This window comes from Sphingobacterium sp. R2 (genome assembly GCF_040760075.1).
GTDB lineage: Bacteria > Bacteroidota > Bacteroidia > Sphingobacteriales > Sphingobacteriaceae > Sphingobacterium.
This window is the reverse complement of sequence record NZ_CP142884.1, coordinates 2,479,873-2,537,543: the sequence shown is the minus strand read 5'-3', so window position 1 is coordinate 2,537,543 and position 57,671 is coordinate 2,479,873. Positions and strand designations below refer to the sequence as shown.

Annotated in this window: 41 protein-coding genes (2 of these 41 only partly in view); 21 read left to right on the top strand and 20 right to left on the bottom strand. The window is 40.2% G+C overall.

Features of this window, described 5'->3' with window-relative positions; translation table 11 throughout:
* From VXM68_RS10545 to VXM68_RS10525, 5 genes are all read right to left on the bottom strand, one after another.
* Window positions 1-2,277: the 5' portion of a hybrid sensor histidine kinase/response regulator transcription factor gene (locus VXM68_RS10545; RefSeq protein ID WP_294347511.1), read on the bottom strand. It extends 1,788 nt beyond the left edge of the window; only the first 2,277 of its 4,065 coding nucleotides appear in the window; the start codon lies at window positions 2,275-2,277; the stop codon falls past the left edge of the window.
* A gap of 204 nt (window positions 2,278-2,481) precedes the next feature.
* The gene (locus VXM68_RS10540; RefSeq protein WP_367211211.1) at window positions 2,482-3,252 is read right to left on the bottom strand and encodes a hypothetical protein; all 771 of its coding nucleotides are present in this window, start codon (window positions 3,250-3,252) and stop codon (window positions 2,482-2,484) included.
* On the bottom strand, window positions 3,249-6,002 hold the full coding sequence (locus tag VXM68_RS10535) for a sugar-binding domain-containing protein (protein WP_367211210.1): 2,754 nt from the start codon (window positions 6,000-6,002) through the stop codon (window positions 3,249-3,251). Before VXM68_RS10535 ends, VXM68_RS10540 begins: the two co-directional genes overlap by 4 nt.
* A gap of 36 nt (window positions 6,003-6,038) precedes the next feature.
* Window positions 6,039-7,829: a glycoside hydrolase family 2 protein gene (locus VXM68_RS10530; protein ID WP_367211209.1), complete on the bottom strand. Its 1,791-nt coding sequence runs from the start codon at window positions 7,827-7,829 to the stop codon at window positions 6,039-6,041.
* A gap of 34 nt (window positions 7,830-7,863) precedes the next feature.
* Window positions 7,864-9,393 (bottom strand): DUF4832 domain-containing protein, encoded by a 1,530-nt coding sequence (locus tag VXM68_RS10525; protein WP_367211208.1) that lies wholly within the window; start codon window positions 9,391-9,393, stop codon window positions 7,864-7,866.
* 482 nt (window positions 9,394-9,875) lie between these two features.
* Between VXM68_RS10525 and VXM68_RS10520 the strand changes: the two genes are divergently transcribed.
* From VXM68_RS10520 to VXM68_RS10500, 5 genes are read left to right on the top strand one after another with little or no spacing between them, the layout of a single operon-like run.
* Window positions 9,876-13,085: a TonB-dependent receptor gene (locus tag VXM68_RS10520; protein ID WP_293955694.1), complete on the top strand. Its 3,210-nt coding sequence runs from the start codon at window positions 9,876-9,878 to the stop codon at window positions 13,083-13,085.
* Between the two features lie 22 nt (window positions 13,086-13,107).
* Window positions 13,108-15,036, top strand: a complete 1,929-nt coding sequence (locus VXM68_RS10515) for a RagB/SusD family nutrient uptake outer membrane protein (protein WP_312332161.1) — start codon at window positions 13,108-13,110, stop codon at window positions 15,034-15,036.
* Window positions 15,037-15,070: 34 nt separating this feature from the next.
* Entirely contained in the window at window positions 15,071-16,267 is a 1,197-nt protein-coding gene (locus tag VXM68_RS10510) for a DUF5000 domain-containing lipoprotein (protein ID WP_294347519.1), read from the top strand.
* 30 nt (window positions 16,268-16,297) lie between these two features.
* Window positions 16,298-17,533, top strand: coding sequence for a DUF4998 domain-containing protein (locus VXM68_RS10505; protein WP_367211207.1), 1,236 nt, complete (start codon window positions 16,298-16,300; stop codon window positions 17,531-17,533).
* A gap of 9 nt (window positions 17,534-17,542) precedes the next feature.
* Window positions 17,543-18,766, top strand: coding sequence for a hypothetical protein (locus VXM68_RS10500; protein ID WP_312363592.1), 1,224 nt, complete (start codon window positions 17,543-17,545; stop codon window positions 18,764-18,766).
* A 96-nt stretch (window positions 18,767-18,862) separates the two neighbouring features.
* On the opposite strand, the gene VXM68_RS10495 is transcribed toward VXM68_RS10500, so the two are convergent.
* The 7 genes from VXM68_RS10495 to VXM68_RS10465 form a co-directional block, all read right to left on the bottom strand.
* Window positions 18,863-22,915, bottom strand: a complete 4,053-nt coding sequence (locus VXM68_RS10495) for a two-component regulator propeller domain-containing protein (protein ID WP_367211206.1) — start codon at window positions 22,913-22,915, stop codon at window positions 18,863-18,865.
* 327 nt (window positions 22,916-23,242) lie between these two features.
* The gene (locus VXM68_RS10490; RefSeq protein ID WP_367211205.1) at window positions 23,243-25,789 is read right to left on the bottom strand and encodes a tetratricopeptide repeat protein; all 2,547 of its coding nucleotides are present in this window, start codon (window positions 25,787-25,789) and stop codon (window positions 23,243-23,245) included.
* 264 nt (window positions 25,790-26,053) lie between these two features.
* Window positions 26,054-26,500, bottom strand: a complete 447-nt coding sequence (locus VXM68_RS10485) for a nuclear transport factor 2 family protein (RefSeq protein WP_294347523.1) — start codon at window positions 26,498-26,500, stop codon at window positions 26,054-26,056.
* Window positions 26,501-27,458: 958 nt separating this feature from the next.
* Window positions 27,459-30,641 (bottom strand): glycoside hydrolase family 2 TIM barrel-domain containing protein, encoded by a 3,183-nt coding sequence (locus VXM68_RS10480; RefSeq protein WP_367211204.1) that lies wholly within the window; start codon window positions 30,639-30,641, stop codon window positions 27,459-27,461.
* 85 nt (window positions 30,642-30,726) lie between these two features.
* Window positions 30,727-32,481, bottom strand: a complete 1,755-nt coding sequence (locus tag VXM68_RS10475; RefSeq protein WP_367211203.1) for a family 43 glycosylhydrolase — start codon at window positions 32,479-32,481, stop codon at window positions 30,727-30,729.
* A 172-nt stretch (window positions 32,482-32,653) separates the two neighbouring features.
* Window positions 32,654-33,868 (bottom strand): outer membrane beta-barrel protein, encoded by a 1,215-nt coding sequence (locus VXM68_RS10470; RefSeq protein ID WP_294185787.1) that lies wholly within the window; start codon window positions 33,866-33,868, stop codon window positions 32,654-32,656.
* Complete coding sequence (locus VXM68_RS10465) at window positions 33,865-34,443, bottom strand: sigma-70 family RNA polymerase sigma factor (RefSeq protein WP_293955705.1); 579 nt, start codon at window positions 34,441-34,443, stop codon at window positions 33,865-33,867. The genes VXM68_RS10470 and VXM68_RS10465 overlap by 4 nt, the downstream gene beginning before the upstream one ends.
* A gap of 163 nt (window positions 34,444-34,606) precedes the next feature.
* Between VXM68_RS10465 and VXM68_RS10460 the strand changes: the two genes are divergently transcribed.
* Genes VXM68_RS10460 through VXM68_RS10445 form a run of 4 tightly spaced genes read left to right on the top strand, consistent with a single transcriptional unit; the run spans window position 34,607 to window position 37,403 of the window.
* Entirely contained in the window at window positions 34,607-35,461 is an 855-nt protein-coding gene (locus VXM68_RS10460; RefSeq protein WP_293955706.1) for a hypothetical protein, read from the top strand.
* Between the two features lie 23 nt (window positions 35,462-35,484).
* Window positions 35,485-35,892: a cytochrome c gene (locus tag VXM68_RS10455; protein WP_293955707.1), complete on the top strand. Its 408-nt coding sequence runs from the start codon at window positions 35,485-35,487 to the stop codon at window positions 35,890-35,892.
* A 10-nt stretch (window positions 35,893-35,902) separates the two neighbouring features.
* Window positions 35,903-36,454, top strand: a complete 552-nt coding sequence (locus VXM68_RS10450) for a YceI family protein (protein ID WP_293955708.1) — start codon at window positions 35,903-35,905, stop codon at window positions 36,452-36,454.
* A gap of 19 nt (window positions 36,455-36,473) precedes the next feature.
* Window positions 36,474-37,403 carry a DUF5777 family beta-barrel protein gene (locus tag VXM68_RS10445; RefSeq protein WP_294185785.1) on the top strand — a complete coding sequence of 310 codons (930 nt, stop codon included), beginning with the start codon at window positions 36,474-36,476 and terminating at the stop codon, window positions 37,401-37,403.
* Window positions 37,404-37,571: 168 nt separating this feature from the next.
* On the opposite strand, the gene VXM68_RS10440 is transcribed toward VXM68_RS10445, so the two are convergent.
* Window positions 37,572-37,757: a CsbD family protein gene (locus VXM68_RS10440; protein ID WP_294185784.1), complete on the bottom strand. Its 186-nt coding sequence runs from the start codon at window positions 37,755-37,757 to the stop codon at window positions 37,572-37,574.
* A gap of 107 nt (window positions 37,758-37,864) precedes the next feature.
* A complete protein-coding gene (locus VXM68_RS10435; protein ID WP_293955710.1) occupies window positions 37,865-38,260 on the bottom strand; it encodes a hypothetical protein in 396 nt (131 codons plus the stop codon).
* A gap of 325 nt (window positions 38,261-38,585) precedes the next feature.
* On the opposite strand from VXM68_RS10435, the gene VXM68_RS10430 reads away from it, so the two are divergent.
* The 5 genes from VXM68_RS10430 to VXM68_RS10410 all read left to right on the top strand — a co-directional run bounded on the left by VXM68_RS10430 (window position 38,586) and on the right by VXM68_RS10410 (window position 45,823).
* Complete coding sequence (locus VXM68_RS10430; RefSeq protein ID WP_293955711.1) at window positions 38,586-39,116, top strand: sigma-70 family RNA polymerase sigma factor; 531 nt, start codon at window positions 38,586-38,588, stop codon at window positions 39,114-39,116.
* A gap of 42 nt (window positions 39,117-39,158) precedes the next feature.
* Window positions 39,159-40,184: a FecR family protein gene (locus VXM68_RS10425; protein ID WP_294185783.1), complete on the top strand. Its 1,026-nt coding sequence runs from the start codon at window positions 39,159-39,161 to the stop codon at window positions 40,182-40,184.
* A 25-nt stretch (window positions 40,185-40,209) separates the two neighbouring features.
* Window positions 40,210-43,566, top strand: coding sequence for a SusC/RagA family TonB-linked outer membrane protein (locus VXM68_RS10420; RefSeq protein WP_367211202.1), 3,357 nt, complete (start codon window positions 40,210-40,212; stop codon window positions 43,564-43,566).
* Window positions 43,567-43,576: 10 nt separating this feature from the next.
* On the top strand, window positions 43,577-45,076 hold the full coding sequence (locus VXM68_RS10415; RefSeq protein WP_367211201.1) for a SusD/RagB family nutrient-binding outer membrane lipoprotein: 1,500 nt from the start codon (window positions 43,577-43,579) through the stop codon (window positions 45,074-45,076).
* Between the two features lie 201 nt (window positions 45,077-45,277).
* Complete coding sequence (locus tag VXM68_RS10410; RefSeq protein ID WP_367211200.1) at window positions 45,278-45,823, top strand: GNAT family N-acetyltransferase; 546 nt, start codon at window positions 45,278-45,280, stop codon at window positions 45,821-45,823.
* Between the two features lie 116 nt (window positions 45,824-45,939).
* Here the strand turns inward: VXM68_RS10410 and VXM68_RS10405 are convergent, their stop codons facing one another.
* The gene (locus VXM68_RS10405) at window positions 45,940-46,536 is read right to left on the bottom strand and encodes an HD family hydrolase (RefSeq protein ID WP_307187380.1); all 597 of its coding nucleotides are present in this window, start codon (window positions 46,534-46,536) and stop codon (window positions 45,940-45,942) included.
* Between the two features lie 178 nt (window positions 46,537-46,714).
* On the opposite strand from VXM68_RS10405, the gene VXM68_RS10400 reads away from it, so the two are divergent.
* The 3 genes from VXM68_RS10400 (at window position 46,715) to VXM68_RS10390 (ending at window position 49,808) form a co-directional block, all read left to right on the top strand.
* Complete coding sequence (locus VXM68_RS10400; protein WP_293955717.1) at window positions 46,715-47,737, top strand: LLM class flavin-dependent oxidoreductase; 1,023 nt, start codon at window positions 46,715-46,717, stop codon at window positions 47,735-47,737.
* Window positions 47,738-47,750: 13 nt separating this feature from the next.
* Entirely contained in the window at window positions 47,751-48,854 is a 1,104-nt protein-coding gene (locus VXM68_RS10395; RefSeq protein ID WP_367211199.1) for an NAD(P)-binding domain-containing protein, read from the top strand.
* A gap of 450 nt (window positions 48,855-49,304) precedes the next feature.
* A complete protein-coding gene (locus VXM68_RS10390) occupies window positions 49,305-49,808 on the top strand; it encodes a hypothetical protein (protein WP_367211198.1) in 504 nt (167 codons plus the stop codon).
* A 345-nt stretch (window positions 49,809-50,153) separates the two neighbouring features.
* Here the strand turns inward: VXM68_RS10390 and VXM68_RS10385 are convergent, their stop codons facing one another.
* Window positions 50,154-50,960 carry a hypothetical protein gene (locus VXM68_RS10385; protein WP_367211197.1) on the bottom strand — a complete coding sequence of 269 codons (807 nt, stop codon included), beginning with the start codon at window positions 50,958-50,960 and terminating at the stop codon, window positions 50,154-50,156.
* Window positions 50,961-51,291: 331 nt separating this feature from the next.
* On the opposite strand from VXM68_RS10385, the gene VXM68_RS10380 reads away from it, so the two are divergent.
* Window positions 51,292-51,732: a hypothetical protein gene (locus VXM68_RS10380; RefSeq protein ID WP_367211196.1), complete on the top strand. Its 441-nt coding sequence runs from the start codon at window positions 51,292-51,294 to the stop codon at window positions 51,730-51,732.
* Window positions 51,733-51,851: 119 nt separating this feature from the next.
* Here the strand turns inward: VXM68_RS10380 and VXM68_RS10375 are convergent, their stop codons facing one another.
* Window positions 51,852-52,214 carry a hypothetical protein gene (locus tag VXM68_RS10375; protein ID WP_312332131.1) on the bottom strand — a complete coding sequence of 121 codons (363 nt, stop codon included), beginning with the start codon at window positions 52,212-52,214 and terminating at the stop codon, window positions 51,852-51,854.
* Entirely contained in the window at window positions 52,201-52,695 is a 495-nt protein-coding gene (locus VXM68_RS10370) for an N-acetylmuramoyl-L-alanine amidase (RefSeq protein ID WP_293936995.1), read from the bottom strand. Before VXM68_RS10370 ends, VXM68_RS10375 begins: the two co-directional genes overlap by 14 nt.
* Before the next feature lie 636 nt (window positions 52,696-53,331).
* On the opposite strand from VXM68_RS10370, the gene VXM68_RS10365 reads away from it, so the two are divergent.
* The 3 genes from VXM68_RS10365 (at window position 53,332) to nudK (ending at window position 56,382) form a co-directional block, all read left to right on the top strand.
* A complete protein-coding gene (locus tag VXM68_RS10365; protein ID WP_367211195.1) occupies window positions 53,332-54,297 on the top strand; it encodes an SIR2 family protein in 966 nt (321 codons plus the stop codon).
* 158 nt (window positions 54,298-54,455) lie between these two features.
* On the top strand, window positions 54,456-55,583 hold the full coding sequence (locus VXM68_RS10360) for a hypothetical protein (RefSeq protein ID WP_367211194.1): 1,128 nt from the start codon (window positions 54,456-54,458) through the stop codon (window positions 55,581-55,583).
* A gap of 217 nt (window positions 55,584-55,800) precedes the next feature.
* The gene (gene nudK, locus VXM68_RS10355) at window positions 55,801-56,382 is read left to right on the top strand and encodes a GDP-mannose pyrophosphatase NudK (protein ID WP_367211193.1); all 582 of its coding nucleotides are present in this window, start codon (window positions 55,801-55,803) and stop codon (window positions 56,380-56,382) included.
* 192 nt (window positions 56,383-56,574) lie between these two features.
* Here nudK and VXM68_RS10350 read toward each other — a convergent pair whose 3' ends face one another.
* Window positions 56,575-57,006, bottom strand: a complete 432-nt coding sequence (locus VXM68_RS10350; RefSeq protein WP_367211192.1) for a MarR family winged helix-turn-helix transcriptional regulator — start codon at window positions 57,004-57,006, stop codon at window positions 56,575-56,577.
* 47 nt (window positions 57,007-57,053) lie between these two features.
* Window positions 57,054-57,671: the 3' portion of a nitroreductase family protein gene (locus VXM68_RS10345; protein WP_367211191.1), read on the bottom strand. 18 nt of this gene lie beyond the right edge of the window; the window shows 618 of its 636 coding nt (coding positions 19-636); the start codon falls outside the window, past its right edge; the stop codon is at window positions 57,054-57,056.

Sequence of the window (57,671 nt, the reverse complement as noted above, 5' to 3'; positions counted from 1 at the left end):
TATTTGATCCCCCCATAGCCCATCATTGTTGGAAGACTTGATTTCGAAGGTATAATCTCCGCCCGGGAGGTTGAGAAACTGTACAGATTTCTGGTTGGGATGACTAATTTGCCAATCTTCGCCAAGCCCTAACATCCGATAAGCAAACTGATTCTTTTCGGCAAATAGATAGCTATTCGCCGAAAACTTAATTTCGACATTAGACTGATTACTAGAAAGCCTTATCTTATCTCCCTTTTGGTTGGACAGGCTTCCAATGTCTTTGGACAAAATCGACGATCCGTCATCAGGTTTCACCAAGGTATTGTTCACCAGAAATCCTGTAAAGAAAACTTTTGGTTTTTGCGGATTTTTATTGAGGTACGTAGGATCAAAAAGTAAAAAGCCATTGGTGCCGCCAAACAGCATTTCGCCTTTAGAAGTTTTGTAAGCAGCATGTATGTAAAATGAACCGATATTATCTTCCTGGTAGAATCTCGCTTTTTCAAATTTCCTGGATTTCAAATCGAAGAAAAAAAGACCATCACTGGTACTTAACCACACATTTTTCGTAAAAGCATCTTCTAAAATACCGAATACCATTTTTGCCGGAAAACCATTACTTGCACTATAATTGATATACGTTCCGTCTCTTTTGAGCACGTTTACACCTTTCCCTAAGGTCCCTAGCCATACATCGCCATTCGAAGCCACGGCATAACTGCACAGATTATTTGCTGAATAGGAAGCATCCTTGACCATATAGTGCTTTAAAACGGTTAGCGTATGAGTATTTACGACAAAAAATCCCTGATGGCTAATTAAACAGAGCTGGTTTTGATTATTCACATATAATGCTTCTATTTCTAGATTCAACTTATTGCCTTTGGAATCCTTGATTCTAACCATTTCTATCGGACCTTGCCGGTTCTTACGATATAAAAATGATTTGTCGGGATCTGTCATCCACCAGTTACCTTCCTGATCGTTTGCAAAATCATACACCGTCAGCAGTTGCTGGCTTTCCGGAGAGCGGAAATCGAAACTACTGAAACGCTGATTGTTTACATCATAACTGCCAATTCCACCATTATAGGCAGAAATTAACAGGCTCTTGCTTGCTTCGTCAAACTTAAGCCGCTTAATCATATTGGGACTTGGCCCCCTATCCTGCGACTTTTCGGGATGGATAAACTGATCTTTTTTCCTATCCCAGTAATTTAGGCTCCCCCCTTCTGTACCGATCCATATATTTCCCAGATGATCTTCCTGAAAACTACTGACAATGGGATGATTCAGACCGCCAGGGCTCGGTTTAAAGTAACGTACTCTCGAATCGTAAAGCGAGCAATAGGCGATTTTACCACCGTAGGTACCTATCCAAACACCCTGATCCGGATCTGGATAGATTGTCCAAATGGAGTTATTGGGCAATGAATAAATATCGTTCAGGTTCATCCGCAAGGTGCTGCTACCTTCATTGGCGGGATCATAAAGGAATAATCCACCCTGGGTAGCCACCCAGATCACCCCAGTTTGGTCTAAGTACATTTTTTTCGTTAAAACGAATGAATTTCCAGCAACGGCTACCGGAATTTTCTGCTTTAAATTACCTGTCAAATCTGTGACATGTATTCCTCCCCGCGGTGTTAAAAAGTAATATAGCCCACGGTATTCAACTACATCGTTTACCTGATTTGCTGTATTGCTAAAATCCGCAAACTGAACAAGGCGCTTTTTAGACATTTCTACGGTATGTAAGATTGCATCTTGCGTTAAAAATACCTGGTCTTTGACACTCAATATATTTTGAAAAGACTTGTTTTTGGGCAACAAAAAACTTTCTATGCGTTCATTTTGTGGATTATAGCGGAGTAAACTATTTTCCGAGAGCATGTAAACTTGACCATCATGATGTACACAAACTGAACGAATTACTCCGGGGACAACAATATGAAATGAAAACCGTTCGTAATTAAATTTTAACAAACCCTGCCCCGACGCTAAAAATAGATTTCCTTTTCTATCGCAAATTAAAGAACCATAGCCCCATTTCTGCTTTGGCTTCATCGCCGAAACGATATCGTTTAACTGATAAAAGCTATTGCCATCATACATGAAAAGTGCATCGGGTCCGGTATACCACATACGTCCTAAACTGTCTTTGGCAATGCTTTGTATACCGCCATAATACGAAGTTTCGGGCATGAGGTGAAACCGGTATCTCGAAAGATCAATACCGAGAACACATTGTCCCCAGAAAATAAAAAAACAAATTATTAGACTGTATTTATTCATTTACAGATGTTTCTAAAGCTGCTTACAGTTTAATCAGAGATTTACCGATACGAGTTGCAATCAAAATGCTCAGCGATATTATTTACGAACAGTATTCCGTTAAACTACGATTCTCATTTTATTATACAAAGAGTCACGTCCAAATTATGGCTTAAGTTCTTCTTTTTCAGCAAATGAAATCTAAATCAATCAAAAAACGCCAATCTACTTAAAAACAGGAGTAGGTGACAAATTTATCTTCGTTTGTTGCTTGTTTTTTAGTTCGAATATCACCAGTTCATTGTGGTCGGGTAATAAATAATCTGACGGGATTAACAATGATTGTTGTTTTTCTTCTTCCCAATAAGACCCTAAATATTTTTGATTTATCCAAACTTCTCCCATCCCCCACCCTGTCATATTAAGATACTTACTTTGTGACGGATTAATTTCGAACTGACCTTGGTAAAAACCGGGGCCACTAGGGGGTGCACTTCGTTCAAAAATCAGATTTTTAAGTGGATAATTACGTGCATCCAAGGGGATCATTTTCCAGTTATGCAGTTCGTTTCCAGCTAAAGTAACCGCACCAAACACCCCCTTTGAATTGTCTGTAATTTCTGGCCCATAGGTGATTCGCCCGATATTCTCCACATAAAATTGAAGTATATGTGTGCCCGAACCCGTTTTAATCATCAGTTTTTTATCTTGATCCGTCAGAGTTCCCTGTAACATGCCGTCCACATAGACCACCGCATAATCGCGTACATTTTCTAATGCTAGTTCTTCACTTTCGGCATCCGTAGTAATCTCGGTCTGATAAAGCACATAGCCAAATTCGACGTTCAAATCGTTAAAAGATAACGGACTTTCAGCCTCGACGGTTTTTTTATAGATCTGTGATACTCCGGCTTTCCATTCTACCATCACTTCCTGTGCCTTTAAGGATTGCCCTAACAAAAACGCTGTTAGCGTCCAGATAAATGCTCTTATCATCGTTTAACTCTTCTATATTTTATTAAAAATGATTGAATAAAAGTCTCATCCACGGCAACTTGTGGCGAGAATTTCGCACTTTTAACATAGTTATCCATACTGTACAACAATTGTTGGGTGGCCGGGCGATTATCCATATCGGTCTTTGTATCTAATGCCATTACCAGAAGTTTTCCGCCGTTCAGTTGGGCTTCGAAACCTATACCTAATTTTTGGTTGTTATCATAGCTGTCAATGACCTGTATAAACGGACGAAGTTGTTGTGGGGCATCTTGCATTTCAATTACTTTTGCATGATTAAGGATATCCCACCATTGCCAATCAGTATGGTATGAAGTAAGGAAATCTTTAAACATGCCCTGTTGATGATGGACCAGGTTGCCGATCGTCATTGGTGCCCAAGCAAACATAATAGGGTTCCAAAAATGATTATGAAATAGTGATTTTCGACCTTTTATTTTGTCTGGCGAAGCATAGAGAACCACCGTTTTTCCCTGAGCCAGCTGGCTTTTTGCAACATCATCATAGACATCGGTGTACAAAACCTTATCTGTAGACTGCATCAGATTTTGATGTTTGGGATATACCCAAATGTCCCAGCTATTTTTAATGGAATCATTAACAGCAAGATGAACCGTAACCTTTTGGCTGCGGATATTTTTAAGGGAAATCTCAAATTCACCCACCGGCGACACATTTTGATTGGCAATGGTTTGCTTTTTAAGCGTACCCTTTTGCAATACACTGCCTGCGGTATCCGTCAACCACCATTTAATCTTGGCATTTTCGAGAACGGAATTGCTAAAATTATAAACTTCCGCTTTCCCTTTAAATGTTTCTGTATTGAAGAAACTGCTTTTTTCGTACCGCAGTAGAGCAACAGTGGGCGCGCAAAACTCTCGGAATTTATCGGCGGTAACCAGTCCCTTTGAGTCCCAGAAGGGATCAAAAATACCAACTGGAGCGTAACCCTGCCCTGGAAAATCGTTCATCGACAAGAGCTGGAAACCAGCAGATTTACCCGAGCGCAATAAGGCTTCGATAACGGCTTTGTATTCCAGTACCGTCAGAGCACCAGATGCCCTAAAGAAATCTTTTGCCTGATCCAACATACCATTCTTTTGCAATAGGTCTCGAAAAACCTCAAAATTTCGCGCCTCCACGGGGCTGTTTGCATATTTCTTTATCTCATCAAAATTTGGGTAGATACATCGTTGTCCCGACTCGTGCGAGATCACAGGCACATCTACATCAGATTCCATATTCTTATCCCAGTCGGTGCCGGGTAGCCCCTCATAAACCTTCACCGCACCTTTGTTGGTTTGTTGGGATACGTAATATTGATCTGACTTAACCCGTGTTCGCGCAGTAGAACCACTATACAAATGGCGGGGATCAGCTTTTCTACCTTCGGCAGTTAATTCCTCAATAAAGTCGAAATTGCCTGTAATTTCATTGCCATTGCAGTAAAGAACAAAAGAAGGGTGATTGCCATATTCTTTTAAAATAGCTTTAATTTCCCGGCGGAAAAAGTTATATCTTGCCTCGTCCGGTTCGGCATCTTTGCCCCACATAGGCATTTCCACCTCAAAATATATTCCATGTTTGTCTGCCATGCGAAAGGCAGCAGCCGGGGGACACCAAGAATGGAAACGTAAATGGTTCATGCCGTAGTCCTTCATCAGCATCATAATTCTTTCCCAAGAGCCATCATCAAGCGGAGCATGTCCTGTTTTTGGAAAAACCGCATTTTCTACATTACCTCGTAAATGTATCGGATGATTATTGAGCAGTATATGATTTTTTCCCTGCTTTACTTCGCGCATACCAAAGGTGGTCGATTTCTCATGCGTATAGCTATTGTTACCATCGGAAGTATTCAACTGGCAGCTAATCCGATAGAGATTTGGGTTAAACTCATCCCACAGTTTAATGCGTTTACCTAAGGGAATATTGGCCTCTACAATATTTACCGAATCAGTACTTACGATGGCAATTTGATGCTTGAGGCTGTAGTCTGTTCCGGAGATAGCAAAAGATACCTTACCATTTACCTGCTTTTTAATCGTATTATTTACCTTTAACTTTACTTTTATAGACTGATCGGCTATGTTGGGATATACCTGAAAATCGTCGATGTAGACCGGATCTAAGGCCAGCAGTTTCATATCCCCCAAGATGCCGTTCCAGTTAATTTGCGTAAATTCTGTATGTGCATGATTCCATTTGTGCGTATTGTACTGAAATCGATTATCAATACAAATGGTAATGCGGTGCTTCTTTCCCGGTTTTAAAAATGCACTCAAATCGTGGTTGTGTGGCACGCTGACATAATCGATGCTGCTAACTTCTTTGGTGTCTACAAAAATCGAACTCAACCAATGGGTACGTTCAAAATATAGAAATATTTTTTTTCCTTTCCAGTCAGCAGGGATTTCGATATCACGTTGGTACCATGCCGGACCCATGTATTCATATTTTCGGGTCAGACGGTCAATATATTTATAGGGAGTTTGATACCCTATATGATAATCATCTGTAATACCCGGTAGTTTAATCGTTCCTTGTAATACGTGATTATACCGAGGCGACAGCGAGCCCCTACGAAAATCCATCACATCAGTCTGAAAACCCCAAGTACCAGATAAATCGACAGCATCTTGCGCTTGCAATAACGTTGTCTGCATTAAAAGCCACAATAAGCATATCAGTTCGATGTATTTGAATAAACCTTTTTTGTATGTATTCATTTTGTGCTTTACTCTTTTCTCTGCTTTCATTCATTTCTATAAATTATTCTCATAATATTCCTTTATAAGATACCATGCTTTCTTTCGATAACCTTGATCCGAAACTAACCCTTTTCGATTCCATCCCCCTTGGTTAGTCGGATGAAAACGGAAAGGCGAACGGAAATCAAATAACAACCAAGGTGAGATTCCGCGTAGGTTCGGGATATGCTTAAACATTTGCAAGTTGTCTTTGTATAAAGTTGCTTGGTAATCTTCACTCCATGAACTTGCAACATCCTTTTCGCCCGCTTTTCCATAAAGGGCCTCCCCGCCGAATTCAGAGATAATCAAAGGCTGCCCTTTTGCCACATCCCATACAGCTTTATCAGGGGAAATCGGCCAATGGTGGTACCAGCCTAAATATTTATTAACCGCTACCACATCCAGCTCTTTAATGAAAGGATCGTCCATGACAAAAATTTCTTTTTCTTTATTAAAACGAACCAGGTCAAAAGCAGCCGTAATAAGTCGTGTTGTGTCCATGTCTCGGCATGTTGCAATCAAGTGCCTGATGAAAGCATTTCTTGGCTGCGAAGGCTGGGTTTCGTTAGCTACCCCCCAAAAGGTAAGTGCGCAACGGTTTTTATCACGCGCGATCATTTCACGCATCATTTTAACCGCTTTTTTCTTGGTCGATTCATTTTCAAAATCGATCCCCTGCCAAATGGGAATTTCTTCCCACAACATGAAACCCATTTTTTCTGCCATTCGCACGATATATTCATTTTGTGGATAATGTGCCAAGCGAATCATGTTACAGCCCAAAGCCTTAGCTTCCGAAAGCAACATCAACGCGTCTGACTGCGAAAAAGCACGGCCTTCACGCTGAGGTATTTCCTCATGAAATGAAATCGACTTCAGAAAAATAGGTTGGCCATTCAGCAAAATATCTTCCCCCTTCACCCCAATATTACGAAAGCCGATCTCCTCCTCTATTTTGTCAGTTTGGGTAGATATCTTGACATGATATAATTTTGGTGCAGCTGGCGACCAACGTTTGATTTTTGTTGATGTAAAAGACGTTTCTACTTCTCCGAAAGCATTCGTCTCAAGGGTTTGTCTTAGTTGTAATTCTGGCATTTCGATGGTTACGGAAGAATTGGCCAACTTTTCTGAAAGTTTTACCTGAGCATTGATTTTATCGCCTCTGTTCTTGTCCAATTGGATAAAATAATCGTCAATAAAAACTTTCGGTGTGCTGACCAGAAAAACATCACGGGTAATGCCGCCGTAGTTCCACCAATCAAACGCCATTGCTGGAATGGCATCTATTCGACGGGTATTATTGACCTCAACGACCAAAAAATTATTATTTTCTTTAACAGCATCTGTTATTTCAACCTGAAACGGAGTAAAGCCTCCTTCATGTTGTCCGATCTCTTTGCCATTGAGATAAATACGACAACGGTAACTTACAGCAGCAAAATATAAAAACAGCCTTTCTCCGCTTACTTTCACTGCATCGAACTTACGGCCATACCAAATGGTACCTTCATAGTATTTAAGTTCAGGCATCTGGCTGTTCCAATCCGAAGGCACGTTTAAACGAATACCATTTTCGAAAGCATATTCGTAGAAATCAGTCTTGTTTTCCGGTTTCTTATTGAGATAGATTTTGTTTTTCCTACCCTGGTCATATAAATCGACAATGGCATCCCACTTACCATTTAATAATTGTACACGCCTACCATACACATTAGTCATATTTTGCTGAGCAACAAGATGAAATGCTAACAGATTAAAAAATAGAGACAATACCAAAGATAGATTGATCAGCTTTACCATAATAGATGTTATTTTTTTATAGAATCTTCTTTTTCTATTTTACCCGTATAACCGACAGTTTGGTCCAGCCCTGCGGAGTTAACTCTTCATTGAGTGCGAGTTGAATTGCTGGTTTACTATCTTTTGTCGTATCTACAATGGCGACAGCCCAGCTATAAATTCCGGCAGGTAGATCTATTTTTGCTTTTAGGTTGTAATTCACACCAGCACCTTTCAACCATACAGACGGTTCGCTTTGATGATCAATAAAAATCTTCTTCACATGCCCGCTCGCATCTAACAACGCAAAAGCTACTTTATATTTATAGTTCCACTGTGGAATATTATTTGGTAGGTAACCCCAGCCCATATTTTGCCAACGATGGGAAATTAAGGCTGCAGCACCAGAACGGATATCTTGCGGCAATTTGATCTGGTCCGGATAGACACGATATCCTCCCTCTACAGTAAATCGTTGAACCAGATCAAAGGACTTAAACCAAGACTCCGTTTCCCCGCCCGCTCTAAAATCCATCATATTCACATGCGCTTCAGCCGACAAATCAAACTCTCCCTTCCTTACATCCTCGTCGTGCCCTTCTCTATATTTTCCACTGGGATCTGTCCAATAACGATGCTTCCCCGGAGCAATAATCCAGCCGCCCTCCATAATGATGGGGCGTTTGAAATTCCATTTCTTGGCAAAATTCTTTTCCCATCCCTGATAATAACCTGTCATACCAAAAGCATCTTGGCGCAGACTATAGCCTTTATCAATGGCTTTCTTCAATAAGCGTTCGCTGTTTGGATTTACAGCTCCCCAACTTTCGGGATGCCCTACCAAACGATGGTAGTTAATAACTAAAGGAACTTTGGTGAAGGCTTTAGCATACAAGTTGGTTACCCAATCCAAGGTCTCCTCCTTTATTTTTTCAGTACTTTCGGGAGTTGCTGTTTTAGGATCTTCATAAACTACATAATGTGCCTCGCCCCATTTTCCCAAGCCATACGCATCAATAAATGACGTTTTTTCAGAATCATTAAATTCTTGAGCTAAGGCGCTTATAAATTTGCTATAATACTTTCTAAATACCGCATCCTGCGGATAGGGAGTTTGCCTATCTGGATGGTTTTCATTTTCCAGATAATATTTAGCGCCTTGATCAAAAACAAATTTCGGTGTATTTTGACCTTGGTCGCGACCATCAACAACAATGCGGAGTGCGATGGGCAACCCTCTCTTTTGAGCGCCTTTCAGAAGCTTCCCAATTTTGGACTTTGGATCATTCCAGGCATAAACACCGTCACTGGGATTCAGCGATGACCAACTTGTGCGTACATAACATGCCGAGGCATAATCAATGACTTTTACTTTCTTACCCAAGGCTGGCACAAAATATTCGATATCCCAATACGTATCATCTGCATTGCGCGGCGCATACATTACCCATCCATTTAAAGGATTGCGCAAGACTGATTGACCATCGTACTTTGGCTTTAATAGGATATACGCTGAATTGTTTGAATTGCTTTCACTTTTTTGAGAGAAGCCAGACAAAGCGGATGTACAAAATAAGAGTGACAAAATACTTATTATACCATGAAAGATTATTTTTCTGTTTATCATTTCGTATCAGAATATATTATGATGTGTATTGGTTATTGGTTACTGTATTCCCCCATTTCCGCAGCCCACTACTGCAGTTTATAACTTATTGGGCTGATTTAATGATTTATTGAGGTACGGTACAAAAATAGCCATAGTGGATTGACAGGAGGGTACTGAATCGTTCAGAAATGGTTCATTTTTGTACAAAAAAGGCTCTAATTTTCTCATATGACACAGCCGCCAATGAAATTAAACGAAGATCATTAGTCCCTGATATTTTTATACGTTGAACACTTTAGAAAATTCGCTGAATATCTTAAAGATAAGTTTCGGCAGAAAAACATGGGGAAAAAGACGATTTCACCCCCTTCTTTTGCTGTAAATCCCCTCGAATTATACAGTCCATTGTGACGATAATTGTATCAACATAACTCAATTTATAACCAAAATTCTTATTAATGAAAAGATGGAAGAAGATTAAATCTCGTCTGGGAATTTTTATGTTTCTAATGACGGCAACTTGTTGTGCAGCCCTTGCTCAACAAGTTCGGGTACAAGGAAAGGTCTCCTCAGAAAATGACGGCACAGCCTTATCAGGCGTCACAGTAAGTGTTTTGGGGGGCACTCTTCGCGTATCCACGGACGGAAATGGTCGATATGTACTAAATGCCAGCAAAACGGCAACATTAGTATTTAGTAGTGTCGGCTATGCCCGCCAAGAAATTTCCTTGATCGGAAAAAAAATAGATGCCAATAACACCATCACCTTAGATGCTCAAATCAAACTAAATGAAAATGTTATTGATGATGTTGTTGTTACGGGTTTTGGACAACGTGAAAAAAGAGCTTCTGTTGTCGGCTCCGTAACCACCATTAACCCAAAGGAATTAAAAGGACCAACAAGCAACCTGACAACGATGCTTGCGGGAAGGGTTGCTGGTATGATTGCCTTTCAACGCAGCGGTGAGCCTGGATCTGATAATGCGAATTTCTTTATTCGGGGACTTGGAAGTTTTGGTACCGGAAAACAAGACCCATTGATTCTCATCGATAACATCGAATCTTCACCGACCGATATGGCCCGCTTACAGCCCGATGATATTGCGAGCTTTTCTGTGCTTCGCGATGCCAATGCGGCCGCCATGTATGGTGCCCGGGGTGCAAACGGCGTCGTTCTGATCACCACAAAACTGGGTAAAGAAGGGGCTACAAAATTTGAATTCCGCACCGAAAGTAATATTTCTACGAATACGCGCAATTTTAAATTTGCGGATAACATCCGCTATATGGAAATGGCCAACGAGGCTTATCTAACTCGTCCGGCTGATGCCGCCAGCGGACAGGGACTTCCCTATTGGCAGAACAAAATTGATCATACACGAGCCGGAGACAATCCGCTACTGTATCCAAATAACAATTGGATTGACCAACTCATAAAAGACTACACCTTAAACCAACGCAACAACTTAAATATCAGCGGCGGTGGAGCAAAAGCCAAATACTATCTGTCGGGCACCTATAATATCGATAACGGTATTTTAAAGATGAACGGAATCAACAATTTCAATAACAATATCAAGTTAAAAAATTACTCCGTCCGTTCAAATGTTGATATCAACTTTACCCCTACAACGACGGGTATAGTACGTGTATATGCCCAGTTTGACGATTACAATGGACCAATCGGCAGCACAGACGAAAATGGAAGCCGCATCAATGGTGGAGCTGCGACCTTCAGACGCGCCATCTGGTCGAATCCGGTCATGTTCCCGGCGATCTATCCGTCTTCGTATATGCCTTACATGAATCATCCTTTGTTTGGTAATGCACTCAATAGAAATGGTGGTTTATTTGTGAATCCGTATGCTGAAATGGTCCGTGGTTATCAAGAATTTAATACGTCTACGATCATGCCACAGATTCAAATTAATCAAAATCTGAATGCATTGATTCCAGGTTTGAGCCTTACAGCCATGACTTACCTAAAACGCTATGCCTATTTTGAAGTAAATCGCAAATATAACCCTTTCTATTACACCGCATCAGCTGATGCCTATGGCGATTTAAGCCTGCGCGTCATGAACGATGGGTCACTGGGATCGATCGGTACGGTCGGTACCGAATACCTCGATTATTCGGAATCTGCAAAAGAAGTCAACTCGATGTTTTACGCACATGCAATTGCGAGCTATAATCATGCTTTTGGGAAGCATAATGTAGGGGCCACAGTCATCGGATTAGTTCAGAATTCATTGAGTGGGAATGCCGGGAATTTGCAATTGTCTCTACCTTCACGCAATATCGGTCTTTCTGGTCGCTTTTCTTACAATTTCGATGATCGTTATATTGCCGAATTCAACTTTGGTTACAATGGTTCAGAACGCTTTGCCAAAAATCGTCGCTTAGGTTTTTTTCCTTCCTTTGGGCTTAGTTACAATATATCTAACGAAGCATTTTTTGAACCTGTCAAAGACGTCATCTCAAAACTAAAAATTCGAGCGACGCATGGTTTTGCCGGTAACGACCAGATAGGCCGTTCGCAAGATCGCTTTTTCTATTTATCTGATGTAAATATGAACGATTTTCCGATCGGATTTGGTGAGCTTTCGGGCTATAACAGACCGACCATTGCCATTCGTCGTTATGCCAATCAGGATATCACTTGGGAACGATCGCGGCAGACAAACTTAGGACTTGAACTAGGCCTCTTTAAAGATTTCGAATTAAATGTAGATGTGTACAAACAAATACGTAGCAACATTCTCACCGGTCGATCTTATATACCAAGTACCATGGGACTTCGTGCTCCTATTGTTGCCAATACCAATAAAGCAGAAAGTAAAGGGGTAGATCTTACGCTAAATTATAACAAGAATTTCGGCGACAGCTGGTATATTCAGGGCCGGGGAACGATGACCTACGCCGTGAGCAAAAAATTGATCGTGGATGAACCTGCTTACAAAGAGGCTAGCCGCTATACGGTAGGAACTTCAGCGTCCCAAGAGTTTGGTTACATCGCTGAAAGACTATTTGTGGATGACCAAGAAGTACTGAATTCTCCTGTACAGTTCGGAAAACCAGGGTTGGATTATCTTGGCGGCGATATCAAATACCGTGACGTCAATGGCGATGGACAGATTACAGATCTAGATCGTGTCGCGATTGGTTACCCAACAACACCTGAAATGATCTATGGATTTGGTGGTACTGTGGGTGGGAAAGGCTTAGACTTTAGCTTTTACTTTCAAGGTTCTGCACGCTCCTCTTTTTTCATAAATTCTGAGAATATCTCTCCTTTCTATTTAAATGGTGGTTCACAAAATGGGCTTTTACAGGTCATTGCTGATAGCTATTGGAGTGAGGAAAATCGTAATCTTTATGCCTTTTGGCCTCGCCTAAGTGAAAACATTATTGCAAATAATAATCAGAGAAGTACCTGGTGGATGCGCAGTGGAGCTTTCTTGAGATTGAAAACGGTTGAAGTCGGCTATACTTTCAAAGAAAGTTTGATGAAACGTATCAGAGCAAAAAACCTACGGGTTTATGCCAATGGAATGAATTTATTTGCCTTAAGCTCCTTTAAGATGTGGGATGTCGAAATGGGAGGAAAAGGAATAGGCTATCCGATTCAGTCCGTTTACAACATTGGTTTACAACTGGGCTTTTAATGTTAACTACAACCGAGAAATAATGAAAAATAAAAATATGAAAAAGACAGCCACCTATATCGCATGCCTCTTGTTTAGTGCTTTTGGTGTTTCTGCCTGCAAAGATTATATCGACGTCGTTCCGGATAATGTGGCGACAATTGACAACGCCTTTTCCCTGCGAAATGAAGCTGAGAAATTTCTCTTCACTTGTTATAGATGGTTACCAAATAATTCGGATGCTCAAAGCAACATAGGATTTCTCGCTGGCGACGAAGTCTGGCTACCTGTCGCCCAACGTGAAATCTATCCGGCTAACAACTGGCGAATCGCCCGCGGCGGACAAAATGTGAATCAACCGCTAGTAGACTCTTGGAGAGGTGGCTTATGGATCGCTATCCGAGATTGTAATATCTTTTTGGAAAATGTTTCTGATCTATCTAAAGTACCTGATCTCTCCGTTGATGATCGTTCGCGATGGATTGGAGAGGTATTGTTTCTAAAAGCGTATTACCATTATTTATTATTGCGCCAATATGGCCCAATTCCTGTGGTTGAAAATAATATATCACTTGATGCAAACCAGTCAGCTGTACGCGTAGAACAACGTCCTGTGGATGAGGTTGTCAATTATATCGTTACTTTGTTAGATTCCGCAGCGCAAAAAGCTGTTCCCTTAATTATTCCGAACAAAGCAGCAGAATTAGGCCGTGTGACAAAACCCATCATCCAGGCTGTAAAAGCTGAAGTATTGCTCACTGCGGCGAGCCCTTTATTCAATGGAAATACAGATTATCAGTCCATGCGCAATAGCAAAGGTGAACAGCTTTTCAATCCTTCCTACGATGCCTCAAAATGGACCAGGGCTGCTGAAGCCGCTAAAGCTGCAATTGAATCTGCCGATGCGGCGGGAATCCGTTTCTTCCCTTTCAATAAGGCTGAATATGGGCAGTTTAAGATGAGCGATGCAACAGCAAAGGTGCTAGGTATTAATTTAGCGTTCAATGAGCGCTGGTCTGCTGAACACATTTGGGCAAACCCGAATTATCAGGCATGGAATATACAGCGAGATGCGATGCCCCTGTTAACTCCAGAGGCAGTGGTCGGTACAGCAAGGCAGCACCTAAGCGCGCCGTTGAAAATTGCAGAAATGTTTTATACAAAAAATGGTGTACCCATCAACGAAGATAAAACATTAGACTTTAACGATAAGTCGACCTTACGTGTGGCCACCGCTGCAGATCGCTACTATATCAAAGAAGGATATACCACGGCACGTTTAAACTTCGACCGCGAACCACGCTTTTATGCTGACCTGGGTTTTGACGGGGGTATCTGGTTTAAGTTTGATACTAAAAGCCTCTCAGATGAAGATACCTATTATGTGCAGGCAAAGTTAAATCAGCCTGCCGGCGCAAATAATCATGGATGGATCAATGAAACTGGATATTTTCTTAAAAAATTAGTCAACTGGGAGCAAGCTTTCAGTAGCAATGGTGTCAGTTATAAATCCTACCCTTGGCCAGATATGCGCCTAAGCGATATTTATCTGATGTATGCTGAGGCGTTGAATGAAGCCAACGGTCCTTCAGCTGATGTTTACGCGTATTTAGACCGCATTCGTGAACGTGCAGGAATCCCGGGTGTATTATCTTCTTGGAGTCAATTTTCTTCAAACCCTGACAAGCCTACAACCAAAGAGGGGCTCCGCGAAATTATCCAACGGGAGCGCATGATCGAATTGGCCTTTGAAGGAAAACGTTATTGGGACTTAAGACGCTGGAAATTGGCCGTCAAATATTTCAATCAAAACATTACCGGATGGAGTGTAAACCAAGAGGTCAGCGCAGATTACTACCAGATAAGAACCTTATTTCAGCAGACATTTGTAGCGCCTAGAGATTATTTCTGGCCAATTGCTCAAGGCGAATTAACCGTAAATCCTTCATTGACACAAAGTCTTGGTTGGTAGCCCTTTTCAATTTTATCCTTAAAGTCACAACGAAATGAATATAAACAGAAAACTAATGCAGGCTATATTTTTCTTCTGCATCTTATTCCAAAACTGTAAAGAAGAAATTCAGGTTGCACCAGTCGTAAACAGCGCTGCACCAGGTCAAGTGAGTAACGTAAAGGTAGAAAACTTGGCTGGGGCCGCACGGATTACCTATACCTTACCAAAGGATCAGGATTTATTATATGTCAAAGCTGTATACCAATTAAAATCGGGCAAAGAAATGGAGGTAAAATCCTCCTACTACAACAACTCACTGTTGGTGGAAGGTTTTGCAGATACTAATCCGCATGCAATTAAACTCTATGCCGTAAATAGAAGTGAAGTCAGTTCGGAGCCGATCGAAGTCTCTGTAACCCCTTTAGAAAACCCCATCTGGAATACTTTCCGAAGTCTGGAGGCCATTCCAGCTTTTGGTGGCATTCGGATCACTGCCGAAAACGAGACCGAGAAAAATCTCACCGTAATGGTGATGGTCGATTCGTTGGGTGAATGGGTACCTTCTGTAGACAACATCTATACTTCCGCTAAACAGATTTCACGTACCATCCGTGGGTTTGCACCAAATCCCAAACAGTTTGCGATTACCGTGAGAGACAAGTACATGAATTTTACTGATACCCTGGTCACCACCTTGACACCCCTGTTTGAACAGGCCCTTCCAAAATCGAGGTATACCGCAGTTACATTACCAACGGATTCTAAACAACAATATTCTTCCACGGGACTTTCTAAAATGTGGGATGGGGACATTATTAACTGGCCCAACATATCGTTGACTGACGTCACTGTCAATGGTCCACAATGGGTCACATTTGATACCGGTAAGTTGGCCAAAATGAGCCGGATTGTGATCTGGGACTATCCTGAATATACCAACAGTGGCCGTATGTATTATTATGGCGGGAACGTGCGATTTTTTGAAATATGGGGTTCGGACAACCCGCCTTCAGACGGCAGCTGGAACAACTGGACCCGCTTGGGTACATTCGAAAGCAAAAAGCCCTCTGGATTACCCATGGGACAACAAACGGATGAAGATTATCAACTCGCCAATTCGGGTTTAAGCTTTGATTTTGATGTCAGTGCACCGAAGGTCCGCTATCTACGCATCAAAACCATTAAAAATTGGCAGGGATCGTCCTTTATGTCCATCGCCGAATTACAGGTTTATGGCGATCCACGTTAGTACAACTTGTTTATTATCAATTAGACTATTATGAAAGTAGCACATATTAAAACATTCTTTATCATGTCCTTGCTTAGCATGGCCATGCTTTCTTTCCTTTGCTGTTCAAAGAGTGATGATTATAAAAAGTACCTCGAAGGCGGTGAAATTTCCTACACCGGAAAAATTGATTCCGTAAAGGTGTTCTCGGGTAAAGAGCGCGTCTATATTACTGGATTATTTATGGCCGACCCCAAGGTGGAACGTCTCAAAATATACTGGGATAATCGGCAAGATTCGACTGAGTTAAAAATCAATCGTACGGCTGGTGTAGACACCTTAAAAATTTCACTGAAAATAAGTGAAGGAGTACATAATTTTGAACTTATCACCTACGATGCCCAAGGCAATAAATCGCTAAGCGTTTTTAAAACTGGCGTATCTTATGGCGAACGATTCAGCTCGGGACTTATCAACAGACCAATGTATGCTGTTGACTACTTTGCGGGCGATCAAAAAACCACCGTCAATTGGGGGGGAATCGATCTGACAAGTGGTGCTCAGTTTACCGAAGTGGAGTATACCAATACGTCAGGGAAATTGGTTGTTCAGAGAGACTCTATCAAGTTAGGTAAAAGTATTCTATCGGATTTTCTCCCTGGCAAACCACTACGCTACCGTACATTATTTGTCCCGGATTCCTTAAGTTTAGATACATTCTACACGAACTATTCCGCCAATATATCGCCCAAGGAGGTTTATCTAAAAAATATGAACTTTCCTTTCGAGACTTCTGCCATGGGCGGTGATCGCTGGGGCACTCCGGCGGTGTGGCTTGTCAATGATGCGGCAAAGAACTTCAAGACAGCAGATGGAAAATATTATGGCGGAATTGAGATTCGGGATAAAAAAGCCTGTTTATCTTTGGAAGCAGGTTGGTGGCAATGGGCCTCACCCTCACCCAACTTAGCGCCAATTGTAAATGGTAAAATTTATCAAACGACCAACCTACAGCCCGGAAAATATCGTTTTACAATCTCAAAGATTGACAAAGGCAGCGCCGGTGTCGTTCACCTCATCGCCGCAAAAGGCAATGCCTTGCCCGATCAATCCGCCTTGAATACAGCCTTGGGCTTTCAAACCCTATCTGGAAGCAGTGCAATATTCGAATTTAGCGTAACAGAAGCGGGACCTGTAACCTTAGGTTTTCTCGGAAACATGAATGGAACCGCATCAGACGGCTCTTATTTTAAAGTCTCTGGCAATATGATCTTTGAAAAATTATAACCAAAATAGATGAATAGATTAGTTTTTTATGTCTTTTTTACAGCCTGCACTTTAGCAGGCTGTAAAAAGGCTACTCCCGAAAGCAGTATAGTGACGCCTACAGAAAAAACAGACGATATCGCACTTGCTGAGCTTGGTAAATTATCCTTTTCCAATATCACGACTACAGGTGCAATGATTACAGGAAAGGTGCTAAGCAAAGGTGGTGCACTTGTTACCAGTCGTGGCATCTGCTGGAATAAAGAGCCGAATCCGACCATCGACAATAATCCGATGGAAGCAACTTCCAGTAAAGGTTCTGGTGAATTTAGTGTGGCACTAACAACCCTTGACCCCTCGCAAACATACTACATTAGACCTTACGCCAAAAATAAGGGCGGAATTGCTTATGGCGAACAACAGGTATTGACCACGGCCGATATACAATCGGTTACCTTTGGCACTAATCCGATCTTTATTGTCGGATCATCAATCGCATATTATGACGTGAATATTATCAGTAGCGGCGGTGGTGCTATTACGGAAAGAGGGATATGTTGGAGCCTACAGGAAAAACCGACTTTAAACGATCACAAAGTGACGAACGGTTCAAAAGGTACTGGAAAATTTAGAATAGGTATACTCAACCTTAATCCAAGCACAAACTATCATTTACGCGCTTATGCAATCAACGAAACCGGTGTGAGCTACGGTCCCGATATCGCATTCCATACAATTGCTAAGGGTAAGGTAACCTATACGTTTAATAAAGCCGATAATCCTACGGCGCAACAACTTGCTGCTTATCAACGATTGCAAGTTGCGCTCGACAGTGCAGTGTGGTATGTCAATAATTATACTTCTGCTACGAAACATATTTATCTCAACTACGATCCAGGCGTACCGACAGCCGACGCTAACAATGAGGGTTGGATGCGATTTGGTTCGGGTGAAGGATACCAAAATATCCGTACCATGTTGCATGAGATGAATCATACCTTGGGGACTGGAACGACAAGCTGGTGGTCGCAGGCGATTATAAATGGTAAATATAGTTTGGCAAACGCCAACAAAACGCTAAAAATGATTACTTTAGATGAATCAGCCGTTCTAAGTGGTGATAGCATGCATTGGTGGCCTTATGGTTTAAATCAAAATTCGGAAGTCAGTTCCAGTTGGGACTACGTCTACAACTGTCTGATTATAGAAGCTATGCGTAAAGACGGTATGACCAGTCACAGTGGGCCTTATTAATAGCAAGCTAGCTGTACAAAAAAGAGCAGAGACACAGGATATCTCATGAGAGTTACTGTTTTTCTGCTCTTTTATTTTTTAGCTAATCCGTCACGTTTAACTTATATTATCGGGCAAATTTCCGAGGTGGCTGTACCGCTTTCGGTATTCAGAGGGCGAACAACCAAAGATTTTGGAAAAATGCTGTCTAAAATGTTTGATATCCTTAAAGCCAACTTGATAAGCGGTTTCATTAATATTCGTTTTATTGCTAATCAGCAATTGCGCGGCGCGGCGCATCCGAATGTAACGGATAAATTCATTGGCAGATTTACCTGAAATAGACTTTATTCTTCTATACATATTGGAGTGGCTCATGCCTAACTCGTCGGCAAGCATTTTTACCGTAAAATTTTCATTCAACAAGTGCTTTTCAACTACCGCGATAGCGCGTTGAAGAAAATCTTTAAAGGCGGCCGGAACCTGATGATCTTTCGACTGCAATGTGATTTCACTGTAAAAATAGGTATGCAATCTATTTTTATTTTCTATCAGACTTTCCACTCGTGCCACGAGTAACTCTTTATCAAAAGGTTTAACAATATAGTCATCTGCCCCAACTTCGATCCCTTTTAATTTAATATCAAAAGACGAACTTGCAGTTAACAAAATAATAGGAACATGGCTCCGCTTTGTATTGTTCTTCATATGTTTGCAGAGATCGATTCCAGAGTCTCCACCCATCATGATATCACTGATGACGATACTTGGTTCTATTTTTTCCAACACAGTTATTGCCATCTCGGCACTGTCTGCTTTAATAACTTCATATTTGTCAGAAAAAATTCCGGCAATATAATTTAGCATATCTTCATTATCATCAACAATTAATATTTTCTCCTGCATACCATCACCATACCACTCGTCAAGTGGTTGTCGTTTTTTGGAATAGATTGAAGGTGTATGTTCACGCTTATCTTCTTCCGCAGAAGCAAGATGTCTAGAAGAAGCCTGTTGTAATTCGACAGTTGCATCAATCGTCGTTGAGTTGACCTGATGAATTGGTAATCGTATTGTAAAAGTAGCTCCAGCTTTTGGATTTGCAGTATATTCCAATTTACCTTCGTGCAGCGTAATAAATTTTTTCACAAAAAACAGTCCGATCCCAAAACCATCTGCGCTTTGGTTGAATAGATTAAAATTACGTTTAAAAGGTTTGAAAATTTCTTCTGTCAAATGGGTTGGACACCCCTGTCCGGAATCGATGATATCACATATCAATTCGGATTTTATACGGTTCACTTTAACAGATACAGATCCCCCTTTGTCTGTATATTTGAGCGCATTTTGAAGTAAATTGATGAAACAGATTTCGAGTTTTTCATTATCTGCATTTATAATCAGTTTCTCAATAGTTGTTTCAAATGAATAAGTAATATTTCGAGCACTGGCCAATTGTTTAAAGGACTCAAAGGCGTCTCGCCACACCTGTATAATGTCAAAAACCTTACTGGAGAGTTCGTCTAAATTACCATCGGATTTTCTAAACAAAAGAAGCTTATCCGCAAGGTTTAACAACCGCTTGGAATGATTGTAAATAGACAGTAGCTCGTCTGAATCTGCCATATTCTTTTTTGACTTGACGACTATATCTTTAATCGGATTTACAATGAGTGTCAATGGAGTTCTGATCTCATGGACGATGTGAGTAAAAAATGCCAGTTTATCTTCGAGTAATTCGTGTTCTTTATCACGCTCAAACTCTGCAGTCTTCACTTTAAAGAGCAATAAAGCTTTATTCTCCCTATACCTATTATAAAAATAGAGTACCGCAGCGAGTAGCAAGAAGTATCCTAGATATGCCCAAAAACTTTGATACCACGGAGGCAAAACTTCTATTTCGATAATTCGTTCTGCCGGGTTCCATTCGCCATTTGCATTGGTTGATCTAATATGTAATTTGTATGTACCTTCTCTAAGATTAGAATAATAGGCTGTCCGTTGTTTATTAACGTAATTCCAATCTTTGTCCCAGCCTTCCAAATAATAGGCGTAGTCGATCCTATCCGAAAAACTAAAGTCCAATGCCGCATAGGAAAATGATAATACTGCTTTATCAAATGGAATTTTTAGACGCTTCACCTCATTTAAAGGAATTTGTCTCTCCTGCCCACTCTGGTCATATGGCATATTATCGATACTCAATCGGGTCAATTTTAACGCAGGAAAACGGGTCTTAAATAATACGTCCTTCGGTCTGATGATATTAAAACCACGTATGCCTCCAAAAATCAACTGATCATCATGCAATTTGATGGCAGCGTTGTAATTAAATTGGTTACTTTGAAGACCGTCTGACTGGTAGAAGTTTTGAAATGTTTTTTTTTGTAAATCCAATTTGGAGAGTCCGTCGAGTGAAGATATCCACATGTTGCCTTGTGCATCCTGTAAGCTATTTAACAACGTATTACTAACAAGTCCATCCTTTTCGGTATAGCGCCTATAGTTCATTGTATTTAAGTTCAGATGTAAAAGTCCTCCCCCTTCGGTGCCAAGCCAAAGAAAGCCATTTTCTGTTTGTTGGATAAAACGAATTGGAGTACCGATCTGATAACTCTTGTATTTCATCGTACGCAAATCCAGTCGGAATAAGGAATTCCAGGATCCCATCCACAAGGTAGCATCTTTATCTTCGTAAAACGTCAACACGTCATTTATTGGTAAATCGAGGTATTTAAACTGATCTGTGATGGTATCTAAGCGATAGACATTTCCACTGGCAAGGGTGGAAGCCCAAAATGTCCCCCTACTGTCTTTAAATAAACGCCATACAGCATTATTGGCGTATGGCGTATTCGGATAGTAACAGCTATAATGCTTAACATCGCCTGTTTTTGTATTTAATTTTACAATCCCCATATCGTAGGTTCCAATCCACAACTGGTCATTTTGATGCTGAAGCAAGGATGTTATAAAAGAAGGTTTGCTCTGCATAGGAGCTGAATAGGTATAATTAACCAAATGGCCTTCCGATATACTCCATTTATATAATCCATCCCCGTCAGTTCCTATCCAAATATGATCGCGATCGGCCTGTTCGAATGATAAAATAAAATCGGTGGTATTCACCCGTTGACTATTGGGAATAAGTTTAAATGATTGAAATCTTCTTTTTACGGGATCCACAATATTGACCCCACCCCTTAGCGTGCCAATCCAAATCCGATCATCTTTATCTTCCCAAACAGCAAAAACAGATCGACTGGTTAATTGTTTTTGGTCAAATCCGATATACTCTTCGAAAGTTTGTGTCGTGGTGTTAAATTTCTGAATGCCCGCACCATCGGTACATATCCACAGCTTTTTGTCTTTTCCAAAATAAAGGTTAACGATAGCTTTTCGATAAGTATCGTACTTATATTGTTCAAACACGCCCGTTTTTATATGATAACAATTAATTTTTTGATAATTGGCAAACCAAACGTCCCCGATTGCCGACACAGCCATAGTTGTCGACTGGAAATCACCCTGTTTCACAATTGAAAAACTCTTCTTTTTGCTATCATAATAAGCCAAACCAAGATGATCTATTATTGCCCAAATTCCAGCATCAGCTGCCTTGCAAATAGCTGAAACACGATAGTCGAAATCCTTTTGGCCAGCATATGGTAAAGGTATCCTAGTCGCAATACTTACATCCTTCGTTTCCTCAATTTTAAAAAGCCCTTTAGATCCGCCTTGCAAAAATAACTGACCTAGCATATCCTTCTCTATTTGATGGATCGGAAAATTTAGAAGTTTATTTTCTCTTTGCGAACGCACCAACACTTGCTTACAAACTGAACGATTGGCGTCTATAACTGCCAACCCACTTTTGGTCGCAACATAGAGCTGCGCGGAAGCACTTTCGGCGATCGCAGTTACACGATTGTCGGGAATGGTATTATTAGATAATGGCTCATTTTTAAAAACTTTAAATTCATATCCATCGTAACGATTCAGGCCATTGGATGTTCCAAACCACATAAACCCATCCTTATCCTGAAAGATAGCCGTTACAAAATCGTTTGAAAGTCCTTTATCAGTGCCTAAATAAGCGATAGCTGATTGACACCATACAACATGTACCGGCAAAAGTAGCCCGAGAAGGATCAAGTAGACGTTTTTCATAAGAAGATTATAATTGTTTTAGTGACAATTAATTTACAAATAAAACCATTGATCGACAAATTCGAGATACAATATTTAGGATCCGATGGGTGCTCTCCTAGGTTAATGTGGTAATTTGGTGCTGCTAATGGTCTAAATATCTATAGCTTACCTGATTTTCTTGACATTGCAAATAAAAAAAGCGAGGATAAGACCTCGCTTTTTATCGAGCTGTTGATAAAAAAGTCCAATTTATCAGACTCATAAATTTATAATCTTACCTATAATCTACATTCCGGATAGGTTTATACTCACCATTAAATCCGCTGCGAAAACTTCTTAGAGATATTACTTCAATCGCTGTAAACGTTCTTTCGCAGATGGAACAATATCATCATCTTTCTCATAGTTTTCAATAACACTTTTCAATGTACTTTTTGCCTGAAAAGTATTCCCTTTGCGTGCATAAGCATCTGCGAGCAATATAAAACTCTTAGCTACCCAATATTCTTGTGCTCCCCTATTGTTGATAACATCAAAAGCAGTTTCCAACGCTTTATCATATTCCTTATTATCATATTGCAGCAGCGCCACGCGGTAACGCGCCTCTGCGCCAACAGCAGACTGGCTTTTCAGTGCAGCCAGGTTGAATTCTTTCAGGGCAGCCGCGACGTTCTTTTCTTTCAGTAAGGACCTTCCGTTGTATAAATAGGCCTTTGCTATTTCCTCCTGAGTTGCCCCTGCATAATTCTTGATCAAATTCACGTATTTGGCCACCTGTTCCATATCACCAAGTTCGAAATAACATACCATCAGGCTGGTTACCGCATACCCATAATTCTTTTTATACTCCTCATTGAGTTCCAATTTTTTCAGATGCACAATAGCTTCATTGTATTCCTTGAGTCCTAAATATAAAGCAGCCACTGTTAACAGGGTATTCTCCGTATACTTACTCGTCCAGTCGTTCAGTATAATATTTAAATCGTGCAACGCTTCCTGCGGGTGACCTATACGGTAAGAACTTACACCACGGATATAACGCGCGAATTTCTCCTGTTTAGGTTTTGGAAATTTGTCGAAATAAGCGTTGATAGCTTCCACGGCTGCACCGTACTCACCGCGGGCAAAGAGCGAATGGGCTGCCTGGAAAGCCATATTATCCTGCTCCGCAGGACTCAGATTTCCCACATTAGTACCTACAGCGTAACGAATATAGCTCGAAGCGTCTCCCTGATCGAGGTAAATATTTTCAATAAAGCGCATAGCCTGCTCCGCCTCAGCGGTTCTGGCATATTTCTCCACTACTTTTTGGAAAGTAACTTTAGCTGCTTCGGGTTCATCATTGTTGTACTGTACAAGCCCAATGGTCATTAGGGCACGAGGAATATAACTACTACGGGGATACTTTTCAATCATTCCTTGCAACCCATTGAGTGCATTATCATAGTTTCCCATCGTAAAATAGGTGTAAGGAATTTCAAAAGCTGCATCATCCGCATAATTAGAAGCGGGGAATTGCTTCAGCACGGAACGTAGCGTACTCATCTTCTTTTCATTGTCGCCTTGCAGACCAAAGATAATACCACGCTGGAAAAAGGCATAGTCCTGATTAGGTGCTTTGCTGTTGATCAGCTGGTCATAATATTTGTTTGCCCGGCTGTAATCGCGAAGACAAAGATACGAATCACCCAGTCGGGCGATGACGTCATACCGTATATTCTGATCCACTGTACTTCCACCGGCAGTTAGAAAGCGTTCAAAATACTCTGCCGCCAATGCAAAACGATTATTTCGATAGGCTGCATATGCAAGTCCATAATTGGCATAATTGTATACTTCACTATTTCGAGCAGCGGGCAAACTTAGGAACCGGGAAAAGTTTTCTACTGCTTCCCCAAATTTGCGGACTTCGTACATTGCCTCAGCCTTCCAATAGGTGGCAAGAGCAGCCATTTCAGCGTTGGCTGGAAACTTTTCCGATCGCATAAACATCGATATACTGTTCTCGAAAGCACGCTCATTATAAAACTCCAGTCCGCGATAATACGTTACCTTTTGATAGATCGCATTGACTTCCCTTCCGCGTTGCTTTAGCGATTCAAGCATGCTGACCCCCGCGTGGAAGTTGGTTGTACCCCGCAAGATTTCAGCCGATAACGTTTCTGGACTTTCTAGCCTCTTTGTACCAGGATCAGCAGGTTTCACTTCTTGTGCTATATATATTTCGAGTACTCTTTGCGCAGCTTGGGTAGAATCCAGTTCGAGCAGGACTTTGGCATAGTTAAACAGCGCATCAGCTTTCACTTGTCGATCGAGGTCTAATTTTGTCACCTTCACAAAGGCATCTCGAGCAGCTTGTTTGTTGCCGGTTTCCAAAGCAATGTGGCCTAAAGTCATGATTGCACCTTGATAAAAGGCGTCCGAAGATTTCATTGTCTCCAACATACCGCTTGCTCTTTTGTATTCGCCAGCCCCATAGGCCAAGAAGCTGATCCGATAATTATCAATATTACTTTGTGATGCGTCTGGATGACGTTTCATCAATTCATGATAATACGCTTGTTTATATTTTTGCTGCGCTAAATAAGTGGTGGTAGCGATCTGACGTAATTCTGCTTCTATAGCGTCACGATTGATACGCTTCATATCCGGGCTCCGACGTACCTTGACGGCATCGGCTAGCATAGGCCGGTAATCGCGTACAACCTCTATGGAATCCATAGTTTGTACTTCTCCGCTACTTCTTTGCTCAATAGATTGCTGCTTCTCTTTTCCATCTTTCTGCTGTTTCTCTACTTCCTGTGCATACCCTGTAGCTAGCAGAGCTGAAAGCGTCCCAGTAAACAGGTATTTTAGGTATTTATGACCGATTCTTTCTTTCAATATCATCATTCATCCGTATTTCTGAATTTTTCCAAACGTTCCTTTGCCGAGGAGACAATAGGGTATCCCTAATCAGTATATTCAAAACTAAAGAATTCAAACCACATTTGGTAATTTCAAACCTTAGATACTTCATTCCAGGGATTTACAACCCGAACCGCTGTCCATTGCTCAATCGGCAATCGTCCTAACACAATAATGGAGCCAAGAAGAAAAAATAAGAACAACATCAGTACTATTGCGCTACAATCGATACAGCTGTTAAGAATAGGCTTATTGATACGAATGGAATGATTTTGACACTTGCCAACTGCCATTCTCATACACCAAAGTCACTAGGTCAGTCATGCTAAAGCTGTCAAATTTCAATACAATTTTTGCAATCATATAATCTGCAGATTTTTCGACGATCTTGATATGCGTTTTGCAATTCAAAATTTCACCCTCTTGTTTATTCAAACATTCAATCACCGCACGGCGTCGATAGGTATGTATAGTGGAAGTATGAATTTTTTGACTGAAATCTTGGGCAAACAATTGCTCTAGCCCAAAAGATGCTCCGGCAGTAGTTACCGCAACATAATGCTGCAAGGCGAACTCTGCTGTGGAGAGATTAACAGGAACTATTTCTGATTTTGATACTGGTTTTTCAGCCGCCATGACAACTGATGATAAGGCAATTAAAGCTGCTACTGTGAATGTTTTTACGAATCCTTTCATACTATCTTTTTGTTTAATTGTGTTAGTTTATATCCTTTTCCTTTTTGATCCGAAACTACAGAGCAATATGCCGCTAGCCTAAAGACTTTAGACCAAAGGTCTCATAATCTCGGTGAATGGCGGAAATGTAAAGGTGAATATAACAACCGTGTTAGCTGCTGCATGCCAAATACTATACCAGTAGCCACAATAAACCCGTGTTTGCCTCTGAGCACATTTAAAGGCATTTTCAAGACGCTCTACGAAGAAGAAAGTGTGCGCATACGAACAATTTAAAATAGATTGTCCGTATGCGCACACCGCATAAAAAGCCTGACAAAAGATTTATGATAATAATAGATAATTGATGTTCATTTGCTTAAAAATGATATTCCGTGCAAAAAGATTTGTTCAATTTACATGTTTTATTCATGTTTCAGGGTAACTTTTCATATGCGCTACGTCTTTTTCATTATTCGTTATATAAATAGGAGTTTTAGCTATTATTTCTTGTTTGATGTATCATTGATATTTCTATGCTATTCCTTCGAAGCTTCTCTGCCGATTCTTTGTTCTTTGTTCGGGCCTTCATTGAACTTGGTTTGGGCTTTGTTAGCTTATTTACTGCCGTTTGCTTGCTGTTTCTCTGCTTATTCTTTGCTGTTTCTCTGCTTATTCTTTGCTGTTTCATTGGTATTTCTTTGCTATTTCTTTGCTATTTCATGGGTAGAAAAGCAAAGAAACAGCAAGAGAACATCCACGAACAAGTTAACATTGTACCTACCAAAAGCGAGTATAAGCTCCAAACTTAGCAATACAAATTAGCATACACACCTATTACCCTCCCGAAACTTAGAAAGCAATTCATAAGCTCAACGGCAAAAACCAACTGTTCACAATAAAAAAGTCACATCCGAAGATGTGACTCAGTAACTAGAAAGTTAATTAAACTAATCTTTTGCAATACAAAACTTTACAATTATTCTACTGGTTTTACAACAAAGGAGAAGGAATAATCTTTGTAAGGTAACGTATATTCCTCAAGCGGCCATGCTCCCCAGCTATTCACTCCGCCCACCCCCATCTGTTTAAGGTCAATATTAAGCTGTGTTTGCTTTCTCTTGACCAAGTCGGCAGCATGTCGCTGTTGACGCTTGAGACCATCATCCAAGTCCTTGTCAAAATAATGCAAAGCACTCATGCTAAACGTGGAATCTCCCGTAAACAACAATCCGCGACCACTTTTATTTTTTATTTCCATCCATCGAACATCCGTCTTATTGCCCGTCTCCTGTGGCATTACATAAGGAAAATACTGCTGATCCACCGTCTGTTTATATAGTCCCACAGGTGATGAAAAATTACGGTCAATGTAATTTTCCTGCGGTCCCCTTCCATAGTAATTGATCGTTTCAAAGCCTGAAGGCATGATCCATTGCATACCGAAACGTGGAAGAACAGCTACCTTTTTTGTGGTATCAGCAACGAATGACTGAGAAATACGCATTTCACCCAATTGATTAATGCAATATTTCATTTCCAGCTGTCCATATACTTGCGGCATTTTATAGGTTGCATTCACGTACGCTAGATTATTGACAACTGTTGATTTAATTTCAATCAATTCAATAGAGTCTGAAACCTGCTTCCAAGGCTTCAATTTTTCCGGTGTATTTGCACCAAAGTCATTATCATTCGGTGCACGCCAGAAATTACTCTTAAATGCGGTGTGTTCATCAACAAAAGACTGCCCTTTAAAATGATATCTCATTAGCCATCCTGATTTAAGATCAAACTCGATCAACAAATCCTTGGCCGACACGATGAGATTTCCTTCTTTTCGCTCCGTATTGATTTTTCCCTGTGCTAAAACGGCGGTATTAGGCCGAAAAACACCTCCCAAAAATAACTGTTCAGTTGCAATAATATGCCCAGTTGGAAGTAAAGCCTCGGCTTTTTTCAGTCGATAGGTCAGATTCAGAAACTTTTCGCCAGATTCTACGCTTTGATAAGGAATAGATAGCACCGCAGATTGTTGTGGCGACACATTCAAATTTTTGATTAACCCAGATTGAGTTTTTTTTCCATCAACTATTATTTCCCATTGTAGTTCAACATTTTCAAGCCCGCTAAAAAAGCGCTCGTTGTAAATTGCTATCTTTTTTTCGCCCAATAAACTAGTATGAATATCCTGATATACTTTTTTCATTTCCCATGCATGGGGATAGGGAGTTCTGTTCGCGTAAAAAATTCCTTTGGAAGCATAATTCCAGTCCGTAATAGCTTCTTTTGGTTCGTAATCTCCGCCATAAGTATATACCGTATCTCCTTTAGCATTGACTTTAATAAAACATTGATCCACAAAATCCCAGATATATCCACCTTGAAATATCCCTTTGTTTGCCCGAATGATATCCCAATAATCCTTAAAATTGCCCAACGAATTTCCCATGGCATGTGCATATTCACATTGAATAAAAGGCCTTTCAGGCTTAGGGTTACGGGCTGCATAATTTTTCATCGCAGATGGACTGGCATACATAGGCACCACTAAATCTGTATTCCAGTCAAATCTTAATTCGCCATAATTATTCACGGCCCTCTCGTATTGTACAGGACGGCTGCTATCGAGCTCTTTCATTCGGAGGTAGGCCCGATAGAAGTTATACCCATTTCCGGCTTCATTGCCCATACTCCAAATAATGACACTTGGATGATTCCGATCTCGCTGAATAAGACGTTCAACACGTGCTACATGCGCTTTCTCCCAACTCGGCCTATTCGCCATGGTGTAGGACAGATCATAGCCCATGCCATGTGATTCGATATTGGCTTCGTCGATCACATACAGACCGTATTGATCACAGAGCTGCAACCAATATTCGGCATTTGGATAGTGGCTGGTACGAACGGCATTGATATTGAATTTCTTCATAAGTTGTATATCCCGCAGCATATTTTCTTTTGAGATCACATGCCCTGAGACGGGATCTGTCTCATGTCTATTTATTCCTTTAATAAGAATAGGTTGTCCATTAACCAGCAACTGTCCACCCTTAATCTCAATCGTACGAAAACCGACTCGCAATGGAATGACCTCTACTGTTTTGTCCATATGGTCTATGAGCTTGACAACTACCTGATATAAATTTGGCACCTCAGCAGACCATAGTGCAGGACTATCTACTGTCTGCTCAACATTTATTTCCTGTCCAGAAACCTTCACAGCTTTACTTGATATCACCCGGCCATCCTGCTGCAGTGTGATCTCTGCCTTGAAATTTTCCTGATTAATCCGGTTAAAAATGAGTTTGGTTTTTAAGACTCCTTTATCAAAAGAAGCGTTGAGTGTTGGTGATAGTTGAATGTCACGCAGATGCAGCGGTTGTCGCATCAGCAAATAACAGTCACGCGTGATTCCGCTTAAACGCCACATATCCTGATCCTCCAAATAATTCGCTACTCCCCATCGCATAACGCGCATGGTAATCAGATTTTTTCCTTTTGTTAAATACTTTGTTATGTCAAACTCGGATGGTAATTTGCTATCCTCGCCATATCCGACATATTCGCCGTTTACCCAAACAGATAAATTAGATTTAGCAGCCCCAATGTGTAGAATAACAGGCTTCCCCTGCCAATCCGCAGGAATAACTACCTCGCGGCGATACACCGCGGTAGGATTGAAATCCATCGGTACAATGGGGGGATTTGGCTTGCCGATCAGATAGGTAAACTCAAAACCTGAAGTGGTATACATTGGAAAACCGTATCCATTAAGCTCCCAATTAGCGGGCACCTGAAAATTGTCCCAATGACGATCGTCATAGGTTAGTGATTCAAATTGAGCTGGCAACTGAGACGGGCTATTAACCCATTTGAATTTCCAAGAGCCATTCAAACTTAAATAAGAGGAGGATTCACGCCAATCGTAATTGACAATTTGATCTGTATTCGGAAAGGTTACAAAATCGGTATGCATGGGCAGTCGATTTTCTTCAGTTATCGTTTCATCCAACCAAGGGATCCCTTTTCGGATAACCGTATCTTGCTGTTCTTTGTTGTTTTGCTCATGCGTCAAAGTCACACTGGACTGTGCATGGCCCAACATGGTGACAATACTAGACAGAAAAATAAGCGTGAATTTAGTCACTATATGCATTTCTTTTATTTTTAGGGATAACAAATTAATTCGAAACGGTAGATTAGTCTGGCCTAATCGAACTTGAATAGATTGATGCGTCAAACTAATGAAATACATTTAAATCCCACTGGTCTCTCCAATTTATCTGTACTTCTTCATTCCCAAGATCAATAGGTAGCCAGATATACCTGCTATCCATCAGCTCTTTGGGATTCCATCGGTCGGCCATAAAAATAAAGGAATTCTCTTTTCCCGCTACGGGAAGTACAAATGTCGACTGACCGTCAAAAGTCAAGGCTGAATTTGGCCCCCGCATCGGATCACCGAGTGATTTCCAAGGACCAAAAAGATTCTTGGCGACATGCAGCTCGGCACGATTCGGTGCCCAACCCGTGCATCCGCTGGTGATCAGGTAATACTTATCCTTGTATTTGAATAATGCTGGAGCCTCCCTATGATTCCGAAAGAGTAAAGAATCCTTCGCTGTTACATGGAGGTAATCATCCGTTAACTGTACCATGCGTAAAGCATAATTTTCGTCGGATGAATACACTTGGTACGCCTTCCCATCGGTATCCACAAATAAACTCATATCGCGTGACATATTGTTATTTGGCCTGAAACTATGGACAAACTGAAACGGCCCGCGAGGAGAATCACTTACTGCAACAGCGGCCCTGGCCGCAGCATAGCCCTGACCTTTCAATTCGAGATGGAACCACATGACATATTTTTTCAGTTGCTCCTGATAGATAACTTTTGGTCTTTCCATAATACAGCCCCAAGCAATATCACTTGTAGAATCTGCGCTCGGTGCTAGCGCCAATCCTTCAAACTTCCAGTGGTGCAAGTCATTGGACGAATACACATTGACTCCCTGAGATGCCGTGCCACCACGTTTCTCTCCATACCAATAGTATGTTCCATTCTGATGAAGTACGCCCCCGCCATGTGCATTGATCACATCACCGCTGTCGTCTGTCCATCTTTCACCTGGCTTGAAACTACTCACCTGAGCCGGTTTCACTTTTTGATAGACCCGTACATAATCAATTTCATATTTTGCGGGAAGTAATTTATGATCTATCGCGCCACCATTTGTACCGCCAAGTGCCAAATTTAACAGTAAGTAATGCGGTTGGGTAAATGGATTGAAGCCTGTACCATCCCGATTAACCAATTGGTCCATCGCAACGCGAAGCATCTCAATATCGTCCACATACAGGGCAATAGCATCTTCATCCCAAATCATTCGCCAAATATGAAACTGATCAGCCCAAGCTTTTCCACCAAGATCTTTAACTGCCCTGGTATGACCGAACCAATGGGCTTTCCAGCGTTGCTCAGTACCCGTTGCGATATTGGCCAATATATTGCCGCGGTAATATTCCATGATGTCGATTTCTCCATTCGATGGCCATTCTTTGGTCGTCCCTAAAGTCCAGAAAGCAGGCCAAAGACCGTCCCCAACAGGTATACGTGCCCGGATTTCAAAGATTCCGTATTTCCAGCTTTGCTTTCCTAACGTATTTATTGAAGCCGAAGTATACCTTATCTGCTTTCTGCTGTTAATCCAATCTTTACTGCCTTGAATAAAACCCAGATGCTCGCGATGTTCTTTTTTTGCTTCAATAATCAATAGGCCATTACGACAGAAAGCATTTTCCTTTTGATACCATTGTTCTTCGCGGTTACGTTTGAAACCTTCTTCGTAGCTCCACTTGGTTGTATCTAGCGTGCCTTGATAATCGAACTCATCCGACCAGACTAAGTTATACTCCTTTGGGATGGGTTTTTGGCTATATGCGGCAAAACAGCTTAAAAGCAGAATAAGACAGACAGATATAGGTGTTTTCATGATTTATTTTAAGTCTCTTTGAGCGAATAGTTATTGATTATTCGCAAACAAAAATATCCCCCTTTTTCTATCTAGACAAGGGGGATATTGAGTCAAAAAGAGGGATATATTCGTATTTATGTAATAATACGATGACACAAACACGATTTAGCTTTTCGAATTCCCAATTAGATTACAAACTCATTCCTAGAGTAAATGCTACCCCTTTAGATTCTAGATCCACATTTCCATACCCAATTCCCGTCAAAGGCATTTTAACAAATGGTTTCACGCCGATATTAATTTTATCGTTGATTTTCTTCTCAATAGAAACCGAAAAATCCGCGACACCAAAGATATGCTGGTTCTCGCCATTCACTTCATAGACGGCACTGTTTTGAGATCCGCTATAGCTCCCACCGCCTTCATAATCGAAAGTGTACTTTTCCTTCAGCATAAAATAACTTGAAAGCCCTGCGCTCACATTAAATTTGACGTTTTTACTTTTAAGTACGGTGTAACTTGCTGTCAAGGGAACATCAAGAACATCACAAACGGCACTTACATTGCTGGGCAACTGAGCCATCTCCGGTGGATTTGATGGTGTATAAAACTTATATGCTGATTTATAATTCTTCTTAGCATAAGTCGCTCCCACAGAAACATGAAATCCTTTTGCGAGCGGATAGGAATAAGCCAAGCCGACATTTTCACTAAGGGAAGATTTCCCTGCTCCACGTACGCTTGTAAGATCTGGCCCAACGAGGAAACTAACAACCGACCGCTCCTCTTCCTTCCTCATGGCACCTATGGTTTCTTTAGGTTGATAAATAGCTGCCAAGCGCTCCCCTATCCCTTCAATCGGTTCTTCTTTTAAGTTGAAACTAGGTAATCTACGATGACTATATTCTATAGGAGGAATAGTAAATGTTGTTTCCTGTTTTCCATCCTGTATCCTTGTCAAATTTATATCGGCGACCTGCATCAAAAGAATATCCTGCAGTATTCTATTTTCACTTGGTACCGCTAAACCACTATTCATACCTGTATGCGGCTGAAATGCAACCCCACCTAAATCTTGTTCAGGTTCATGTCGCAAATTTTCCTGACGATGAATAGTTCCATTTTCCAGCCCTTCTTTTTCAGACAAAATATTGGCTTCTTTGATTTCATTCAGCACTTCGTTAGACTTAAGTAATTGGTCATTCCAGATAAAAAAAGCTATTAAAACTGCTGCAACTGTGGTCGCTAATGTTATTAAAAGTACAATCTTTCTTTTCTTTAAACGATTTGACTGATTCAACCGTGATTCTATATTTTGCCAATGTGATTCATCAAACTCAAAATGAACATCATTTAGGCCGTCTTTGAAAATTTCATCAATCTTATTTTTATCCTTTTCCATCATGCTTTCTTTTGAGTTTTACCAAATTTTACCCCTTGAACTTCCATTATTTGTACAAGTCGCCCGCGTGCTTTATGTAAATTAGATTTTGATGTTCCAATAGCAATACCCAGCATGCCACTAATTTCCTCATGTCCATAACCATCTATTGCGTAGAGGTTGAACACCGTTCTGTACGCCGGTGGAAGCTGCTGTACCATCGCCAATAGGTCTTCATAGTTTAACTTTTGAGTAATGCTATCATCTTCCACAATAGCGTGCTCATACAAGGATACATCAAGTAGGAAGCCCTGTTTAATCTTTGCGCGGTAAAAATCAATTGCAGTATTCGTCATGATTTTTTTGATCCATATGGAAAAAGGCTTCTGAAAATCATATTTACCAATATTTTTAAAAACCTTAAAAAAACCTTCATTTAAAATACTTAGTGCATCTTCTCTGTTATTAGCGTAGCGCAGACATATACCTAAAGACATCGCATAGTAAATGGTATAAAGATCTTTCTGAGCTCTCCGGTCCTCATCAATACATCCTTTAATAATATGGATAGATTTTTCGTCAACTTCTGTTATCGCCACTCGATATTGCTTCTTTCTTTTGATAAATATAGTATTAAGTCTAATACGAACGGATTATAAGAAAGGTTGCCTGCAAAAAATATTTTTTTTGAATCAATTTCAAAGCAACCTTTCTTTTGAAATGATCGTAATATCAACAGATTATTTAAAAAAAGGCACTCATATGAAAGTAACAAAAAAACACGTAAAGCTAGTCTTTCTCGGTCTATTGACCTTAACAATGTTTTCTGCATGTTCAAAAAACGATGCAGCTCCTGACAATGTAGAAAATAAAAATAGGGGTATACAAATATCTGCCAATACCCAGTTTGGTAATATCCTGACCGATGCAAACAGTAGAACACTGTACTTTTTCTCCAATGATACAAAAGGAATCTCTACCTGTAATGGCAATTGTTTGGCAACTTGGCCAGTTTACCACAGTAACGAAACAAGTACGGATGTAAAAATTGATAAAAGCCTGATGGGTGAAATCACACGCGAAGATGGTTCCAAGCAAAGTACATTTAAAGGCTGGCCGCTTTATTACTATGCAGGCGATGGTCAATCTGGTCAGGTGAAAGGGGATGCTATAAATAAAATATGGTATGTAGCCAAACCCGACTATTTACTTATGGTTGCCAATGCCCAACTCATCGGACACGACGGTAAAAACTATTTAGGTGATTATACCGAAGGAATAGCAAAAACAATGTATCTAACAGATGATACAGGTAGAACACTGTATGCCTTTAAGCCTGATAAATTTAATAAAAACAATTATACTGCCGCAGATTTCAGCAATGATCCGATCTGGCCAATTTTTCAAAAAGAAACAGGAGCCCTTCCTTCGCTTATTCGTACAACTGATATCGCCGTAATTAGCGTCTATGGAAAGAAACAGTTGACTTTCAAAGGATGGCCCTTATATTACTTCGGTCAGGATATACAACATGGAGACAATAAAGGAATAAGTTTCCCACGTGTTGGTGTTTGGCCGATCGTAAATGACGATACAACCGTTGCTCCTGCAAACTAAATCTATACTAACGATTCAAACATATGGCAAAAACACACAAAACAGCAATTCCTTGCCTCATAGCATATCATCACTTCGTCATTTCGCTCTTAACCATATCGGCTCTCACTTTCTCCGCCTGTACGAAAAAGCAGGCGCAGGAACTTACGACCAATCCAGATAACGGTACTGAAACGGTGACAGCCGAGAATGTATCGTATACGAATTTTTCTAAAGCTCTTTTCGAAAGCAAATGTAGTTCATGCCACGGAACAGGACGTTCGGCTAGCGGACGATGGACATTTAATGGCTATACTTCCGTAAAAGACAACATCGCAAGAATTAACAACGCTGTACTGGTCACCAAATCCATGCCGATAGGCGGGGCGCTAACTGCAAAAGAAATAGAACTGCTTGATGCATGGATAAAGAGAAATTCACCTGAAAATTAATGATATCAATATGAAAAAAATTAACATTTACATGGTGCTCTTCATGATGCTTATCAGCGTGGGGACATTTGCTCAACAAAAGACCTACCTTGTTTCAAAAGAAAACAGCATTACCTTTTTTAGTAGCGCCCCTTTAGAGAACATTGAAGCTAAAAGTACATTAGGCGCTTCGGCTATAAACCTTCAAACCGGAGACATCATTTTTAGAGTAAAAAATACATCTTTTCAATTTGACAAAAAGCTGATGCAGGAGCATTTCAATGAAAACTACATGGAAAGTGACAAATATCCCCTATCAGAATTTAAAGGCAAAGTCGAAAATGCGGACAAATTAACAAAAGACGGTAATTATACGCTTAACGTAACAGGAACACTTCAGGTTCATGGAGTTACCAAATCCTACAGCACAAAGGTCGAGTGTACCGTAAAAAATGGAACAATAAGGGCTATTTCAAATTTTCAAGTAAGACTTGCAGATCACAAAATAACAATTCCATCGATCGTTGGAAAAAAGATTGCTGAAGTCGTCAAAATAACCATTGATGCGACCTACAAACCCTAAAAATTCGATTGCATTTCAAATGAAAAAAACGCTACTTATACTCTTGTGCTTAACTTCTGCAACATCATATGCCCAGGAAGACCTTGAGAAATTGATTCATATCGATACACCGAAAAATGAAAAGGTCACAGCAACCTTTAAATCCGGCAACCTGATCAATCTTAAAACTACAGAGACTATTCATCGAAATGAGATGGACTTTCGAGTAGATCACCGTTTTGGTGATATCGCGGGCAGTGCAGGCGGTGGGAAAAATTTCTTTGGTCTGGATAATTCTACAGACATCCGTATAGGATTTGATTATGGCCTCTTAGATAATCTAAATATCGGAATTGCCCGCGCGAAGGGTGCGACCGACGTTAGACAACTCTTTGAGGGCAATCTGAAATACCGATTTATCGACCAAACAGTAGATAATAGTGTCCCTATTTCCGTAGCTCTTTTTGCAAGCACTACCCTATCTGCAATGGAGGCAAGTACTGATAAAGCTTCGGCTGCAAGCTTTGATACCTTCAGTGACCGATTAAGTTATGTAACGCAACTCATTATTGCTCGAAAATTCAGTTCAAATCTATCGCTCGTTTTGGTACCGTCCTATCTTCACCGCAACTATACCGCACATAATGATCAAAATGATTTGTTTGCACTTGGAATTGGTGGACGGGCGAAAGTCAGCAATCGGGTCGCATTAGTGGCGGACTATACATTACCTTTCCGAAAATCATCAAATAAAAAATACCGTGAAGATTTAAGTGGGCAGCGTTACTATAATGCCTTAGGGATAGGTATTGAAATGGATACTGGTGGACATATATTCCATCTAAATTTCACAAATGCGACGGCAATTCAAGAATCTCAGTTTATCAGCGAAACAAATAGCTCTTGGGCTAAGGGACAATTCCGCTGGGGATTCAGCATCGCTAGACGTTTCAACTTCAATAAAAAATGACAGTTAAAAACCTGAATTAAAAACCATTAAAAACAATAATACGCTCGGTAAATTAAAAATTAAAAAGCTAAAAAACAGATAAGCTTCTACCTGTCTTAATGAGCATAAAAAAAATTCCCCAACAGATTCTACATCTGTGGGGAATTTTACTATTACACAATATTAACCCTATAAGTCATTTAACCAAGTATTGACTTCGTCTTGTGTTTTTCCGGTCTTCTTTTGAAGCTTACCTAATAACTCGTCTTCTTTGCCTTCTGCATACATCAGATCATCATCTGTAAGGTCTGCGTATTGTTGTTTTACCTTGCCTTTGATCTCATTCCAACGGCCTTTCCATGTTAAATCACTCATAATTATTCTCCTTTCATTAGTTATTAATAGAACAGTTATAATCAAATAATCGTTTTGATTTTTTTTAATCTTAATCGTTATACCAGCACTTCTTTGTCTTGCTATTATTATTTTCGGTTACAATTAGCGGTCCAAGCTTTTCCGTCTTTTGTGTAGCCAATTGTTAATTTTCCAGCATCAATACGAATAACTCCCGTACCAGCCGAACCAATATTGATTAAGACATTATTCTTTTTCTCAAAATCTACCCCATTAAGATTAGGAATACCATTTCCGAAAGCAAAATTATAGGTATCGCCGGCTTTTGTTACCGTAACTGTCCCTTCTGCCGCTGCAACATCATTATCATTGTTGTTTAAATCATCAAAAGAGATTGTACCTTCGTATTTCCCAATAAAAAGATCATTGTCTGCCGGATCATCATCTTTGCTACATGCCGTAAAACCCACTAATACAGTTAAAATAAGCATACCTAGTCCCAATGTTTGAATTAATTTTTTCATACGTCAAATGTGTTATTGTAAATATTCTATTTTATTATAACAGGGTAAAATTCAAACTTTATGCCATCCCACTTTCGCATCCTCAACATCCGTATCAAATTCCTAATAAGAGGTATAAATACCGTATTAGAGTATTTATATCATTTTTAAGACAAGTTTAGCTGGCATAACATCTTACTCATAGATACAATGACGCACGATTTTGTAAACTTTAGGTTATCAGTAGTTTTCAGTTTTAAAAGGTAAGATCGCCGGCAAAATATTTCTGAAAAAACTTGGATCGAAAGCCCATTATCGCTAAATTCATTTATCCCAAGCCTACACTATGGAAATCAATCATGCGCTTAATGTCCGAAGATTTGAAGATTACTTTGACTTATGGAGTTCCAAAGTATACCAATATGCCGTCCATAAAACCAAATCTTCTTATCTAGCGGAAGAAACTGTACAACGTGTATTTATCAAGCTCTGGAAAAATATGCGAGATAAAACGATCGATGCCACCATAGAATCCCAGATTTTCTGTATCACCCGAACAGTGGTGATCGATCTGGTCAAGGCAGAGTATAACCGAAAGAAACTTCTGGATCACGATCAGACTTTAGTGTTGCGCCATAGCCCTCAGGATGATTTTTATGCCAAACAGCTTACATCCACACTTCATGAAATTGTTGATAAACTACCGGAGAAACGCAAGGAGATTTTTATGTTAAGCCGGTTTTCTAATCTTTCGCATAAGGAAATTGCGAACAAGCTGACCATATCGACGAAAACTGTGGAGAACCAACTGACACTAGCACTAAAAACCATTCGAAAGGCTTTACTGTTCAGTATGCTGGTGCAAATTATTTTTTAATTTCTTTGGGGGCTAGCTCATTTTCGATCGTAATCTTTATACATGAAGATTACAAAAACACTCATCGACAAATACCTAAGCGGTAAAGCCAGTGCGGAAGAAATTGCCGCAGTAGAAAATGCGCTGGCCAATAACGAGTTTTATTGGGAGGATTTTATGCCGGAAACGGAATGGCAAGGATATGAGATGGATTCGGATTTTAAAAACCAAAAGGAAATAAAAGCGCATATTTTCCAACAAATAGGGCAAAAAAATAAGAATCGTTTGGGCTGGTTAAAATATGCGGCTATTATCTTCTTCATCGGAATCGGAGCTTGGCTGGGATTAATCCAAATCGACTCTACTAAACATACCACCACATACCGTAGCGCAAAGAAAGTCCAGCCCACATCACAGGAGCAACCAAGTAATTTATATTATATCAATTCAGGTAATACCATTCAACAAGTTTCCGTTCCAGACGGTTCTACGATCGATCTATACCCCAATTCCGAAGTAAAATTCAGTTCAGATTTCACATCCATTAGCGCACGTAACATCCAATTAAAGGGTAAAGCCAAATTTACGGTAGCAAAGGATAAGACAAAGCCTTTTCACGTTCATACGGCAGATTTGATAACAACCGCACTTGGCACTGTTTTCAGTGTGGAAGAAGGAGGTAGCGCAGTTACAAAAATAAAACTCTATGAAGGCCGTATTGAAGTCAAAAGCAATCAGCATGCTGAAAACAAACAGGCCCTACATCTACAATTTCAACCCAACGAAGAAATCAGCATTGATCGTAAGCTACAACAGATCATTGCCGAAACCCGAGTCAATACTTCTCCATCCAGCAAAAGGGGGTCATTCTTAAAAACTAGCGGACAACTGATCTTTAAAAACCTCCCATTGCAAGATGTACTTCACATCATCAGTCATAATTATGGCCTTAAACTAAGCGTTGAACCGAAAGATATACGAGATAAATACTATAGTGGATCGTATAAAAATACAGCATCTGCATACGTCAACATGCTAGCTGATATCCAAGCACTGCATAAAATAACCATTCATGTACAAACCGAATAACATTCACTCACATAACCCACAAATTATGCACAATTATTTACCTTCCAAGCATAGTATCCTGACTATGCTATTGTTGAGATCCAACATTCAAGCCGACGTAAACTGGGCACTGCGTCTTGGCGTTATGGGGCTTTTGTCAACAAGCTATCTTCTTGCTAACGCCCAACAAAATGCCACCATTAACGGAGTAATCAAAGATGAAACAGGAAAGCCCATCCCCTCGGCAACGGTTACCCTACGTAATGTGACGAGCGGATTGAAAAAAACAACAACCAGCAGACAAGACGGAACCTTTTCACTGGACCAGATTCCCGCTGGACAGGGCTACCAGATCAGCGTATCTTCCATTGGTTTTAAGAGCAAAGAACTGGTGGATTACACCATTACCGACAGAGACAAACTAGCGATCAATATCAGTTTGGAATCGAGCGCGCAAAACTTACAGGAAGTTGTCGTTACAGCGCTTGGTATTAAACGCGAAAAAAAAGCGCTCGGTTATACGGTCGCTGAACTCAAAGGTGACGAGCTGACGCAGGGTAAGGAAACCAATGTGGCTAATGCCCTATCGGGTAAAGTTGCCGGCGTGCAGGTAAGCCGTGCGGCATCTGGTGCCGGAGGTTCATCCAAGGTCGTGATACGTGGTAACAACTCACTTATCGGTAATAGCCAGCCGCTCTATGTTGTTGATGGCGTACCAATTGATAATCAAAATATTTCATCTCCAAACCAATCTGGGGGAACCGATTATGGCGACGGAATCGGAAACATCAATCCCGAAGACATCGAAACGATGTCGGTATTAAAAGGCCCGAATGCGGCCGCACTTTATGGACAAAGAGGAAGTAATGGCGTTATCTTAATTACAACTAAATCTGGTAAAGCTGGTAAGACCCGTTTCAGCTATGGTACAGATTTTTCATTGGGCAATGGGCTGGTCTTACCTGATTTTCAAAATGTCTATGGACAAGGATTGAACGGAACATTTACACATTTCAGAAAAGATGACGGCACCATTGTTTCGATGAGCGAAGCGCTGAAAAATGGTTACAGCGGTATGCCTAAAATGAGTGCAGGACGTGACCGTACGACACGGGCAAGCTGGGGTGCAAAAATGGAAGGCCAGACTTATGAAGATGCTTATGGCAACATCTTACAGTTAACACCAAAACCAGACACCTACTCGTCGTTTTTTCAAACGGAGAAACAGTTTGTCAACAACCTCAGTATCGATGGCGGAACCGACAAAGTAAACTACCGTTTTTCATTTGCCAATACAGATGTTAAGGGTTATATCCCAACGAATACGCTGAAGAGAAACAATTTCGGTTTGCGCACGCAAGCCAAAATAACCGATAAATTTCATATCGACATCAAGGCGAACTATATTGCACAAAAGGGACAAAACCGACCTACGTTGGCCGATGCGGCAGACAATCCTGCCTACCTATTTATCAGCCAGCCGCGAAGCCTGGGCAACGACATCATGGCACAGTATAAATGGACCGCACAGGAGATCAGCAGACAGCTCGGATTTTCGGGATTGACGGAAAGATTGGAGAAAACATATGCCACCAATAGTTCCACAGCCAACCCCTTTTGGACCATTCATGAAAACCATAATGAAGATCGTCGGGACCGCATCATAGGATTGCTCCGTCTGAGTTACGACTTTGCACCTTGGCTTAAGGTTACAGCGACCGGGGGTACGGACTTCTATACCGACCAACGGTTTCGCTACCGTCCAATAAACACCTACCAAAGCTTGAACCGAAAAGGTGATATTCGCGAAGAGGTCATCAGAGCGCGCGAAGACAATTTTGACGTCCTCGCTAGCTCCAACTTCAAATTGACCGATGACATTAAACTCAGTGCCAACTTAGGGGCCAGCCATCAAAGCCGGTATTTGCGAATGACAGGAAATTCAGGTAATCAATTTATTGTGCCGAATCTCTTTGTAATCAATAACACCACGACAAATAGTTACATATTTGACCTGATCGAGTCCAAGATTAATTCGGCTTATCTATCGGGCCAGTTCAGTTACAAAGACTATTGGTTTGTCGATTTCTCTGCCCGTAACGACTGGTCTTCGACCCTGTCAAAGGAGAACAATTCATTCTTCTACCCTTCTGTAAGTTCCAGTTTGGTCTTATCGGATGCGTTCAAATGGCAATCTGACGCACTGTCTTTCGCCAAAATCAGAGCTTCATGGGCCCAGGCCGGTAGTTCAGGAAACCCCTATCAGCTGACAGGAGCATATAGCCTCAACCAGTATACCCATGGTGGTATACCGATGGCTTCTTATACCGAAATTATTCCTGATCCGAATTTGAAAAACGAATTGACCACGTCTATCGAAGCTGGGGCAGATCTAAGATTCCTAAAAAACAGACTTTCTTTCTCCTTCACCTACTATCAGGCCAAGACAAAGAATCAGATTTTGGACGTACCAATCGCTCCTTCTAGTCTCTATGTAAAAAACAGGATCAACGCTGGAGAAATTAGCAACAGAGGTATCGAATTTGTCTTGGGAGCAACACCGATCAAAAGCGAATCGGGTTTTGAATGGAATACCACCTTCAATTACAACCGCAACCGGAATAAAGTTGAATCACTCTATCCCGGTGTAGAAAGCTTTTTACTCGCTACAGACCGCGGGATAAATGTGGTTGCAGAAGTCGGAAAACCATTTGGCCAGCTCATTGGGACACAGTTTGCCTGGATCAAAGATGAGCAAGGAAATAGGTTGATCGACCCTACCACTGGACTCCCTTTGCGCACAGCCGGACGTGTAGAAACCGATCTTGGAAATGCGCAACCCGACTGGTTGGGAGGTTTTGCCAATACAGTTAAATATAAAGGTTTCAACCTCTACGCGCTTGTCGATATCCGTCAGGGCGGCGTGATCTTCTCCCAGTCGAACCGCGAACAGATTATTTATGGTACTTCAACGAAGACCCTAGAAGGACGAGATGGCACCTACATTGCCGAGGGGATGGTCGGACAAAAAGATGGATCAGGAAACTGGACAAGTACAGGAACAAAAAACAGCAAGCAGGTTGCCGCGCAAGATTACTGGAACATGGTAGCCAGTGATAAAGAAGTTATGGTCTCTGAAGAGATGATCAATGATATGAGTTATATTGCCATGCGCGAAATCAGTCTCTCCTATTCTTTCCCTAAAAAGCTGATGCCACATAAACTTGTTAACTCCCTAAAGTTGGGCGTCTATGGACGTAACCTATTTTATTTTCAACGGAAAACGGATGGATTTTCACCAGAAGCTTCTGCTTTCAATGTAAACAATAGCTCGATTGGTATCGAATCAACTTCACTTCCAATGATGCGCACATTCGGTATTAACCTCACTGTTGGATTGTAAACCTATTATCATGAAAAAGAAACTATTTAAAAATACATTCATCGTCGGACTTATTTCTGTGGCAGGACTAGGATCCTGTACCAAAGATTTCGAACGAATCAATACACCACCAACATCGGTCACCACTGTAGATCCTTCCTTACTCTTAGCCCGTATTCTACGTGATGGAACTTTTCAGGAATCTGGGGAACTACCCAACAACAAGTTTGGCTCTTGGATTCAACATTGGGCTGGGGGACCGGTAGTACCCGTTTCTCGATATTTTGAAGGACCCGAAAATCTGATCTGGTCGCAGCACTACACCTTGCTCCGCAATATCGTTCAGATCAAACAGGAATTGAGCGGCAAGGAAGACAATGCAGAAGGGAGAAGTAAACTGGCTATTGCCGAGCTTTATGAAGCATACCTCTATCAGCGCCTTACAGATTTGTTTGGTGACATCCCCTACTCCGAGATCACAAAATCCAATAAGGAAATTAATCGTACCCCAAAATTTGACAAACAAGAAGAGATCTATCCGGCACTGGTTCAAAAGGTCGATGCAGCTATGGCAAGGCTTACGACCGGCGACCAGTCTTACGGCTCTTCAGATTTCTTTTACAAAGGCAGTATTGATAAATGGAAAAAATTTGGCAATTCGCTCAAATTAAAGCTCGGCATGCGCATGCGGTACGCCAATCCTTCTTTGGCCCAGAAAACGGTTACCGAAGCCATGACTTCTGCAATAGGTCTATTCTCCAGCAACAGTGATAATGCCGCAGTACCGACGTACAACGATGCTCAGGCTGAAAACCAGAACCCGATTTTACGTCAAATGACTACCGGAAGTGCCGATCTACGTTATTTGGCGAATACGCTGGTTGACAAGCTCAAAGAATTCAATGACCCAAGGCTTCCTTTACTTGCCGAGCCTGTCAATTTCAATGGTACAGCAACATACCAGGGTATTGGCGTTGCGTTAACGGATAATCAGTTGTCACAGTTGATTCGTGCCAACTATTCCACGGCCAACAAATCAACGTGGTTTAGTCTCACCTTTGCACCGATCCCAAGCTATGCGTTTACGTATTCGGATATCTGTTTTTACAAAGCCGAAGCTGCACTGCTTGGCTGGGGTGCTACACCTGCCAATGCCCAAACGTTCTTTACAGAAGGGGTCAAAGCTGCGCTGGCACTTCCACCATACAATATGACGGCAATCCCCTCTGCATATGAACCTGTGCTCAATCTAAGCAGCTTGACAGACGAACAGAAAATGGAGAAAATAGCGACACAAAAATGGATTCACCTATTTGGCCGGGACATGGAAGCCTTTGCCGAATGGCGACGTACGGGATATCCTCGATTAACCCCCGGTCCTAACCCAGGTTCCACCAACGGACAAATACCGCGTAGAGCTATTTATTCCAGTGAAGAGACTGAGTTAAACGCAGCAAATTTAAAAGAGGCTGCAGCACGTATGACAAATGGTGACTCTTTCCTATCCAAAGTCTGGTGGGACAAAAAATAATACAATATATCAATGGGGCTGCCCAATTTTGGACAGCCCCTCTCGTTACCGATTTAAAGCATAGGTAGCACAGCAGTTTTTTAGATAAATTTTCAAAACGATAGACTTAGTTCTTTACACAATGATTATATTATGTTTGCACCGAAATAGCGACATTATTAAACAAACATAATCCATCAATACACTGTAAGATTCAATATAATGATTAACTTAAAACCCCTTGTTCAGCAAGACGTATCACCATTTTATGAATGGATCAATGATGACATTTCGATAAAATATTCCCTTTCTGTATTCCAATCCATGCACTCAAAGGGGGAGATCGATGCTTGGTTTTTAACTGTTGTCAATGATCTAAAAAATTTTAATCGTGGAATTTTCTTAAACGATACAAATAAATTGATTGGATATGCTGGCATTTGTAATATTTCAAAGCCAAACAGATCCGGAGAATATTTTATTTTCATCGGAGATCGTCAACATTGGGGTAAAGGGATAGGATCTCAAGTTACCAAATTACTTCTCGCTATTGGATTTGAAACATTAGGACTTAATAGAATTATGCTTACCGTATCCGAGCCAAATTATGCAGCGATTAAAGCGTATGAAAACGCTGGATTTAAACTTGAAGGTAGAATGCGTGAAGCCTGCTTTAGGGATAACCAATTCCACGACAAGCTGCTGATGTCAATTTTAAAGGATGAGTGGTTTGAAAAAAGAAAACAAATAGAAAATAATCCTAATTAGTGCAAGCTCATTGCAACTTCGAAAAGCACGTCGAAATTTATCGCTAAATCTAGATAGCAGTAAAAACAACAGAAAGCCTCCCAGAAAGGATTACCGATGTCAATTTAATAAAGGAATTACTGCTTTTTTAGGATTCCCTGAGCAACTCCTGCATCAATCAGCTTCTCTGCATATGCCCAAAGCGCAGTAGAGCCATCTTTGATGACAGATTTCTTGGCAAAGACCTTTTCATAACTTACGCCGGGCTCATTCCAAGTTCCACCATTATTGGAACTGTTTTGCAAAAGGGGTTCCAAACGATCCATTGCACGCGCAAACTTAGCCTCCTCCGTCTGTCCCGACTCAAACTCCTCCCAGAGTGTAATCAGTTCATCTGCCTGATCTTTTGGTAAAATCCCGAAAATCCGCCCTGCTGCCAAGCGTTCTAAATCAGTGTTGGTATGATTTCTTTCCAAATCATAGATAAAAGTATCGCCAGCATCAATCTCTACAATATCATGAATCAACACCATTTTGACCACTTTTAATAGGTCTATTGATTCATCTGCGTACTCTAAAAGTGTTAGCGCCATCACTGCAAGGTGCCAACTGTGCTCAGCATCATTTTCATGCCGGTCGCTATGAAAAAGCTTTGTTTTTCGCTGTATATATTTAATCTTATCAATCTCTTTAATAAACTCGATTTGTTTTAATAATCTATCCGAAATTTCCATACTATGAAAACAATATAATTGAACAATATACAAATTTACTATTTTTCGTATATAGCCTATTTATCCGCTATCATTTCGATCAAAATGATAGATTATTGACACCGCCCCGACAGTAGGCATACCAAAAATAACCGCAACATTTATTAAATTTGATAGACATGCAATTCCATTGTGGATTATGAAAAAAATAGGCTTTTTATCGTTTGGACATTGGTCCAAACATCCCGCATATCGTACGCAGACAGCAAGTGACACCTTGCTGCAATCGATAGATTTAGCTGTAGCTGCAGAGGAAATAGGCATAGATGGAGCTTATTTTCGCGTACACCATTTTGCAAATCAGCTGGCATCTCCGTTTCCTTTACTCGCGGCCATTGGAGCCAAAACCTCTAACATTGAAATCGGCACTGGTGTAATCGACATGCGCTATGAAAATCCGCTCTATATGGTGGAAGATGCAGGCGCTGCAGATTTAATTGCTGGAGGCAGATTGCAGCTGGGAATCAGCAGAGGTTCCCCAGAGCAAGTAATTGATGGCTGGCGCTATTTTGGTTACAACCTAGGCGAAAATGAAACCGACGCTGATATGGGAAGGCAGAAAGCGTTGGCGTTTTTGGAAAAACTTAACGGTATCGGTTTTGCTGAGCCGAATCCTTATCCGATGTTTCCAAACCCACCGGGCCTACTCAGGCTTGAACCCTATTCAGATGGCTTAAGGGATCGTGTGTGGTGGGGAGCAGCGTCCAATTCAACAGCCGTATGGGCTGCGCAAAATAAAATGCATCTTCAAAGCTCTACCTTAAAATATGATGAAAATGGTAAGCCTTTTCATATTCAGCAGGCCGAACAAATCCGCTTATACAAAGAGGCGTGGAAGGAAGCTGGACATGCCGGCGAGCCCCGGGTATCTGTTAGCAGGTCCATCTTTGCATTGGTCAACGATTTGGATCACTACTATTTCGGGCAGGCGGCGGATAAAAAAGATAAGATAGGAATGATCGAAACAGATCGACGGGCGATTTTTGGAAGAAGCTATGCCGCCGAGCCAGATCAACTTATAAAAGAATTAGCGCAAGATGAAGCCATCCAAGAAGCCGACACATTACTCTTAACCATTCCAAATACGTTAGGAGTAGACTATAACATTCATATCCTTTCGGCTATATTGAAATATGTCGCGCCCGAACTCGGCTGGCGTTAACTTTTCTGAACTCATGATAAAGAATATTCGGCACAAAACAAAAATTGCTGTAATAGGTGCGGGACAAGCTGGGCTTTCCGCTGCATATCATTTAAAAAGAATGGGACTTACAATTGGGAAAGACTTTATGATCTTAGATGAAGCCCCTAGCCCAGGTGGGGCCTGGCAATTCCGTTGGGATTCGCTCACCTTAAGCACTGTTAATAAAATACACGATTTGCCTGGTATGTCGTTCGAAGAAACGCTATCCACAAGCGACACGGAGGTCCAAGCAAACACTGCCGTCCCCCATTATTTTGAGCTTTATGAGAAGAAATTTGCGCTTCAGGTATATCGGCCAGTTAAAGTAGACAAAGTCTATGCACACCATAATCGTTTTCACATCGACACAAATAACGAGCTTTTCTCAGCTCTAGGCATTATAAACGCTACAGGTACATGGGAAAACCCATACATTCCGGACTATCCCGGCGCAGCTTTATTTCAGGGAGAACAACTTCATACAAAGGATTTTAAAACTGCAGACTATTTTAGGGGAAAACATGTGATTGTTGTTGGAGGCGGCATTTCTGCCATTCAATTACTGGACCAAATCTCCCAAATAACGACAACGACCTGGGTTACACGTCGCCCACCTTTGTTTAGAGAAGGCCCCTTCGATGATATGGCAGGTCATCATGCTGTTGCGATGGTGGAAGAGCGTGTAAGACAAGGACTACCGCCTTTGTCTGTAGTGGCGGTGACAGGCCTTCCCTATACTAGTGAAATCCAAAAGATGGAACAGCGTGGAGTTCTTAAACGTTTTCCGATGTTTAAGGAAATAACAGAAAAGGGAATCAAATGGGACAACGGAAAAGAGCAAAAAGCAGATGTAATTCTTTGGAATACGGGCTTCAAAAGCTCATTGAGCCATCTCGATGCCGTTCTGCCAAAAGAAGTCCAAGGCGGAATCCAAATGACAGGCAGACTCGCTACCATGGTAGCTAAAGAGCCCAGAATTCACCTCGTGGGTTATGGCCCATCAGCATCCACTATTGGCGCAAACCGAGCCGGAAGTGCCGCGGCCAGAGAATTGCTAAGTACGCTTTTAAACGTCGGGCATAGTCCAAATATATAAAGAGACAACAAACTAAACTAGCAGATCAATGCAGAGCGCAGCAATAAAATAGCAATCTAGCATTTAAACCAAAAGTTATTAACCACTGTAACAAACCCTCAAAATAATAATTGTCAACAGCTAACTAAACCAAAAACTATATAGACTATGTGTGAGGATTAACCATCACTCGATATGTACACGTACCTTCATTTTCAAACGAAAAAAAATTCTGTGGATACGAATTTAAATTCATTCCTTACGAATTTAAATCATACCTTAAGATATATTTATCAACGCATTACTTTTATAAAAAATAATAAAGAGGCACCTACTGAATGAAAGCTAAAGCTATAAGGAATGGAGTTGACAATCTTGAATCATCAAACTTTCCTACATCAAATATCTATAGTTCTATTCAGTATGGCTAAGCGGACTAATAACAATGTATTCAATTAATAGATTTTTATCATGAAAACAAAACATTTATTTTCAGCATTATTGTTAACATCTTGTAGCTTAACACTATTTACATCTTGTAATGGCGACTCTGTCGATACGGTAAAAGCTATAGAATCCAGCTACGAAAACCAAGACAAGACCATTGAGTTAGTTGGAGAATTTGATGCACCATCTTTCACCTTTTCTTCTGGCAAATCGAAAACGATGGAAATGAATTTTGTTGTTAAATCTCATGCTTTCAGTTCAGAAAAATTTACAGTAATCAATGTGATTTTACCTGTAGGCACAGAAAAGAATAGTGTATTATTTGATATCCCTGCAGACCAAAAAAATTATACGCTAAAGAACTTTTATGTATTTGACGACAATGGAGAGAAAATCAATCTAGATTCACATACAACATTTAAAATGAAAGGTACAGTACGTTATAGCGAATTAGAGAAGCCAGAAAATGAACGAGGAAAAGACAACTTTAATTATAAAATAACCGAGGTAAGTTTTGTCAAAAATTAGAAACGATAGCCGCTATAATTCAAAAGATAAACTCATTTTATCAATCGAAAACATAAGCAACTTGAACTTAAAAGTAGTCTTCTATTTGAATTGAACGCCACGGACAGGCTTGAATAATGAGCAACCGATATCCTTGCTATGCTAACGGTCTATCCGGATGCATGTATATATACTAGAAGCGCCAAAATAGCACACAGCAACATGACCGTAGACGTTCAATTTAAGATCAAATATAGAAATTAAAACTAATATAATTAGCTTTAATTTCTATATTTTTTAGCAAGAAAAAATATAGAAATGCCCATACACCTTAAAATCCAGAAAACGCCTAAAAAACTAATGCACTTATAAAGAGCGGCTAATATCTACAACATTGAAAATTTGGTCAACGTCATCCAGATTTACATCAAAATCAGGATATCTTTTTTTATCCGAGTTAAGCGATCTAAGCGTAAGAATTCCGTTGTTCACATCATGATGAGCGATCTCTTTTATAATAACCCCCTCGAACTTATGCACTATTACCCAATAACGATATTTATGTGTATGAAATTTGGATTGCCATAACTCTGGCTTTATCAAACGCCCCGTAACAATATCGCCATCCAATACACTTGCATCCGTACCATCAGTCATACTATCACCACTAACTTGAAAAGAACGATAAGCTCCCTTATGAAACTCATTGACTGTAATAAAATGAGCAGGTAAATCGTCCATATATTCGGGATCGGAAAAGCCAGATAAATAACCGGCTTTCGCTTTCTCAGTAACGAGTTTTGTCTGCATCAAATATCTTCCAGGGGAAACTTCAAAAAATATATTGTTCTTGTTTTCATCGATAAACTTAATATCGTCCGAAAAGTACCCTATTGATTTTCCATTTCCCATACTGACCATCGCCATAGTGTCAGACTGAACCGGAGCGACCGTTGCTAGCCTATCCCCTTTTCCATACAACAGCCAGTCATATTGAATATGAGGAAAAGCCGTCTGAATTCGTGTTTTCATCGTAAGCCCAATAGGATACTCACCTTTTTTAATACGCGAATATACCTGTTCGCGTACACCTAATAACGACGCAAATTCACGGTTTGTGACACGCATTTCCAAGCGCAAAACTTCAAAATTATTATTTGAATAAGTCTCCATAGTTAATACTGTACTTAAGAAATGTTACACAAAAACATAACATTCTGAAACAAAGTTACACAACTTGTCAAACCTAAACAAACAGGCCAATTAAAAAAAATAAAAATAGCTGATTATCAGAATATTAATATTAAACAAATAAGTTTATTATTTTTCAATAATATAGAAAATTGTCAAAAAAAATATCAAATGATTAACAATTTAGTTTAACTTTGTTTAACAAAATAATTGATTAGCGGCGAATATATAGATGTTAATAAATCGCACATCAAAATAAATTTTAAGAACAGAAGCAACAATAGGTTTAACAGGTAAAAAAGCCTCACAACGCATGAACACATTATATTATTCATTTATGATGAGTTTCTTAAAGGAAAATCATCCCGAAATACTAAAATCCATTGATAAGATTTATGAACCTGATCTTTCTAAAATCAGTAAAGTGATAGACTGCTATTGCAAATTCGTAGGCATCCCAATTCAACAAATCACGGGAGAATATATCAATTATAGCGATATTCAGCATCGTTACAAAGCTATAGCGGTTGTTTTACGCATTTTTCAACCTGAAAAGTTAACTAATTTAAAAACAAAGGTTAAAAGCACCATTTATAAAGAATTAGGACCGTGTTTGAAAATAAATAATGACATTTTACAGAAATCCATCATATGTGCGTGCAACCAATTTGATCTTTACCGGGACTTCAAAATGGAGATCAAGCAGGTTGCCAATTATTACCTTATTGATGCGCGTTTCAATAAAGACTATTGATTTATTTCAAGCATATGTTAAACTTATTGACAAAATTCGTCTTCTTCTTATTAAACCATATAGATAGTCCTTGATAAACAATAATCAAGGACTATTCTTGGGATGTAGATTCAAACATCTTATTCATTGCCTGTAGTATGTTTTGCATTTTTGACCTGCTTTAATTCCATTTTTAATTTATTATAAAGTATCATGAGGTCGTCATATTTTTTTTGCAAATCGGCTAACGTCCTTATGCACGAAATACGTTCATCATTTGCTAACCGTAATGCTTCATTAAGATCTTCAATAATCGCGCGAAGTTGCTCAATATCCTTCGCTAATCTATTCGAATATCCTTCCCATTTCTCGATCACCTTTCCAGCATTTTCAACATTTGTAGCTTCCACTTGAGCTTGCTCTTTGGGCTTTCCGACGAAATATCCTCCAACAGCAGTAGCCACGGGTATAATCAACTTTTCCAAAATTTCAAGTAAGTCCATTCCAATCCCCTTTTATTAATGATTTAAATTTCTCCCAGGGAAACTGTCGCCCTGGATCCTCTTTTCTTCCGGGAGCGATATCTGAATGCCCCAAAATATCCCGAATCGGATAGTGACCGATAAGTGCCTGACACACTTCAAGCGCAATACTGATTTGCTTTTCGGTATAGATTTCATGACCTTTATTCTGTAACTCTATACCTATACTATAGGTATTCAACCCCTTTAGCCCCGCCCATGTACTAGAACCTGCATGCCAGCATCTGACATTAAACGGGGCCATTTGGGTTACAACACCAGTACGACTTATATGCAGATGCGCAGACACTTTACTTCGCGAATCTGTCAACCAGTCTATAGCACTAGTCGAGTTGGGCGCACCATCATAATGCATGATGATATAAACAGGTTTGATAATACCACCTTTATTGGGCGTATCTCTATATGAAACACCTAACAGCTTGTTTTCTTTAATTTCCATAGCTTTTATCCTTATTAATTAGTTCTTTTATGTTTGTATTTAGATTACTCCGAGCTTTCATAAGCATCGAATCAAATGTGATCAATGAAAGCATTTTAGCTTTCTCTACACTACAAATTTAAAGGCAGTCAGCTATTAAAACACGGAATAACAGATTAATGTAGTCGGTACGTTCCACTTACCGACTATTTAGGAAAAACACCTCAACATTAATGTTCATTCAAAAATGATCACATCGTTAGCGTTTCATAACGAGGATTTTATCTGGCCATCAAACATTTCCTTCTGTCCTTTGTTATTTGTTTGTTATAGCATAGGATGAGTTATACCGTGAAGGCTAGGAAGTTGGTTCGCCTAGCCTTTTTTTTAATAATCATCAGCAGAATAACTCCAGTCCCGCTAATTACATTCAGTTACTATTCCATAACCTATATCGTGCTAATTAAAGCATGACTCTCGATGAAAACACTATGCAAGAAAGCTCAACTAAAAGCACTAGCAGACAATTATTACCAGTTAATGAATAGAAATATGTTAAGGTCTCCAGACTAAAAGCCTACAAGATCCGCTCTTAAAAAAACGTACATTATATTCCTTCAGGATTTAATTTATTATTTTAGTATTGGATTGACCTGTATGCTACAGGTGATCAAACAACAAATTATACGAATATTAGGCATCGTCTTCAAGGTTATACGTGGATGGCGCTTGATTTATATGATGATGAATAAGTTTACTTTACTAGTTGGGAACGACATCAATAATATCTCACCCGGGATCAGCTGGAGCGATTTATTAACTAATATTAAAGAGAAATATAAGGTCAGTTCATTAGAAAATGGACTCAAACCCTTCCCCATGTTATATGAGGAAATATTCCTTGGCGCTATCAAAAAACAGCACATTAACGAGAGGGAACTTAAAAGTTATATCTCCGATTGTGTGTCGAAAATCAAGCAAAACGAAATACACCAGTTAATTCGGGAGATACCAATAAAAAACATCATAACCACAAATTATGATTTTAGTTTAGAAGGTCAAACCAGCACACGTAATACTGGTTTAATCCGCGAAACAACCTACAGCATCTTTCGCAGGCATGAAAGTGAGCATAAAACCTATTGGCATATTCATGGTGACTGTCTAAATCCCTCTTCCATTAATCTCGGTTATGAGCATTATTGTGGTCAATTGCAAAAAATGAGGGATTATGTCGTTAATGGAACAAATTACAGTTCAGAAACTGTCTACAAAGATTCCTTGATGAAAAGGTTGAATCAGAAAAAAAGAACCGAGCTACAATCGTGGATTGATCTATTTTTTACGCAAGATATCCACATCTTTGGCCTTTCTCTAGATCTTGTTGAAATCGATCTTTGGTGGCTATTAACGTATCGTGCGCGCAATAAGTATTACAAACGAAGTAGCTTTATTAAAAATCAATTGTTTTATTATACAACAAAAAAATGGTATTCGCTTTCCAAGGATAAGATGCAGTTACTTCAGGCAAATGATGTCGAGATTATTGTAATTGACGAAGCCGATAAAACTACATATTATAGAAAAGTATTAGCAGCAGTAAGAAAGAGATACCAGCTTTGAAGTGGAGGATAAGAGACAATTGAAACATAGAATAATATTTTCAGATTGATTTTGAGAAATAAAAAAAATAAATCACTTTTGCTTTTAGTTCCTGCAATTTAAAGGAACCGTAAGGCCATAACATATTAACCGTCGATATTTATTTTTAAGAACTCTCTATGTCGTTTCAAAGAATTGCCTATTTCTTCTTGGGCCTAACATTATTTGTTAGTTGTAAGAGAGATATTCACCCAGGTATTGTACCGCCCGATCCTGAGATCACAGAAAGAGATAAACTACCAGTCCCAGCAGGTTTTACAAATGATATTGCTACTATAAAAATTAATGCAATTGCCAATGCAAATGAACCTGGTGAAGAGCGACCATCTTTGGTACGCGATATTTCTGGAAATAACGCGAGTTATTGCCATCCCGATGTGGAGTATTTTCCAAAGGGTTTCAACGGATATAAATATTGGATGGTATTCACGCCTTATTTCGGAATCATAGGCTCAGACAGAACAGCCTCACTTTACGAAAACCCGAATATAGTTGCATCCAACGACGGAAAAGAATGGATTACACCAGCTGGGATGATCAATCCTATTCAACGCCGACCACCATTAGAGGAGTCTTTCATCCAAAAAGATGGTAGTCCAAATCAAGGCTATTGGTCTGATGTTGATTGGAATTTCAACGGAAAGGAATTTGAGCTCTATTATAGGGGATGCTTTTTCTCCAGCAAAATTCTGAAAAGATGGGGCGCAAAAAGAGACAATAATAATAGGAAATTAAACGAAGAAGCTGAACGTGTTATTGTAAGGCAAACATCGAAAAATGGGATTGACTGGACTCCCCTGGAACTCGTTTATAATAGTAATGAACCCGCAGCCTTTCAAGACAACCACATCCTATCTCCAACCTTTGTAAAAAATTCCGCCAATGTAACAACAAGCTACGAAGTAGATTTCATGCCGAGTTATAAAACTCCTATTATAACGAATATCCTATCGCGTGTTTCTACAAATGGATTAGACTTTACCACTTATCGGAATAGCAAAAAGATTGAATTTATCAACAAACCTTGGCTCGAGTTTAGTAAGGGATATTCAACTTGGCATTTACAAGGCTCTTATATCGATGGATATTATTTCTTATGTCTGGCAATCGGAAATGTAGACCGATTCACCTCAGATATGAATTACCTAGCATATTCAAAGGATGGCATACACTTTCGGGTCTTTGAAAAACCTTTAGCTTCCGCTAATGTATACCGCTCTTCCGTATTCCCAAAGATATCTTCCTAAAAAAAAATTGAGTTCGGTGCCGTTATTGGCTACAAGTCTGGTGCATTTGGCTATCGTGAGTTCACGATCGATAAACAGGTATTGGAAAATGGTCTCAAATAAAGTCCATCAAATAGCGCCATAGAAACCAACGAAAGATATCAAAGCATCTTTAGTTTTCCCTACTTCATATGGATTGCAATCTTTATTTTTACTATTTGACTTTAACACACTAAAAATGGCAATAAAAGATATTGAAATTATAAAAACCGAGATATTATCAGATAATTGGTACACGCTAAAGAAAGTAACCTATCAATACAGCAAACCCGACGGTACAGTACAGCAACAAAGTAGGGAAGCTTATGACCGTGGTAATGGCGCGGTTATTTTGCTTTATAACATCAGTTCCCAGACCGTAATATTGACCAGACAATTTCGAATACCAACTTACATCAACGGCAACGAATCGGGTATGCTGATAGAAGCATGCGCAGGATTACTTGACCAAGATTCACCGCAAGATTGCATCCGTAGAGAAACAAAAGAAGAAACGGGCTACCAGATCAAGGAAGCACAAAAGATATTTGAGGCCTACATGTCCCCCGGGTCAGTAACCGAGATATTGCATTTTTTTATAGCAGAATATACAACCAATATGAAAGTTAGCGATGGAGGTGGACTTGAAGAAGAAGAGGAGCATATAGAGATCCTTGAAATCAAAATTCAGGATGCTTTAAACATGATTGAAACAGGAGAAATCAAAGATGGAAAAACTATTATGTTGCTGCAATATATTAAATTGAGAAATATCTTATAGGCATACAGCAGGTTTATAGCCATTTAAGCTAGATAGCCAATTTCAGCGGAAATAAACTTGGAGCACTCGAAATCTGTGGTAGTTGATATATAGTGGGGATTTCTATTTTCAAGAACTCCTTATAGTAAAATAAGCAAGGACTGAACGAAATTATATCTCGTCCAGTCCTTGCTTATTCTTTATGAAAAACTTCTAGCGTTTACCCGAATTATTTACAATTTTATCAGCTAAAGACTTGAGCTGGATCATATCATCATACTCAAGGTTTAACGTTTGAAAAATCTGCATAGGAATACAACTCGCTTTTTCTTTCAGCAGCAATCCTTGCTTCGTTAGTTTGATTTTTACCACACGCTCATCAGATTTGCTTCGTGTTCGGGTGAGCAAGGCTTTGGCCTCGAGACGTTTCAACAGTGGTGTAAGTGTTCCATTATCTAAAAATAGTTTACCACCTAATTGATTTACCGTTTGCTCATCATTTTCCCATAATGCCATCATGGTGATATATTGTGGGTAGGTCAAGTCGATCTCTTCAAGAATAGCTCGATATTGCTGCATAATTTCCCTATGCAGCACGTAAACTGAAAAGCAGAGCTGTTTATCTAATTTTAATAAGTCGTCCATCTTACAAAGATATCGAGTTTTCAAATGAATGAGAAAGTAGTGACCATTTATTTATATTCAACGACAAAATCCTCTTTGGATACTCTAACTTTTTTCATCGTTGAGATCCAATCTCGGGAAGAGTCTGCTACACCAATATACATTAATGATACACTTTTTAAACCAAGCTTTTCAAGTTCCAATACGTTATCCACCACTTGATTATCAAAACCTTCCGCTGGCGTAGAATCGACGCGAAGTTCGGCCGCTTGGGCTAGCGCCAAGCCTAAAGCGATATAAGTCTGTCTTGCTGTATGCGCAAAATTTCTTTCGGCAGCTTCATTTAGATAAATCGACTTTAGCTTATCGGTGTACGAACCAAAGCGTCCTCGAGGCAGATCGCGTTCATCTGTTGTATAATCATAAACCTGATCGATACGCTCAGCCGTATAGCGATCCCATGCAGCGAAAATCAGCACGTGCGAACATTCCCGCATACACTCTGGATTTAGTGCTCCCTTAGCCAACTCCTCTTTTAATACCTGGTTCTCAACGACAAGCACTTTAAATGGTTGCAGGCCTGAAGACGTAGGGGCTAAACGAGCAGCTTCCACAATCTTATCGATATCTTCCTGACTAACTTTTTTTTCAGGGTCATACGCCTTTACAGCATGACGCCATTTTAA

Excerpts from the sequence above, each read along its gene's own strand:
- VXM68_RS10520 (WP_293955694.1), top strand. The coding sequence starts at position 9,876 with ATGAAAAGATGGAAGAAGATTAAATCTCGTCTGGGAATTTTTATGTTT.
- VXM68_RS10370 (WP_293936995.1), bottom strand. The coding sequence starts at position 52,695 with ATGGAAATTAAAGAAAACAAGCTGTTAGGTGTTTCATATAGAGATACG.
- VXM68_RS10455 (WP_293955707.1), top strand. The coding sequence starts at position 35,485 with ATGGCAAAAACACACAAAACAGCAATTCCTTGCCTCATAGCATATCAT.
- VXM68_RS10530 (WP_367211209.1), bottom strand. The coding sequence starts at position 7,829 with ATGGTAAAGCTGATCAATCTATCTTTGGTATTGTCTCTATTTTTTAAT.
- VXM68_RS10445 (WP_294185785.1), top strand. The coding sequence starts at position 36,474 with ATGAAAAAAACGCTACTTATACTCTTGTGCTTAACTTCTGCAACATCA.
- VXM68_RS10480 (WP_367211204.1), bottom strand. The coding sequence starts at position 30,641 with ATGCATATAGTGACTAAATTCACGCTTATTTTTCTGTCTAGTATTGTC.
- VXM68_RS10450 (WP_293955708.1), top strand. The coding sequence starts at position 35,903 with ATGAAAAAAATTAACATTTACATGGTGCTCTTCATGATGCTTATCAGC.
- VXM68_RS10390 (WP_367211198.1), top strand. The coding sequence starts at position 49,305 with ATGAAAACAAAACATTTATTTTCAGCATTATTGTTAACATCTTGTAGC.
- VXM68_RS10460 (WP_293955706.1), top strand. The coding sequence starts at position 34,607 with ATGAAAGTAACAAAAAAACACGTAAAGCTAGTCTTTCTCGGTCTATTG.
- VXM68_RS10440 (WP_294185784.1), bottom strand. The coding sequence starts at position 37,757 with ATGAGTGATTTAACATGGAAAGGCCGTTGGAATGAGATCAAAGGCAAG.
- VXM68_RS10485 (WP_294347523.1), bottom strand. The coding sequence starts at position 26,500 with ATGAAAGGATTCGTAAAAACATTCACAGTAGCAGCTTTAATTGCCTTA.
- VXM68_RS10500 (WP_312363592.1), top strand. The coding sequence starts at position 17,543 with ATGAATAGATTAGTTTTTTATGTCTTTTTTACAGCCTGCACTTTAGCA.
- VXM68_RS10540 (WP_367211211.1), bottom strand. The coding sequence starts at position 3,252 with ATGATAAGAGCATTTATCTGGACGCTAACAGCGTTTTTGTTAGGGCAA.
- VXM68_RS10430 (WP_293955711.1), top strand. The coding sequence starts at position 38,586 with ATGGAAATCAATCATGCGCTTAATGTCCGAAGATTTGAAGATTACTTT.
- VXM68_RS10400 (WP_293955717.1), top strand. The coding sequence starts at position 46,715 with ATGAAAAAAATAGGCTTTTTATCGTTTGGACATTGGTCCAAACATCCC.
- VXM68_RS10350 (WP_367211192.1), bottom strand. The coding sequence starts at position 57,006 with ATGGACGACTTATTAAAATTAGATAAACAGCTCTGCTTTTCAGTTTAC.
- VXM68_RS10515 (WP_312332161.1), top strand. The coding sequence starts at position 13,108 with ATGAAAAATAAAAATATGAAAAAGACAGCCACCTATATCGCATGCCTC.
- VXM68_RS10425 (WP_294185783.1), top strand. The coding sequence starts at position 39,159 with ATGAAGATTACAAAAACACTCATCGACAAATACCTAAGCGGTAAAGCC.
- VXM68_RS10415 (WP_367211201.1), top strand. The coding sequence starts at position 43,577 with ATGAAAAAGAAACTATTTAAAAATACATTCATCGTCGGACTTATTTCT.
- VXM68_RS10470 (WP_294185787.1), bottom strand. The coding sequence starts at position 33,868 with ATGATGGAAAAGGATAAAAATAAGATTGATGAAATTTTCAAAGACGGC.
- VXM68_RS10395 (WP_367211199.1), top strand. The coding sequence starts at position 47,751 with ATGATAAAGAATATTCGGCACAAAACAAAAATTGCTGTAATAGGTGCG.
- VXM68_RS10375 (WP_312332131.1), bottom strand. The coding sequence starts at position 52,214 with ATGGACTTACTTGAAATTTTGGAAAAGTTGATTATACCCGTGGCTACT.
- VXM68_RS10510 (WP_294347519.1), top strand. The coding sequence starts at position 15,071 with ATGAATATAAACAGAAAACTAATGCAGGCTATATTTTTCTTCTGCATC.
- VXM68_RS10360 (WP_367211194.1), top strand. The coding sequence starts at position 54,456 with ATGTCGTTTCAAAGAATTGCCTATTTCTTCTTGGGCCTAACATTATTT.
- VXM68_RS10385 (WP_367211197.1), bottom strand. The coding sequence starts at position 50,960 with ATGGAGACTTATTCAAATAATAATTTTGAAGTTTTGCGCTTGGAAATG.
- VXM68_RS10475 (WP_367211203.1), bottom strand. The coding sequence starts at position 32,481 with ATGAAAACACCTATATCTGTCTGTCTTATTCTGCTTTTAAGCTGTTTT.
- VXM68_RS10420 (WP_367211202.1), top strand. The coding sequence starts at position 40,210 with ATGCACAATTATTTACCTTCCAAGCATAGTATCCTGACTATGCTATTG.
- VXM68_RS10435 (WP_293955710.1), bottom strand. The coding sequence starts at position 38,260 with ATGAAAAAATTAATTCAAACATTGGGACTAGGTATGCTTATTTTAACT.
- VXM68_RS10505 (WP_367211207.1), top strand. The coding sequence starts at position 16,298 with ATGAAAGTAGCACATATTAAAACATTCTTTATCATGTCCTTGCTTAGC.
- VXM68_RS10410 (WP_367211200.1), top strand. The coding sequence starts at position 45,278 with ATGATTAACTTAAAACCCCTTGTTCAGCAAGACGTATCACCATTTTAT.
- VXM68_RS10405 (WP_307187380.1), bottom strand. The coding sequence starts at position 46,536 with ATGGAAATTTCGGATAGATTATTAAAACAAATCGAGTTTATTAAAGAG.
- VXM68_RS10490 (WP_367211205.1), bottom strand. The coding sequence starts at position 25,789 with ATGATGATATTGAAAGAAAGAATCGGTCATAAATACCTAAAATACCTG.
- VXM68_RS10495 (WP_367211206.1), bottom strand. The coding sequence starts at position 22,915 with ATGAAAAACGTCTACTTGATCCTTCTCGGGCTACTTTTGCCGGTACAT.
- VXM68_RS10365 (WP_367211195.1), top strand. The coding sequence starts at position 53,332 with ATGCTACAGGTGATCAAACAACAAATTATACGAATATTAGGCATCGTC.
- VXM68_RS10535 (WP_367211210.1), bottom strand. The coding sequence starts at position 6,002 with ATGAATACATACAAAAAAGGTTTATTCAAATACATCGAACTGATATGC.
- nudK (WP_367211193.1), top strand. The coding sequence starts at position 55,801 with ATGGCAATAAAAGATATTGAAATTATAAAAACCGAGATATTATCAGAT.
- VXM68_RS10380 (WP_367211196.1), top strand. The coding sequence starts at position 51,292 with ATGAACACATTATATTATTCATTTATGATGAGTTTCTTAAAGGAAAAT.